This is a genomic window from Actinomyces weissii, assembly GCF_016598775.1.
In the GTDB taxonomy this organism is placed as follows: Bacteria; Actinomycetota; Actinomycetes; order Actinomycetales; family Actinomycetaceae; genus Actinomyces; species Actinomyces weissii.
This window is the reverse complement of the sequence record NZ_CP066802.1, coordinates 2,075,164-2,132,834: the sequence shown is the minus strand read 5'-3', so window position 1 is coordinate 2,132,834 and position 57,671 is coordinate 2,075,164. Positions and strand designations below refer to the sequence as shown.

The window sequence follows — 57,671 nt, the reverse complement described above, 5'->3', positions numbered from 1 at the left end:
GTCAGTGGTGGGCGGCTGCGAGGACTTCGCCCCCTGGTCATAGAGGTTAGCGTCGGCCTTTGGCAACGAGGTCGGGCTCCGGTGCGATAGCGAGTGGCCATATCCGGCCCGCCTATCACGCGCGGCTAGCCTGGCAGTATGAGCCCCAGCGACGTCATCGCCAGCGCCACGCCTTTCAACGACGCACGTCTTGCCGTCATCTACGACGTCGACAACCCGGCGGGAGCAGACCACGACTTCTACCGGGCGCTGGCCGCCGAGACCGGGGCCCGCAGCATCGTCGACCTGGGCTGCGGGACGGGCATCCTCACGGTGACGCTGGCGGCCCCGGGCCGACGCGTACTCGGTATCGACCCGGCCCCAGCCATGCTGGAGCGCGCACACTCACGCCCCGGCGGGGACGCCGTCGAGTGGGTGACAGGCACCGCCAACCAGATCCCGCCGGGCCTAGCCGACCTGGTGGTCATGACCGGCAACGTCGCCATGCACATCGTCGGAGATGCCTGGCCCCAGACCCTGGCGGCGATCGCCGCCGGGCTACGGCCAGGTGGGGTACTTGCCTTTGAGACGCGCAATCCCGTAGCGCGGGCGTGGGAAGGCTGGCAGGCCGCCCCCGCAGTGCGACAGACCCCCGTGGGCGCGGTACGGGAGTCGCTGACCACCACCCCTCCGGACGCCGACGGGATAGTGGTCATGACCTACCGCAACGAGATGCTGGACGACGGTGACGTCCTGGCGGGCGAGCAGCGCCTCCAGTTCCGCAGCCACGAGCAGCTGCGGGCAGACCTCTGCGCAGCCGGGCTGCAGGTAGAGGCAACCTACGGTGACTGGGGGCGCACCCCGTTCAGCGGCGGCCCGGACCAGCGGCTCATGGTCCTGGTGGCCCGGCGGCCGGTGGACTGACCACGACGCATTCGGGGGCTCTTGCGCCGCAGCCGTCCGCGCCTTCCCCGCCGCGGGCTGACCGTGGCGCTCTAGGGGCATCCTCCGCACAGTCGGAGCCCTCCCGCTGCCATAAGAGTCATCGCAGGAACCGACGCCGCCGTCGCCTTCAGAACCACTGCCAACCTGCCCGCCCATCCGACCGACGCCGTCGCCGTCTTCGCAACCTCCAGCCTGGCCGCCTTCGCTAACGCAACCGCCACCGAAACCGCCGTCGTCGCTAACACGACCGCCGCCGCCAGCACTGCCACCGGACTACTGCCAGCACCGCAGAAAGGAGCTCCCATGAGGCTTTGGAGCCTGGACCCGGCGCTGCTGGACCGTGCCGCGCTGGTCGCCTGCTGGCGTGAGGCCCTGCTTGCCCAGAAGGTCCTCCAGGGCCGGACCAAGGGCTACCGCAACCACCCCCAGCTGGAGCGGTTCAAGGCCACCAGCGACCCCGCCTCCCATATCGCGGCCTTCCTCTGTGGCCTGCAGCGGGAGGCCACCGCCCGCGGCTACCGCTTTAACCGGGAGCTGATCGCCGCCGACCCCGCCCCGGCAGGCTCCCTGACCGTCACCACCGGCCAGCTGGAGCTGGAGCTGGCCCACCTGCGGCAGAAGGTCACCGTCCGTGAGCCCCAGTGGCTGCCCCGCCTGACCGGTGCCGCCCCACACCCCCTGTTCCGGGTGGTGGACGGCCCTGTGGCCAGCTGGGAACGCAGACCGCTCACGCCCGAGCCGGGTCCCTGACCTTGCCGCGGCCTCAGGCCTGCGCCTCGGTCTCGTAGACGTCGGGCACGCCGTCCGCGTCAGCGTCAACGGCGTCGGCGGCGTTGATACGGCGGTAGACGCGGTTGCGTGCGCCCAGCACCACGGCCGCCAGGGTCGCCGCCGTCAGGGAGGCCACCAGGACGGCGATCTTGACCACCTCCGCCCGCTCGCTGGCGCCGCCGTAGGCCAGGTCCCCGATCAGCAGGGACACGGTGAAGCCGATCCCGGCCAGCACCGACACCCCGGCCACGTCGAGCCAGGACAGCTCGGGGTCCAGCTGGGCCCTGGTAAAGCGGGCCATCATCCAGGTGGTGGACAGGATCCCCACGGTCTTGCCGACCACCAGGCCCGCGATCACCCCGAGGGCCACCGGGTCGGTCAGGGCGGTGCCGAGACGCCCCCAGCCGCCGATCGTGACCCCCGCCGCGAAGAAGGCGAACAGGGGCACCGCGATCCCTGCGGAGATCGGGCGCCAGCGGTGCTCCAGGTCGTGGGCCACGTCGCGCACCCCCGTGGTGCCCTCCCGCAGGACCGGGACCGTGAAACCGAGCAGGACCCCGGCCACGGTCGCGTGGATCCCGGAGGCGTGCACCAGCGCCCAGGCTGCGAAGGCCAGGGGCAGCAGCAGCCACCAGGTGGTGCGGCGACGCCGTACCACGGCCGCGAAGCACACGATGGGTACCAGGGCCGCCAGGAGCAGCTCGGGGCGCAGGTCGTGCGTGTAGAACACCGCGATCACGATGATCGCCAGCAGGTCGTCGACGACGGCCAGCGTGAGCAGGAAGGTGCGCAGCCCCGCCGGCAGCTGGGTGCCGACTACCGCCAGGACCGCCAGGGCGAAGGCGATGTCAGTGGCGGTGGGGATCGCCCACCCCTGCAGGGCAGCGCCGTCGGCGTGCCAGTTGATGGCGGTGAACAGCAGTGCGGGCACCGCCATGCCACCGACGGCGGCGACAACCGGTAGCGCCGCCTTGCCGGGGGAGCGTAGCGACCCGGCCACCAGCTCGTGCTTGAGCTCCAGCCCGGCCAGGAAGAAGAACACGGCCAGCAGCCCGTCGGCCGCCCAGTGGCCCAGGGAGAGGTTCAGGTGCAGTGACGCGGGACCAACATGGGTCTCCCGCAGCGCCTCATAGCTTCCGGGGGCCAGGTTGGCCCAGGCCAGGGCGAAGAACGTGGCAATGGTAAGCAGGATGCCGCCGGTGGTCTCCTGCCGGAGAATCTCGTTGACGTGGGAGATCTCCACCCAGGAGGGGCGGGGGAGGGCCTGCTGGGTGCGGGGGGACTGGGGCTGCTTGCTGTTGCTCATCGGGTCCTTTGGTGGTGTGGTCTGCGGTTTGCTCCGCACGGGCCTGGGGGGCACGTTACCTGGCTGTCAGGTGCGGGCCAGTGCTCGTGGCGGCTGCGGGGCGTGCCCACCCTACGCGATGGGACCGGTGTGGTGCGGGGCGTGCTGCCTGGTGCTGAACAGGCAGGGGTGCTGCCTTATAGCGAGAACGTACCTTGTTGCTGCTAGCTCCCTAACGGGGTAACCGTGCTGCTAGGCGGCTGGTCCCCGGTGTGGTACGCGCGTGTCCGGCAGGACTGGGGTGACCTCACGTATGGAGGGCTGGCGGGGAGGGTGGAGCGGGGTGGTAGGTGCTTCCCTGGCATTAACCTGCATGCCATACTCGTTTTAAGTACTTCCGCAAAGAGAGGGGAATCCAATGGCGGGCAAGTTCGAGATCTACGAGGACAGTGCAGGCAAGTTCCGCTTCCGTCTCAAGGCGGGCAATGGTGAGGTGGTGGCTACCAGCCAGGCATATGAGACCAAGGCCGCGGCTGTCAAAGGCACCAAAGCGGTACAGCGGGCGGCCGCAGACGCTACTACCAAGGACCTGACCGAGCAGCCCTGACCGGCACCTGCGACCCGGGTCGGGGCGAGTCTGCCCCCGTGACGGGACCGCACAGGGTGAGGCTGGCCCGGCGGCTGTCTTGGGCTCGGCCACAGTGTCTCAGGGTGGTACGTAGAACCTTTGCCTGGCAGGGGGCTCCCGGTGGGGTGCTTGCGGAGCCGTTTCCGAACGGTTGTCCTTTGCCTGACAGGTGCGGGACAGGCTGTGACCGCACCGCGACAAGAGAATGCTGGGTCCTCGTGAGGGGCGCCTAGGGGACTGCACCGTGGGTGCGCGCGGGGCCGGGCACCCGGGTGGGGGCGTGCTCAAGGGCGTAGTTTGTAGGAGGTTCTAGCGCGGGCCGCTGCGCGGGAGCCCGTACCGTGAAGTGCCGGTGACCGAGATTAAATTCCCGCTGGAGGGCAATTGGCTGGTCAATTTGCTGCTTCCGGGTGCGGAGGGCTGGTTCTTGCTTTGAGGGCCAGGTCTGCCGCCTGTGTGGCCTCCCGGGGGCCTTGCCTCTCCTCTCCGGCAACAATATTATTCATAGCACGTATCTATTGCAGGATCGTATCGCCTGGTCTCAAGGGCGGGGCGCGGGGCTATGGTGGCTAGGTCCCGCTAAAGGTGTATCGCAGTAGGCCTGAGTGGGGAGTGTTAGTTCTGAGCACCCAGAGGAGGGCCTGTACATGCCTCGCGTCCCAGGCTGCCGAGCAAGGCGGGTGGCCGCCCGGTTCCTGCTTCTTCTAGGGGTTGTGGGTCTGGCACTGGTCCCGCAGGCGGCTGATGTCGCCGCCTCCCGGGGGGAGGTCTCCTCGGACGGGGGCAACCCAAGTCCGGTGCCGGTCATCGGGCTGGCTGGTCAGCCTGGCAGTGCGGCAAATGTGGCGGACCGTGCTAATCCGTTGTCCTGTGCGCAGGGGGACTACTACACGATGACAAGCGACGGTAGTGTCTACCGTCTCCATGAGGAGGCGGGCGTACCTGACGGCTCTGGGGTGTACGACGGTACGGCCATTCGCTTCAAAAACCAGGAGGGTCGTGCGGATTTCAATGCCTTAGCGGTGGGCGCTAATGGTCGGGTGGCCTGGTCTATCAACCGTCAGGAGGACCTGAGTGCCAGCAATGATCCAGCGATAGGTGTCTACCGGTGGGATGCTGCCTCTGGTAGGGCTAGGAGGGTGGTCAGGGGCCCCTTGCCCGGGGAGCTCCGTCCTACTGGTATAGTCGCTGGCGGTATAAACCCCAAGGATCCGGATGCGGAGTACTACTTCGGGGGGTTCACTAAGGACAGCAATAATGACACCCACTTCTCCTTGCACAAGGTTGCTGGAGGCAGGATCCTCTTTGTCGGATACGTTTACGTTGGGAACGTTGAAACACCTACGGGTAGTAACGGGGACCTGGTGTTCTCCGCCGCGGGGGATATGTTTATCCTGTGGAACAACGCTGACGGTCATACTATTATGGTGCCGGTCAGGGCGGAGTCCCTTCTGCCGCAGAACATCGTGGAGTACACGATCTCCAGGGGGAGCAGTCAGTCGCTGACAACTGGTGCAGGTGGCTACAACGGCTTGGCTTTTGATGAGTATGGTCGGCTCATTATCCAGTACAACCAGAACTACTGGGACGGTCGGCAGTGGCTCTATAAGGCGCACGTCTACACTATCGACCCAGAGAGTGGGCAGTCCCTAAGCAACCCTGTGCCTCTTGACCTGACCTATTCCACAGACCTCGCCTCCTGTGCCTCGCCCTCCACCTTGTACGTCCAGAAGAACGTCGTCGGCCGGAAGAACAGCCGCGACCAGTTCCGGGTCTCAGTGTCCCGTAAAGGCGGCAAGGAGCTGGGCGCGGCTACCACAAGCGGCACCAGCACAGGATCTCAGGCACCCCTGGGGCCGTTCATCCTGCTCAAGTCGCGTACCTATACCATCAAGGAGACGGCAGCAGCAGGAGCCTCCTTACGCGACTATGACGCCGACCTCAAGTGCTGGGTCCAGGGCACCGGTGAGCAGGTGTCTCCCACCAGGATCTCCAGCACCGAGTACGAGCTCTCTCCGGGCTACGGCCCTTCGCGTGACGTGGTCTGCGAGCTGAGCAACACCCCACGGGGCCAGGTCTCCTGGACCAAGACGGACCAGGAAACCGGCAGTAACCTGCCGGGCTCCGTGTGGGAGATCAGGCCCGCTAGTGGCTCCCCGGCCATAGAGGTCACGGACAACACCGGGCAGTCGGGCTACCGGGGCCGGGACCGGGATCCTGCCGCGGGCGTGTTCCGCGTGGAGGACGTCTCCCTGGGGCGCTACATCCTAAAGGAGAAGACCGCCCCGACCGGATACGTGCTGGACCCCACTGAGCATCCTTTTGAGCTCAGCCCCACCCATGTCCGCACGCCCCTGGGTATAGGTGCCCGCACCAACCGCCCGGTCCGGGGCGGTGCCACCTGGCGCAAGGTGAGCAGCTCCCAGGCCCTGCTGGCGGGCTCGGTGTGGACCCTCACCCCCACCAGTCCCACCGGCCCGGCCCGCGAGATCAGGGACTGCGTCAAGACCCCCTGCGCGACCGGGGGCGACCAGGACCCCCAGGGCGGCGTCTTCCGTCTGGACGGGCTGGGCTACGGCAGCTATGACCTCACTGAGAAGAAGGCTCCCCAGGGCTACGTGCGCAGCACGGAGACCAAGAAGATCACGGTGTCCACCGACGGTGAGACCGTGCAGGTCGGGGACGTCGTCAACCAGGCCCTGCCCAAGGTGCGCTGGACCAAGACCGGCCCTGCGCCTGCTGCCGCTCCCCTGCCGGGCTCAGTGTGGACCTGGACCCCTAAGCGGACTCCGCGCCAGGCCGTCGAGGTCACTGACTGCGTGGCTGACCGGCCCACCGCCTGCCAGGGGCCTGACCGTGACCCCGCCGCTGGTGCCCTGGAGCTGCACGACGTCCAGCCCGGTACCTACACCCTCGTGGAGAAGACCCCGCCGCAGGGCTACCTGCTGGACAGCACCCCGCATGAGGTGGTGGTCCTGGACAGCCACGTGGGCGGGACCGTGGAGGCGGGTGCCTACGTCAACCAGCCTTCCCACGGCTCCGTGAGCTGGCAGAAGGTGGACGCGGCCAACCGCCACCCGCTGGCGGGCAGCAGCTGGCGGCTCACCGGCCCCACCGGGGCGTCCTCCGCGGTCCAGGAGGTCCAGGACTGTGTGGCCGACGACGCCACCGCCTGCAAGGGGCCGGACCGGGACCCGGCCCCCGGGGCCTTCCAGGTCACGGAGCTGCCGCTGGGCTCCTACCAGCTGGTGGAGAGCGCCGCGCCCGCTGGCTACCGGCTGGACCGGAAGGTGCACGGCTTCACCCTGGACACCACCAACCGGGACCACGTATTCCCTGCCGCCTTTGAGAACCACAAGACCGCCGTACCAGCCCTGCCGCTGACCGGCGGGCTGGGGGCCGACATGTTCTGGATCTGGGGTGCCGTGCTCGGCGTGGCGGCCCTGGTGGCAGGAGTGTTCAGGCGCCTGCGGGCCGTGCGCGCCAGCTGAGGCTCCACATCAGGACCGGGCCGCTGGCTCCAGGTGAGAAGACCTGGGGCCAGCGGCTTCCTGCAGCCAGGCACCGCACAGGGTCCACGCTCTGAGATGTGCTCTGCCCCAAAACCTCGTATCGCCCGATGATGGAGGCTGTAGAAGCACACTAGGCAAGTCCAGGAGGACGCATGATCAGGGTCGCTATCAACGGCTACGGCAACCTGGGGCGCGGTGCCGAGCAGGCTGTCAGCCAGAACGAGGACATGGAGCTCGTGGTCGTCTTCACCCGCCGCGACCCTGCCACGGTCGCCACCCAGGGTGCGCCCGTGGTCCACGTGGACGAGATGGCTGCCTGGCAGGAGAAGGTGGACGTCTGCCTGAACTGTGGGGGCTCCGCCACCGACCTGGAGGAGCAGGGGCCCGCCGCCGTCGCCTACTTCAACACGGTGGACTCCTTTGACACCCACGCCAAGATCCCCGGCTACTTCGCCGCCGTCGACGCCGCCGCCCGGGCCGCAGGTCACGTCGCCCTGGTCTCCACCGGCTGGGACCCTGGCCTGTTCTCCATGCTCCGCGTGCTGGGCGAGGCAGTCCTGCCGCAGGGACGGACCACCACCTTCTGGGGGCCGGGCGTCTCCCAGGGACACTCCGACGCCCTGCGGCGCATCGACGGCGTGCTGGACGCCAAGCAGTACACCCTGCCGGTGCCCGCCACCGTGGCCGCCGTCAAGAACGGTGAGGACGTCGAGCTGACCACCCGCTCCATGCACACCCGCGACTGCTACGTGGTGGCCGCCGAGGGGGCCGACCGGGCCCGCATCGAGGCAGAGATCAAGGCCATGCCCAACTACTTCGCCGACTACGACACCACCGTCACCTTCGTCAGCGCCCAGGAGCTGGCGGACCGGCACGCTGGTATCCCGCACGGCGGCACGGTCATCCGGCGCGGCCAGACCTCCGGGGAGGTGGCAGCCACCATCGGCTTTGAGCTGTCCCTGGGCTCCAACCCGGAGTTCACCGGCTCGGTCGTCGCCGCTATGGGCCGGGCGGTAGCGCGCAAGGCCGCCCAGGGGCAGACCGGGGCGGTAACCGTGTTCGACGTGACGCTCAGCGAGCTCAGCCCCCACAGCCCCGCGGAGCTGCGCGCCCGCTACCTGTGAACCTGCCTGTTGCGGGGGAGCGGGCGGCCTGCTGCCTATAGTCAGTATCTATCTACCGGCATCTTAATCTATCTGTTACCATCTGCCTGGGCCGTAGACCTGATAGATCCCTGACTACCCGGTCCGAGAGGATTCCTGATGAAGAACTTCTCCCGTCTCCCGCTCTCCCTGGGCGCAGGCGTGGCACTTGTGCTCTCCGTCCCCGGCGTGCTCAGCACGCCTGCTGCGGCGCAGGTCCCGGTGGCCGTCAGCCCGGCGGCGGCTAACACGCTAGAGAGCAGTCACGCTGACACGATCCTCGTGAAGGTGAACGAGCTGCGTGCATCCTACGGGCTGGCGCCACTCACCCGTTACGTGGAGCTCGACGCCGTCGCGCAGGACTGGTCCGAGCAGATGTCCCGCACCGGTGTCTTTGAGCACCGCCCGGGGTTCAGTGTCTACCCGGCGGGCTGGGACATGGCGGCGGAGAACATCGCCTACAACCATGACGCCCATGGCCCGGAGATCGGCCTGCAGCTCTTTGAGCAGTGGCGCAAGTCCCCCGGGCACCTTGAGAACATGCTGCGCCCTAACCTCAACGCGATCGGCATCGGGGTGTCCTACAACCCCAGCAACGGCCGGTGGTACGGCACGCAGAACTTCGCCAACTACCCGGACCCGGCCAGTGCGGGCCTGACACCGCTGCCGGGAGGGTCCCAGCCGGGGGCGGCGCCTGCTGTCCCGGAGGCTCCGGGAGATGACGGCCCCTCCGTGTCCCAGCCGGAGGAGAGGAAGCCAGAGGCTGGCGCTCCGAGCCCGGCGGCGCCCTCCGAGCCGAAGAAGGAGGACCCCCCGGCCGCGGTGCCAGCGCCTCCAGCCGCTGACAAGCCCAAGGAGGATGCGGGCGACCCGGCTGGCAAGCCCCAGAGCCACGCCCCCAAGAAGAATGACGCCACCCAGGACGCTTCCAAGCATGGTAAGTCCACCGGGAAGCATGACTCCAAGGTGGTTGAGGTCCCGTCTGGCAAGCAGTCTGCCGGACCCGCCTCCGGCAAGCCGGAGGTCGTGGTGGCCGCCCCGGAGAAGAGCAAGGCCGCTGACGGAACCACCAGGCTGCCTGCCACAGGCGTGTCCTCCTTGGCGGCTCTGGGTGCCCTGGGGCTGGCTGGTGCCGGGACGGCTGTCTTCGTGATCCGGTCGCGGCGACGCGCCTGAACTAGGCCTTACACCTTTCTAGGCATCCGCGGGAGCGCAAGGCGCTCCCGCGGATGCCCTGTCTCTGCCCGCATACCGTCCTGCCGGGCCCCGGCGTCTGGGACGGTACCACCGGGCACCCTTTCGCAGGCGCTGCCAGGGGCCTGGGGGCCGTTGCCACCCGTGGGGCTGTGACAGGGGACTGCCTCTCAGCCAGGGCATTCCCGTGCCGCCCGGTATCTGCGGCAGGATGGGCACATGCATGACGACGTCGCTCCCGGCACGGAGGAGCCCGCACCCACCACCCCGCACCTGGACGCCCGCTCCGGCTCGCTGCCGGAACCGGTGGCGGACCAGGGACAGCAGTCGGTAACGAAGCCAGGCCCTGCGCAGGGGCCGGGCGCCAGCCTGCTGATCCGTGCCGCCCGCCCGGACGACGTCCACCGGGTGGCTCTGCTGCTGTCCCTGCGTGGGCGGGAGCTGGAGCAGACGCTGGCGGAGGCCCCCCACATGATCGCCTCCCTGCCTGTGCTGCTGCTGGCCCGACTGGTGGAGCCTGGGGACGCGCAGGGGCCGGAGGACACTCAGGCTCCGCCAGTGGCCCTGGCCGGCGCCTTCATCCTGCCCGCTGCTGCCGACCACGGTGAGCAGTGGCTGGTAACCGGCCCCATCGTCGACCCCGACTGCCCTCAGGGAGGGGTGGGGCGCCAGCTCCTCGGGGCTGTGATCGACGCGGTGGAGGCCCTGGACCCGCAGGCCCGGCTGCACGCCGTCGTCCCGGCTGAGGAGCACGCGCTGGTGGCCCTGCACCGCAGTCTTGGCTTTACTGAGGAGAGCCGCGGCACCACTTTTGACGAGCTGGACTTTGGTCAGGACACGGCCCTGATGCTCGTGCGCCCGTCTCGGGGCTGAGCACCTCACCTGCCAGGGGCCGCGCTGCCCCAGGGTCCACAGGGCAGCCACAGCTGCCCTGGGCCAGACCTGAGGAGGCGGGGCCAGGTGCTACAGGCGCTGCCGCACCAACCTGGGCCACGGGTCTGGACGGCAGACTCCGGCGCCTCTGCTCAGAAGGGCTCCCCTGCTTCGGGGGCCGGTACGCTGCCTGTCGGCTGCCGTGGTGGTCTACTGACCGGGGTGGGGTCCGCCAGGCGCACCACGTCACGTGCCACCGGGTAGGCCAGGCCCGGGTAGCGGCCGAACTGCTCCTCAGCTCCCACCACCCGGGGTGACACCCGGTCCATGTGCTCCAGGACCTGTGCAGGAGTGGGCCAGCCTGCCGTCCGGTTGTAGCCCACGGGCCCGGCAGCCTCGAACCAGGCCGTCTTGGGGCGGATCATGACCCGCCCCGGACGGCTACGGTCCCGCAGTGCGTGGGCCCGCCAGGTCAAGGGCGGGTGGGTGGCGGTCCAGTTCACCAGGTGCACCCAGGCGCCCTTCTCCCTCACGGCGCGGTCCGCAGTGGCGTGCAGGTTCACGTGCGCCCCCAGGTACTTGCCTGCCCCCAGCAGGCCCACCACCCCGGGGACACCGCGCGGAGCGACCGCGTAACCGTGGTTGTCCGCGGTGTACTCCATGGAACGCGACAGGGCCAGCCCCAGGAAGGGGACGTAGCCCACCACCTGGTTGACCAGTACACGCCAGAAGGAGACGTGCCCCGCAGCCAGGTGCCCCACCTCGTGGGCCACCACGAAGCGCAGGGCCTCCGGGTCACGGGCGGACCCGCCCACCTCGAACAGGTCCGAGTGGACGCACACGAAGCGCCGGAAGCCGTGACCGGAGGCGAAGGCGTTGATCTGCCCGTTGCCCAGGACCACGTAGGCGTCCGGCACCCGGCGCATCCCGAAGGCTGCGGCCGCCTCCACCACCATCCGGTAGCCCTCCGGGAACTGGGTGGGGCTCATCTGTACCCCGGTGGCCCGCAGGCGCCCGTACATGAAGGCACGCGCCACCCACACCAGCAGCGGCAGGCCCGGCAGGGCCAGCAGCAGCTGGGCCTCTGAGTTGGCCTGCTCCCCGACAAAGAGGGCCTGCACCTCCTTGGCGGTGCCGGTGGGTTCCGTGTCCACCAGCAGCCACGCCACCAGGGCCACCCAGGCCACGTAGGCCAGGACGGTCAGCACCACGCCGATCCACAGCAGCGGCATCTCCACCGGGTGGCGCAGCTGACGGATACCCCGCCTGCCGTGGACGGTTGAGCCGGAGAACAAGGTCGGCCTGCCCGGCAGGGCCGCCTGCGGCGAGACCGGCGCACTGGCCTGGGCGGGATAGCCCAGGGCCGGTCCTGCTGGGCCCCCGGCGGGGGAGGGGGACGGCGGTGGGTAGCTTGCGGAACTCATAGGGCAAAACCTAGCTGGCTGTACTGACACAGACACTCGCTGTCAGTAGGGTACGGGCCTTCAGCACCTCCTACCTGAGGAGGAGCGGCACCGCGGTAGGGTCTGAGCGTGAACGAGCAGAACCCGCCCTGGGGCATGCAGATCGCGGTGCGCTATGACAAGGTCCACCCGCCCCGGCAGGTGGACGTCGCTGAGGCCGCCGCCCGCGCCGTCGTCACCCTGCTGGCCTCCCCCCAGGCTGCCCCCGGGGGACCGTGGGCCCCGGCGGTAGAGCACTGGCGGGCCACTGCCATCCGCAAGCTGGTGCGCCGCGCCCGGGGCGCGCGCTGGCAGGAGGTCCAGGAGCTGGCCGGGGTGACGGTCAGCCAGGACGGACCTGCGGGCTGGGGCAGCGCCCAGGTACGGGCCTTCGTGCCCGCCCCGGTAAGCCCGCTGCCCGCCAGCCTGGCCAGGACCCAGGTGGAAGGCACCCAGTTCCCGCTAGGTGACGAGCTGCCCCCACCGCCAGCAGCAGTTACCGCCGCCGTCGCCCAGGACCCGCAGGCCCGCAGCCAGGTGGTGCTGGGCTCCGGCTCCAGCAACGACGGCGCCCTGGTCACCGTCGAGGTCACCCCCTGGAGGCAGATGAGCAGCGGCAAGCTCGCCGCCCAGTGCGCCCACGCCGCCCAAAGGGTCTGGGAGAGCCCCCAGATGCCCGCTAGCCTGCGGGCGGCCTGGGCGCGGGACGGCTACCGTGTGCGCGTGGTCCACCCCAGCGGGGAGTCGTGGGCCAGCAGCGCTCGGCCCGTGTCCATCACCGACGCCGGCCTCACCGAGCTGGGCGGCCCCACGGAGACCACCCGGGCCTACTGGTAGGGGGCTGGCGGGCAGCCGTTCAGCCCTGCTTGACCGGTTCGGGGGTGCCCCTGAACACCCACAGGCGCATCAGCACGTAGAGGTACAGGCCCTCGCAGCAGGCGGAGATGAAGCGTGCCAGCTGGGCGTTCATGCCCAGCCAGTGCAGCAGGGAGGACAGGCCCAGGATAAAGATCACGTACTGGGAGACCAGGCCCACGGTGTAGCGGCTGCCCTGCATGGCAAAGGAGTCGTGCGACTGGAAGTTCAGCCACCGGTTCAGTACCAGGGAGTACAGGCCCGCGATGGCGTAGCCGACGGTCACGGCCACCGGGAACCACCAGTGCAGGTGGTTGTTGAAGATCCACAGGCAGAAGATGTCCAGCAGGAAGCCGGAGCCGTTGATGATCGCGTAGCCGATAAAGGTCACCGGTACCCGGCGGCGCAACGGGGCGGGCAGCAGCCGGTGTATGGCGGTTATCAGGCTCAGGAACACCTCGGGTGCGCGCCGCCCGCCGGAGGTGGCGGCCTGTGCTGCCGTGCGTAGGGACTCCGGGGTGCTGGCCTGCAGCTGTCCGGGCGATACCGTAGCGGTCTGCTCCTGGTGGCTCATGGGATCCCTTCTCGGCTGAGTGCGCTCTTGCCTCCTGTGAGGAGAGTCTTCCTGCTGCCGGGGCCAAGGGCTAGACCTGACAGGATGATTCAGGTCTCCAAACCCTCCTCCTGCGGAACGAGCCTACTCGACGCCCCCTGCGGCAACGGTGCGGCGAGGCTACGCGGCCGGAGACAGGACGGTGCGCAGCCCGTCCCGCAGCACCGCGCCCCCGGCGTCTGCCGGGTGGTGCAGCGTGCGCAGCCCCAGCTGGCGGGCCGCCGCGATGTTCTGGGCGTTGTCGTCCACGAACAGCGCCTGGGACGCCTCCTGCCGGGACATCCCGACCCTGGCCAGCACCCGCAGGAAGTACTCCGGCGCAGGCTTGGCCACCCCGACCTCGCAGGAGTAGGCGTCCACGTCACACAGGCCGTCATAACCCAGGCGCTCACGCATCCAGGCGCGCCGCTCCCACTGCTGGTTGGTGGCCAGGACAGTCAGGTAGCCCGCCGCCCGCAGCTCACGCACCACCGCCCAGGCCACCGGGTCCGGCACAGCCTGCCACCACAGGTCCAGCAGCTCCGTGGTGCTGCGCGGCACCTGCAGCCGCGCACGCAGCCGGGCCAGCAGGCTGCTGAGAGACTCCCGGCCGCTGAGGGCGTCCTCCTCCCCGGCCAGCAGGGCCGCCGCGAAGCCTGGACCGCCACCCTCCTCCAGGGCCTGCTCCCAGGGGGTCCCGATGAGCTGGAGCACGCCGTCGGCGTCCAGCAGGACCACCCGCACCGGCGAGGTAGCGGCAGGCGGGAGGGGGACGACGGCGGGGCCGATGCCACCCAGGCTGGTGCTGGTGGGGGCCGGAGGGGTTGGGCTGCTCACGGGCACATCCTCCCAGGCAGAGGTGGTCAAGGTGCCAGACTGTGCCCATGAATCCTGAGCCGAGCCACAGCCCCCACACGCTCACCGACGTGGACCGCTACTGCGAGTCACTGACCGAGTTCGTGACCGCCAGCCCCTCCAGCTACCACGCCGCCGCCGAGATCGCCCGCCGTCTGGGGCGCCAGGGCTTCCAGCAGGTCGATGAGCGCCAGCCCTGGGGCAAGGACCTGCCCGCACGCGGCTACGTGCTGCGCGACGGCGCCCTGCTGGCCTGGCTCCTGCCCCCAGCCGCCGCCGGCCAGCCCGGTGGGCCGGCAGCAGCCGGGAGCCTGGGGCCGCAGGCGGGCTTCCGGGTGGTCGGCAGCCACACCGACTCCCCGGCGCTCAAGCTCAAGCCCGCCGCCGCCCTGGTACGTGACGGGGTCCAGCTGCTCAACGTGGAGGTCTACGGCGGGCCCCTGCTCAACTCCTTCCTGGACCGCGAGCTGGGCCTGGCCGGGCGCCTGGTCACCCGCGACGGGCAGGTCCACCTGGTGCGTACCGGCCCGGTGGCCCGGGTGGCCCAGGTGGCCCCGCACCTGGACCGCTCCGTGAACGAGTCCCTCCACCTGGACAGGCAGGCCAACCTCCTGCCCCTGTGGGCGCTGGTGGCTGAGGGCCAGGAGCCGCGCCCTGACGACCCTGAGCGCTACCTGTGCCGGCTGGCCGGGATCGACCCCCAGGAGCTGGCCTTCCACGACGTCGTCACCTACCCCACGGAACCGCCCAGCCGCTTCGGGCGGGACCAGGACCTTTTCGCCTCCTCCCGGCTGGACAACCTGTGCTCGGTGCACTCCTCCCTGGTGGCCCTGGAGGCGCTCGCGGAGGCGGGCGCTGCGGTGCCCGGGCCGGTGGTGCTGATCGCCAACGACCATGAGGAGGTCGGCTCCCTGACCCGCTCCGGCGCCGCTGGCCCCCTCCTGGAGACCGTGCTGCGGCGGCTGGCCCGTGCGCTGGGGGTGGAGGGCGACGCCTACGAGGCCGCGCTGGCCCGCTCCGTGTGCCTGTCCGCCGACGCCGGACACGCCGCCCACCCCGGCTACCCGGCCCTGCACGACCCCGCCGTGCGCCCCCGCCTTAACGGTGGTCCCCTGCTGAAGATCAACGCCCAGCAGCGCTACGCCACCGACGCCGTCGGGGCCGCGGCGTGGAGGCGGGCCTGTGCCGCCGCCGGGGTGCCCAGCCAGGACTTCGTCTCCCACAACGCCGTGCCCTGCGGCAGCACCATCGGCCCTATCACCGCCGGGAGGCTGGGTATCACCACGGTGGACGTCGGCCAGCCGCTGCTGTCCATGCACTCCCAGCGGGAGATGTGCGGCGTGCAGGACGGCCCCTGGATGGCTCAGGCCATGCGCGCCTTCTGGCAGGGAGCCTGACCGGCCAGGGGAGCCCGGTGGAACCGTCTGCCAGACGTCTCCCGCCGGGCGCGCCCGCACGGGTAGCCTCCCAGGTATGAGCAGTACCCACCGGCAGCCAGGTCCAGCCGGAAGCAGCCCGGCCAGCAGCAGCCCGGGCTGGCCCGCACCGGTCCCATACGGGGAGCCGGGGCACGCCCCCGCGCCCGTCACCCGCCCGGTGGCGGGCACCGCCCTGGTCTTTGAGGGCGGGGGCATGCGCGGCACCTACACGGCGGCCCTGGTCCAGGTGATGCTGGAGGCGGGCCTGTTCTTCCCCTGGGTCGGGGGCATCAGCGCAGGCACCACCAACGCCGTCAACATGGTCTCCCGGGACCGCTGGCGGGCGCGGGAGACCTTTGTGGGACTGCCTGCCGACCCGCAGGCCGGAGGCTGGGGCAGCTTCCTGCGCCGTCAGGGCTACTTCAACTCCGAGCACATCTACCTCCACACCTCCCGCCCCGGGGAGAGGTTCCCCTTTGACTGGCCCAGCTTCACAGCCTCCACCGCCACGTTACGGCTGGGGGCCTTCCGCTGCGACACTGGCGAGCAGGTCTACTGGGGCAAGGAGCACCTGACGCAGATGGAGGACCTGCTGCCGCTGTGCCAGGCGTCCTCCTCCATGCCCGGCCTGATGCCCCTGGTGGAGGTGGACGGCCTGCCCTACCTGGACGGTGCCCTGGGTCCCACCGGCGGGCTCGCCACTGACGCTGCGGCGGCTGACGGCTACCAGCGGATGGTGGTGGTGCTTACCCGTGAGCCCGGTTACCGCAAGCCCCCGGCCCGCCTGCCCGCTGCCTACCGGGCGCTCTTCCGCCGCTACCCCGCGGTGGCAGAGGGCATCCTGGCGCGTCCTGGCCGTTACAACCGCACCCTGGAGCAGCTGGAGGCCGCCCAGCGGGCGGGCAGCGTCTACCTGTACCGGCCTGAGCGGATGCCCGTCACCAACGGGGAGCTGCGCTATGACCGGGTCGTGACCGCCTACGAGATGGGCCTGGCCCAGGCCCGCCGCGAGCTGCCGCGGATCCTGGAGTTCCTGGGGCACTGACCGGCTAGGAGGGCAGGTTGCGGGCTTCCGGTCGTGGACGGTGCCGCCTGCGGGGGCGTCAGTGCCAAGCCGCTTCCGGGTTGGGGTCGGCCTGCTCGGCAGGGAAGCCGAAGGTCATGATGGCCGGTACCGCCGTCCCAGTCTCCTGGCGTCTGCGCAGCAGCTCCAGCACCGCCAGCTCGTGCGGTGGTACCGGCTGGGGCAGCGCGTCCAGGGCGAACCAGCGCAGGCCCGCGTTCTTACGGGGCTCCTGTACCCGGGGCTCGCCCTCCCAGCGGCAGGTGGTCAGGAAGAAGTCCACCCGCTGCTCCCGGGCGGCGCCGCCGACGTCGCCGGAGCGGTGCATGGCGGTCAGGGGCTGCATGTCCTCGGGGCGTACCACCACGGCGGCCTCCTCCCAGGCCTCGCGGGCCGCCGCGGCCAGCACCGACTCGCCGCTCTCCACGTGGCCTGCTACTCCGCAGGCCCAGTAGCCGTCCATGTATCCGGTGTCGCGGCGCAGCTGCAGCAGGACCTCCAGCTGCGGCCCCCGCGCGCGGGTGAGCAGCAGGTAGGCGGCGGGCACCAGGCTGAAGCGTAGTTGGGTCATGGGTGAACGTTATGGCACTCAGCACACCGGTGCCTGTGGGGGCTGTGACCTAGGCCGGTTCGACCAGTAGTATTCCCCGGCTTTTCATAAGCCGATTCCGGTAACAACGGGGTAGGTTCGCCTAACAGTTGAATATCAGATTACTTTTCCCCAGCATACAGATTAAATCCGTGCAGGCTTTGTCTATGCTGAGGCGGTCCGTGTGCTCAGGATGAGGCGGAAAGGGGAGGACATGAAGGTTGTTCACGCCTCCATGGCTGCTGACGACGGCGTCTGCATCCACCTGCGCTCCTGGCTGCCTGAAGGGGTGCGGGTCCTGGGTGCGCCCGTGCGCGACACGGACCGCAGCCCGCGGGCGGTGCTGCAGATCGCCCACGGCCTGGCCGAGCACGGCGGCAGGTACGAGCGTTTCGCCGCGGCGGCTGTGGCAGCCGGTTTCGCGGTGCACGCCAATGACCACCGGGGGCACGGCAAGTCGGTGCTGCGGCCGGAGGACAAGGGCTTCTTCGCGGACACCAACGGCTGGCAGGCGGTGGTCGGGGACCTGGACGCCGTGCTGCGCCTCGAGCGGGCCGCCTACCCGGGCGTCCCGGTGTTCCTCCTGGGGCACTCCCTAGGTTCCTTCATGGTGCGGGACCTGGCCGCGCAGCACGGTGACGAGCTCGCCGGCATGATCCTGACCGGGGCGGGCATGGGACCAGGGATCACGGGCCTGGCTGCCCGGGCCTTTATGCGGGGACGGGCCTTCTTTAAGGGCCCCAGGCACCTGTCGGCCACCTTGGACCAGCTCTTGTTCGGAGGCTACAACTCCTACTTCGCCCCCTCCCGCACCAGCTTTGACTGGCTCAGCCGTGACGAGGCCGAGGTGGACGCCTACCTGATGGACCCGATGTGCGGATTCGTGTGCACCGCGGCGCTGTACGAGGACGTCCTCAAGGGGACGGCGGCGGTGTCCTCGCCCAGGCTGATGGCGTGCACTCCGGTGGACCTGCCGGTGCTGATCGCCTCCGGGGACATGGACCCGGTAGGGGAGCAGGGGCGCGGTGTGCGGGAGGTGGCCGCGGCCTACCGCAAGGTCGGGATCAAGGACCTGACCACGGTCCTCTACCCACAGGCCCGGCACGAGATCCTTAACGAGCTCAACCGTGACGAGGTGACGGCGGACATCCTGCGCTGGATAGAGGAGCGCCTGCCCCCTGAGCCAGCCGCCTGAGGCCGGGCGCTGTCACTGGTAGATCGGGCCGCCCGGCTCGCAGCCTTGTGGAGAACATACAAGGTCTGCCTGGGTGTGCGGTTCAAAAAACTGGCAACGCGGGGCTGTGGCGCGCCTTAGTCTCTGCGTATGAGCACAACCCTTGAGAGAGTTCTCCCGACTGCGGCCCAGAGCCTGACCCGCAGTCAGGCGCCCAGGTGGGCGCGTGAGGTGGCGCTGGTCCTGGCTGGCACCGCCGCCGTCGCCCTGGTGGGCCAGCTGCGCCTGCCCCTGCCCTTCAGCCCGGTGCCCGTGACCCTGGGGAGCTTTGCCGTACTGGGGGTCGGGGCCCTGCTCGGCTCCCGCCGTGCCCTGGGCTCCACCGTGGTCTTCGCGCTGCTGGCGGCGTCTGGGGTCCCGGTCCTGGCGGGCTGGCAGGGGGGCGTCACGGCGACCTTCGGCTACGTGCTGGGCTACTGCGTGGCGGGCGTGGTCGCGGGCCAGGCCCACAGAGACCACTCGCCCTGGTGGCGCGGGGCCCTGATGCTGGGGGCCTCTGCCCTGGTTTACGTGCCCGGTGTCGCCTGGCTGGTCGTGTCCACCGGCAAGCCCCTGGGGGCCGTGCTGGCTATAGGGGTGCTGCCCTTCCTGTGGGGGGACCTGTTCAAGTCGCTGGTGGCCTCGCTGCTGCCACGCTGTCGGCTCTGAGTCCGGGCCGGGGCTGCGGACCGGCCTGCGCGGTGGCCAGTGGGGCAGGGGCGGGACGGCCCGCGGCCCACCCTTGACCTTTTCGCGACTTTCCCTGTTTGTAATCACCGGGCTGGCGGGCCTTAGCGGGGGCGGGAGGCTCCCGGCAGGCCGGTGGTCCCGCCAGGACCGGTGCCGGGGCGCATAAGGTGCCGCTATGAGCAATGACGCCCGTGAGATGCTGCGAGACGCCCGCGGGCGCGCTGCTGGTGCCCGTGCCAAGCCGGTGCTGTCCGTGCTGGACATGGTGCCGGTGAGCGCCGGGCGCAGCCGCGCTGAGGCCCTGACGGAGATGACCGGCCTGGCCCGCGCCTGCGAGGAGGCTGGTTACACGCGCTACTGGATCGCCGAGCACCACGGCTCCACCACCTTCATGGCGGCGGCCACCACCGTGCTCATGGGGCAGGTGCTGGCCGCCACCAGCCGGATACAGGTGGTATCCGGCGGCATCATGCTGCCCAACCACTCGCCCCTGGTGGTGGCCGAGCAGATCGGCACCCTGGCCACGCTCTACCCGGGGCGCGTGGGCCTGGGCCTGGGGCGCGCCCCTGGCACCGACCCGTTGACCGCCCTGGCCCTGCGCCGGGGCGCCGCTGACCCGAGCAGCTTCAGGGAAGAGGTCCTGGAGACCCTGGGCTACCTGACGGACGAGGACCGCGGCGGGGTGGTGGACGCGGTCGCCGGGGCGCACGTGCCCGGGTCCCTGGCCTCCCAGCACGAGCCTCAGCCAGGCACCGCCCCGGGGGCGCCGTCGGCCCCGTCGCCCGCCTCCGCGCCCCCGGTGGTGCGGGCACTGCCCGGGCAGGGGACCAAGCCACCGGTGTGGCTGCTGGGATCCTCCGTCAACGGTGCCCGGGTGGCTGGCGGGCTCGGCCTGCCCTTCGTCTCCGCCGCCCACTTCGCACCGCACCAGGCGGAGGCCGCCGTCATGGCCTATCGCTCCGTGTTCAACCCGCAGGCCCCGTCCGCGTGCTGCTCCCGGCCGCAGGTCGGGGCCGCCGTGCAGGTGGTGGTCGCCCCCACTCGCCAGGAGGCCCGCCGGCTGTTCACGACGACGCAGGCCGCCTCGGCCCGTCTGGTCTCCGGCTGCCCGGCGCCGCTGGACCCGCCCACCGCCGACCTGGAGGCGTGGCGGGCACTGGCCCTGGGCAAGGAGGCCCTGGTGGAGGCGAGCCTGGCGGGTGCGCTCGTGGGTGAGCCCGCCGAGGTCGCTGACGGCCTGCTGGCCCTGGCAGGGTCCTGGGACCTGGACGAGCTGGTGCTGCTCACCAACGTCTACGACGCTCGCGCCCGGCAGGAGTCCTACCGGCTCCTGGCCGAGCAGTGGTGACTTTTACCCGGCCTGGCAAGGGTGAGTTGCCAAGACTGTGACGAGCACCGCTGTCGGGGGTGGTAAACCCTTGTGCGGTGGGCGGCCAGCGCCCGAGCCGGGGCCCGGTTCTGAGCCAGGTACGCCCCCTGGGCTGAGAAGCGGGCCAGCGTCAGTTCCCAGAACGGGTATCCTGGCCCGCAACTACTGACGGCCCCGCCGCTCCTGACCGGTGGCTGGTCCGCGGTGGCACACCGTGACCCAGACCTGGCGGACGCACGTCCCGGTACTAGCGTCCAGTAGGAGAAGGACATGATCTTTTACCTGGCCAGAAGGATTTTCAATTACGCGCTCCTGCTGTTCATAGCCACCTCCCTGGCCTATATGCTCGCGTCCTTCGCCCTGGACCCGGCCAACAACTGGAACCGTGAGGACCCTACGCTCAACTGGGCCGCCATCAACGCCAACCTCGTGGCCTACAACATCAGTGCCGACCTGCCGGTGTGGAGCCGCTACACGACCTGGCTGCACTCGGTGCTGACCGGCTGGGACTGGGGGGTGACTCCCAAGGGTGAGAGCGTCAACGGCCTGATCAGCACCAAGATTGGTGTCTCGCTGCGCCTGGTGTTCCTGGGGGCGTTTATCGGTATGACCGGGGGCGTCGCCCTGGGGGCGTGGACCGCCACCCGCCAGTACCGGCTCTCTGACCGGGTGACCTCCTTCCTGGCCATGCTGGTGATCTCCACCCCGGCCATGGTCATGGCGATCCTCCTGCAGGTCCTGGCGGTCCAGGTCAACCGCTCCACCGGCTACCAGATCTTCGAGTTCACCGGGGAGGGGGAGGGGCTGGCCGGGCGCCTCCAGCACCTGATCCTGCCTACCTTGTCCATGTCACTGGGCGGCATAGCCTCCTACTCGCGCTACCAGCGCAACCTGATGCTGGACACCCTGGGCGCCGACTACGTGCGTACCGCCCGGGCTAAGGGCCTGGTAAAGCGCAAGGCGGTGGTCAGGCACGCCCTGCGTACCGCCCTGATCCCGATGGCCACCTACTTCGCCTTCGCCCTGGCGGGACTGTTCACCGGCGCGGCCATCACCGAGCGCGTCTACGGCTGGCACGGAATGGGCGAGTACTCGGTGAACTCCATCGCCCAGTACGACATCAACGGGGTCACCGCCGTGGTCGCCTTCTCCGGACTGTGCACGCTGACGGGGGCGCTGCTGTCCGACGTGTTCGTGGCGGTTGTAGACCCCCGGGTTAGGGTGAGCTGAGCATGTCCAGGAACATCAACCCCAACGGCATGGACTCCATAGGCAAGACCGCCTCCTTGAGCGGACAGTCCACCGTCGAGCAGCCTGCTGAGGTGCCGATCACTGAGGCGGACGCCGGTGAGCTGACCAAGGTGGAGCCTGGTGAGTCCAAGCGTCTGAGCCGGGGGCGGATCATCGCCCGCCGCTTCCTGCGCAACCGCACGGCGGTGGTGGGGGCAGTCGGCTTCCTCCTGCTGATCCTCTTCGCGTCCCTGGGTACCCTGGTGAGCCCCTGGGCCTACACCGACGTGGACAAGACGGCCTTCCTCCAGGCGCCCTCCTCCAGGCACTGGCTGGGCACCACCCAGGGCGGGCGCGACGTACTGGCGATGGTTATCGAGGGCACCCGTAAGTCCATGCTGATCGGGGTCTGCGTGGCCTTGCTGCAGACCGGTATCGCCGCGGTGATCGGCTCCTCTGCGGCCTACTTCGGCGGTTGGTGGGAGCGGGTCTCCCTGTGGTTCACCGACCTGCTGCTGGTGGTGCCCTCCTTCCTGATCATCGCGATCCTCTCCCAGCGGGCCGGGGCCGCGAAGGGCTCGGTGTTCATGTTCATCCTGCTGCTGGCAGGCTTCGGCTGGATGCTCACCGCCCGCGTGGTGCGCTCCCTGACCCTGAGCGTGAAGAACCTGGACTACGTCAACGCGGCCCGCTTCATGAACGTGTCCAGCCCCAAGATCATCGCGCGGCACATCATCCCCAACATCGCCTCGCTGCTGATCGTCGACGCCACCGTCAACGTGGCCTACGCCGTGCTCAGCGAGACGACGCTGTCCTACTTCGGCTTCGGGGTACAGGCCCCCAACACCTCGCTGGGGACGCTCATCGCCGAGGGACAGCGCTCGGCCACCACCTCGCCGTGGATCTTCCTGGCCCCGGCCTCCGTGCTGGTGCTGATGCTGGTGTGCGTGAACTTCATGGGCGACGGCCTGCGTGACGCCATCGACCCCTCTTCCAAGTCCGGAGGCAAGGCGTGAACCTGAAGAGTGCCACCAAGGCCAGCAACAGCAACGTGGACAAGCAGGGCACCAAGCCTGGACCGGCCCGGCGCAAGGGCCAGGGCGAGGCTGGTGACCTGCCCGACCCCCAGGCCAACGCCCCCCTGCTGGAGGTCGAGGACCTGCGGGTGTCCTTCCCCTCCGAGGACGGAGAGGTCAACGCCGTGCGCGGCGTGAACCTGTCCCTGGCCCGGGGGGAGGTGCTTGCCCTGGTGGGAGAGTCCGGCTCCGGCAAGTCCGTGACCTCCACCGCCGTCATGGGGCTGCTGGACGAGTCCGCCCAGGTCACCGGCTCCGTGCGCCTCTACGGCACCGAGCTGCTGGGCCGTGACGACGAGTACATGTCCCGCATCCGCGGGGTGCGGGTCTCCATGGTCTTCCAGGACCCGCTGTCCGCCCTGACCCCCGTCTACACCGTGGGGGACCAGATCATTGAGGCGCTGCGCGTCCACCAGCCCGATATCAGTGACGAGGACGCCACCAAGCGGGCTGTCGAGCTGCTGCGCCTGGTGGGTATCCCCAACCCGGAGGTGCGCTACAAGGCCTACCCCCACGAGTTCTCCGGCGGTATGCGCCAGCGTGTGGTGATCGCCATCGCCATCGCCAACGACCCTGACCTCATCATCGCCGACGAGCCCACCACCGCCCTGGACGTCACCATCCAGGCCCAGATCCTGGACGTGCTGCGCACCGCCCAGAAGGAGACCGGCGCGGGCGTCATCATGATCACCCACGACCTGGGGGTGGTGGCTGGCATGGCCGACCGGGTCGCCGTCATGTACGCGGGCCGGATCGTGGAGACCGGCGACGTCGACGACGTCTTCTACCGCTCCCGCATGCCCTACACCATCGGCCTGCTGGGGGCGCTGCCCCGCCTGGACGCCAGGAAGGAGTCTGCCCTGGCCACCCTGGAGGGCAACCCGCCCTCCCTGCTGGCCCTGCCCCCAGGCTGCCCCTTTGCTCCCCGCTGCCCGCTGGCCGAGGACGCCTGCCTGGAGGCGGAGCCCACCCTGGAGCAGGTGCGCCAGGCAGGCGCGCCGGACGCCTCCGGACTGCCCGCCGCCGGGGTGCAGCGCTCCGCCTGCCGGCGCATGCAGGAGATCGAGGCCCGTAACCTGGGCTACCAGGACATCTACCCGGTGCCGGAGCTCAAGACCGCGGACGCCATGGCCCTGGAGCGCTCCGAGCGCACCGAGGTGCTGCGGGTCACCGACATGGTCAAGCAGTTCCCCCTGATGAAGGGCGCGGTGTTCAAGCGGCGCGTGGGAACCGTGCACGCGGTGGACGGCGTCTCCTTCGACCTGCGGGAGGGCGAGACCCTGGCCATCGTGGGGGAGTCCGGCTGCGGCAAGACCACCACCCTCATGGAGGTGCTCGGCCTCAAGGCCCCCCAGGACGGCAAGATCGTGGTGCTGGGCAAGGACACCGCCACCCTGGGGCGCAGTGAGCGCCGTCAGGTGCGCCGGGACCTGCAGATCGTCTTCCAGGACCCGATGGCCTCCCTGGACCCCCGCCTGCCGGTGTTCGACATCGTGGCGGAGCCGCTGCGGGCCAACGGCTGGGAAAAGCACAAGATCGCTCCACGGGTGGAGGAGCTGATGAGGCTGGTCGGGCTGGAGCCCAGTCACGCCAACCGCTACCCGCGCAACTTCTCCGGCGGGCAGCGCCAGCGCATCGGCATCGCCCGGGCCCTGGCCCTGGAGCCGCGACTGCTGGTGCTCGATGAGCCTGTCTCCGCCCTGGACGTGTCGATCCAGGCAGGGGTCATCAACCTGCTGGACGAGCTGCGGGCCACCCTGGGCCTGAGCTACCTGTTCGTGGCCCACGACCTGTCCGTCGTGCGGCACATCGCTGACCGGGTGGCGGTCATGTACCTGGGCAAGATCGTGGAGATCGGGGACGTGGACGCCGTCTTCGAGGCCCCGGCCCACCCCTACACCCAGGCGCTGCTGTCAGCCATCCCGATCCCGGACCCGGCCAAGGAGCGCACCCGCTCCCGCATCCTGCTGGAAGGGGACCTGCCCTCACCGGCCAACCCGCCCTCCGGCTGCCGCTTCCGTACCCGCTGCCCGGTGTTCAAGAACGACCTGGACGACCAGCAGCGGGCCCGGTGCCTGGGGGAGATGCCAGGATTCAGCAGCCAGGGCGAGGACCACCAGGCGGCCTGCTACTTCCCCAAGCGCACCGCCGTGTTCTGAGCGGAAGCGCGGTAGTCCCGTCTACTGAGACTACGCTCGGTATTGCGGACAGGTGTGTCAGCATGTTTCGGTAGTGTCGTGACGTCCGTCCCCGGCGTCATGATCAGCTCACACTGAATGAATGGAGCTCCCGTATGATGATGAACCGCCGCATGTTCCTAGGAGGCAGCGCCTCTGTAGCCGCCCTGGCGGTGCTGGCCGCCTGCGCCAAGAACGAGAGCGCCACTGGTGGGGCCTCTGGGGCCACCGGTGGGGCGAACGCCGACGCCGTCAACCGCAAGGACCGCTCGGAGCTCAAGGAGGGCGGCGAGCTCAAGTTCGCGATGACCGCCACCATCGCCAACTGGAACGCCTCCCACGTCGACGGGAACGGTGTTGACCTGCGCAACATCATGGACTTCGTCTCGCCGTTCTTCCTGGACTGGGCCGACGACGGCAGCTTCACCCCGAACCCGGACTTCTACACCAAGTTCGAGGCCGAGGAGGTCGGTGGCAAGACGGTGGTCACCATCAGCCTCAACGAGAAGGCCGTGTGGGGCAATGGCCGCGCCATGGACTCTGAGGACATCCGCGAGTCCATCGTCCACGCCAAGGACGAGGCCTACCAGTGGGCCTCCACCGACGGCATCGACCGGATCGAGAACGTAGAGATCGTTGACCAGCGCACCGCCAAGGTCACCTTCGACTCCGTCTTCCCGGACTGGAGCAGCAAGCTCTCCGGGGTCTCCCCCAAGGAGCTCATGTCCACCGCGGAGGCCTTCAACAACTCCATGGCGGGCAACGGCGCCTTCAACAACGACTACTTCGCGGGCCCCTTCAAGGTGGACAGCTACGACGAGGCCCAGCAGCTGGTCAAGCTGGTCCCCAACGAGAAGTGGTGGGGCGCCAAGCCGCTGCTGGACATGGTCACCTTCCGCGTGCTGGACGCCTCCGCTGAGGCCACCTCCTTCGCCAACAACGCCATTGACGTGGTGGACTACATCATCTCCGCGGACGTGTACAACCAGTGCATCGGCCGCTCGGACGCTGAGGTGCGTCAGAACTTCGGCCGCCAGTGGCGCCACTTCACCATAAACGGCTCCTCCGGTGTGCTGGCTGACAAGACCGTGCGCCAGGCCGTGGTGCGCGCCTGCGACCGGGCCTCCATCGCCCAGTCCGACCTGGCGGGCCTGCCCGTGGAGGTGGACAAGCTGCTGCTGGGCAACCACTTCTTCATGCCCAGCCAGAAGGGCTACCAGGACAACGGCAAGGACTGGTCCTACGACGTCGAGGCCGCCAAGAAGCTGCTGGACGACGCCGGCTGGGTGCCGGGGGCTGACGGCGTGCGCGAGAAGGACGGCACCCGCCTGTCCTTCGCCTTCACGCTGCCCGCTGGCACCCCCACCACCGAGAACGAGGCCACCCTCCTGCAGTCCCAGCTCAAGGAGGTGGGCATCGAGATGACCCTCAACCCGGTGGACACCAACCTATACTTCAAGGACTACATCCGCCCCGGCAACTACGCCATCACGGCCTTCACCTGGCAGGGCACCCAGTACCCGATGGCCAACATCGGCCAGATCTACGGCACGGGCTCCGACTCCAACTTCTCCAGGCTCTCCGTGCCGGAGGTCGACGAGTACATCAAGAAGATCGGTGAGACTGCTGACGACGACGAGCGCCGCAAGCTCGCCAACGAGTGCGACAAGCTCGTCTGGGAGAACGTGTTCAACTTCCCGATGTACGAGCGCCAGCAGCTGACCGCCGTGCCCAAGAAGCTGGCGAACTTCGGTGCGGTGGGCCTGGCCTCCTTCCGCCCGGAGAACATGGGCTTCGTCAAGGAGTGACCGTCGGGGGCGGGTCAGCTCCCTAAGGTACCGGCTGGGGCCCGGGTTGCTGCGGCATCCCGGGCCCCAGTGCTCGTTCCAGCGGTCCCGCCAGGGCAGAATGGGAGCGTGCCTACAGTGATCATCCGCTCGCGCCTGGCCCGAGCCGGTGCCGCCCTCACGGCCGTGGCTGCCGCCTGGGTGGTGGCTTATGTGTGGTGGAAGGACGGCTTTCACGTTGGCCTGACGGCTGCCGGGTGGGCGCTGCTGCTGCTGGTGGTGGTCTGGGCCATGTGGTGGGCCCCGGACGTGGTGCTGCGGGAGCAGGGACTGCTGGTGCGCAACACCTGGCTGCGGCACGAGGTGGACTGGCGCCAGCTGGAGCAGTGCCGGGCCCGCTGGTTCCTGGAGATAGTGCTCAAGGACGGCGGGGTAGTGCGGGTGGCGGCCGCTCCCCGCAGCGGGGGCCTGCGCAGCTCCTGGCACGCCAGCCGGAACCTGGGGCGGAAGCCCGGCCCTGGTGCGGAGCACCGCACGGTGCCCCCGGAGCTGCTGGAGCCCAGCGAGCAGGTGCGGCGGGCCACCCTGGACTGCGTGGCCGCCGGTGACCTCATAGAGGCCTACGCCGAGCGTACGCAGGAGCGCCGGGTCCTGGGACGGCTGGCTGCTGGCCCAGGCAGCGGGACCGGGGGGAGGGGCCGCGGCGTCGGGACAGGGGCGCGGGCCGGGGAGGCTGAGCGCGAGGGCCTGAGCGGGCCCCCGAACAAGACCCTGAGCGAGGCGCCAGGCGGGCTCCCGAATGCGCGCCCTGCGGTGCGCCGCAGCTGGCGGCTGCTCCCGGTGGTGGCCACCGCCGCCGGGCTGGGGCTGCTGCTGCTCGGCCAGCTGCTCGCCTGAGGTCCAGGGCCCCGGCGCGTGAGACGACGCACAGGCCAGGTGTCGTGCCCCTCACGGCTGCTGGCCGAGCCCTGCCGGTAACCTTGCCGGGTCGTGCGCCTAGGGGCCGAGAAGGTCGTGGTGCCCCGTCTCCTGAAGGAAGAACCCGTATATGACCGTGCGCCAGGACCTGCGTAACGTCGCCATCGTCGCCCACGTGGACCACGGCAAGACCACCCTGGTCGACGCGATGCTCTGGGAGGCGGGGGCCTTCGGCGCCCGGGCCACCCAGGAGAACACCACCGAGCGCGTCATGGACTCCGGTGAGCTGGAGCGGGAGAAGGGCATCACCATCCTCGCCAAGAACACCGCCGTGCACTACGCCGGGCCGGCGGCGGAGGCGGCGGGCCTGACCGAGGGCGTGACCATCAACGTCATCGACACCCCCGGGCACGCCGACTTCGGTGGTGAGGTGGAGCGCGGCCTGTCCATGGTCGACGGCGTCGTCCTGCTGGTGGACGCCTCCGAGGGGCCGCTGCCCCAGACCCGCTTCGTGCTGCGCAAGGCCCTGGCCGCCAACCTGCCCGTCATCATCGTGGTAAACAAGGTGGACCGCCCCGACTCACGCATCAGCGAGGTCGTCTCCGAGACCACCGACCTGCTGCTCTCCCTGGCCTCCGACCTGGCCGACGAGCAGCCCGACATCGACCTGGACGCCGTGCTGGACGTGCCCGTCGTCTACGCCTCCGCCAAGGCCCGCCGCGCCGACACCGAGCAGCCTGCGGACGGCGCCCTGCCCACCAGCACCGACCTGGAGCCCCTGTTCCGTACCATCATCGAGCGGATCCCCGGCCCTAGCTACGAGGAGGGCGCGCCCCTGCAGGCCCACGTCACCAACCTGGACGCCTCCCCCTTCCTGGGGCGCCTGGCCCTGCTGCGCATCCACAACGGCACCCTGCGCAAGGGGCAGGCCGTGGGCTGGGCCCGTCACGACGGCAGCCTGGTCTCCGCCCGGGTCTCTGAGCTGCTGGTCACCGACGGCCTGGAGCGTAAGCCCGCGCAGGAGGCCCACGCCGGTGACATCGTGGCCATCGCGGGCATCGAGGAGATCACCATCGGCGAGTCCCTGGTGGACCCTGAGGACCCCCGTCCCCTGCCCCTGATCACCGTGGACGACCCCGCCATCTCCATGACCATCGGCATCAATACCTCGCCCATGGCGGGGCGGACCAAGGGCGCCAAGGTGACCGCCCGCCAGATCAAGGACCGGCTGGACCGCGAGCTGGTAGGCAACGTGTCCTTGCGGGTGCTTCCCACCAGCCGCCCGGACGCCTGGGAGGTGCAGGGGCGTGGGGAGCTGGCCCTGGCGATCCTGGTGGAGCAGATGCGCCGGGAGGGCTTCGAGCTGACCGTCGGCAAGCCCCAGGTGGTCACCAGGACCATCAACGGGCAGCGCCACGAGCCGGTGGAGCGCATGACGGTGGACGTGCCTGAGGAGTACCTGGGCGCCGTCACCCAGCTGATGGCCGCCCGCAAGGGGCGTATGGAGACCATGACCAACCACGGCACCGGCTGGGTGCGCATGGAGTTCCTGGTGCCCGCGCGAGGGCTGATCGGCTTCCGCACCCAGTTCCTCACCGAGACGCGCGGCACCGGCATCGCCTCCTCCATCGCCGAGGGCTACGAGCCCTGGGCGGGGTCGATCATCGCCCGCACCACCGGCTCCCTGGTCTCTGACCGGGCGGGCGCCGTCACCGCCTACGCCCTGGTGCGCCTGCAGGACCGCGGCACCTTCTTCGTCTCGCCCACCGAGGAGACCTACGAGGGCCAGGTGGTGGGGGAGAACCCGCGTAACGAGGACATGGACGTGAACGTGGTGCGGGAGAAGCAGCAGACCAATATGCGCTCCTCCACCGCGGACTCCTTCGAGTCCCTGGTGCCCCCGCGCCGTCTCACCCTGGAGGAGGCCCTGGAGTTCGCCGCGCAGGACGAGTGCGTGGAGGTCACCCCGGAGGCCGTCAGGATCCGTAAAGTTGTCCTTGACTCCCAGGAGCGTTTCAAGGAGGCGGCGCGTCGCCGTCGAGCGGAGTCCTAGTCCCGTCACACTCGCCCTGAGGAGTGGAGGTCACGATGCTTGACGACACCGAGTCGTTGCACGGTTCCGGCAGCGGTTCCGTCTACGACGGCGTGCGCCCGCATCGTCGACCGGTGCGCCCCCGGCCGGCCAGGCTGGTGGCTGAGGCGGACAGGCGTGCGCAGCAGCGGGAGGAGCCCCGTAACCAGGCACCAGCCCCAAGACGGGCCGCCGCGCCCTTACTGCCGGAGCCTGAGCCGGTCCAGCAGGAAGCATCCCAGCCGGAGCGGAGCCAGCCGGTCGAGGCCGCTAAGCCTCTGTCCCGGATGGCGCGCAGGCGGGCGGCCCGGGCGGCTGAGGAGGAACGGGCGCAAGCCGCAGAGAAGCAGGCGGCAGCTGAGCGGGCCCGGGCTGAGCAGGAGCGCTTAGCGGCTGAGCGACGGCGAGCTGCACAGGAACGAGCCGCCACAGAGCGGGCCCGGGCTGAGCAGGAGCAGGCCGCCACCCAGCTGCGGCAGGCGGCGCAGACCTCCCCGGCAAGCGGCACCAGGTCGCCAGACCTGCCCGCCGCACGCCCAGCGCCGCGTGAGGCCCAGAAAGGCCCCGCAGCCACCCAGACTGTCCCCGTCAGCAGGCCGAAAGCACCCACGCGCGTGCCGGTCTTTGAGGAGCAGGACCCCCGCCCCGCCATCGAGATCAGTGACCCGGCACCGGCGCCCGCCTCAGTCAGCATGCCTGTGGTCAGGGACCAGCAGCCCCGGTCCCCGCAGAAACGCGAGGACAGCAGCGTAAAGCCCCTGTCCCGCACCCTTCCGCTGGCCTCGGTCCCTGGCCTGGAGGAGCTGGAGGAGAAGCCCGCCCCCCGGCGCGAGGCCCGCGGCCGCGCAGACCAGCCTGCCGCTGACCGCCCCGGCAGGCGCCAGACGCCGGTGTCCCGCACCCTTCCGCTGGCCTCGGTCCCTGGCCTGGAGGAGCTGGAGGAGGAGCCCGCCCCCCGGCGCGGGGCCCGCGGCCGCGCAGACCAGCCTGCCGCTGACCGTCCCGGCAGACGCCGAACCCGGGCCTCCAGCGCCCGCCGCACCCACCCGGGCGGAAAGCGCCCCACCCGGCCCCAGGCAGCAGGCACGGCCCAGGCCAGCCAGGGGGCGCTGGCCTGGAGCCCCCTGGCGGCGCGTGGCCGGATGCTGGGCATGGCCGCCGTCGCCGGGGTGGTGCTGCTCTGGTTACTGGCCGCGGTGCTGACCTCCTCCACCGTCTCCGCCCGGACCGTCTGCTCCGGGGTGCCTATTGGTGGTCTGAGCCATGACGAGGCCGTCCAGGTGATCGAGACGGCACTCGCAGAGCAGGTGAACGGCCCGCTGTCCGTCAGTGCCGACGGCGCCACCGTCCAGCTCAGCGGGAGCGCCGTCAAGGCCAAGGTGGACGGGGCACAGAGCATCCGCAGCCTGACCCGCTTCACCATGAACCCGCGGGTGATCCTCCAACGGGTCATGGGTGGGCAGGAGGTCAAGGCGGTTGTCACCGCCGACCCCGAGGCCGTGCGGGCCGAGCTGTACAACCACCTGGACAAGCTCTCCCACGGGGCGGTGTCCGCCCAGGTGAGCCTGGTGGACGGGCAGGTCCAACGCACCGCCGCCTCCGCAGGCACCGGCGTCGACCTGGACTCCGCCACCGAGATGCTCTCCACCTCCTGGCCGGTAGCGGCGGGGGAGACCATAGTCCTGCCTGAGGGGGTCACCGAGCCAGCAGTCACTGACGCCGAGGCCAGCGCCTTCGCCGTGAACGTGCTGGAGCCCCTGGTATCCGGCCCCGTGACCCTGACCGTGGCGGGCACCGAGGCCGAGGGGCGCGCCAGCACACAGACCCACGAGCTCAGTGCCGAGGACCTGAAGAACCTGGCTACCGTGAAGGAGGAGGGCGGCACCCTGGCCGTCGTGCTGGACCCCACCCGGCTGCGGGAGCAGGTGCTCGGGGGCTTCGGCACGGGCATCGAGACCCAGCCCACCGGCTACAAGTGGACCATCGACGGCTCCGAGGCCGGAGCGCCCAACGCCAAGCCCCAGCTGGAGGCGGCCGCTCCCGGCCAGGTGGTGGACGGCGAGAAGCTGTCCAAGGCCATCGTGGAGGGCGTCTCCAAGAGCGGTGCCAGCGCGGCCACCCGTACCGTCACCCTGGAGCTGTCCGAGAGCAGCGCCGACACCAGCGGTGAGGCGGCCGCCCAGGCCCTGGGAATCAAGGAGGTGGTCGGCTCCTCGGACACGCCCTTCGAGTCCGACCCGCAGCGCGACCAGAACCTGCGAACCGGAACCGCCGCCGTCAACGGCACCCTGGTCCTGCCTGGGCAGAGCTACTCGATGGCCCAGACCATCGGCCCGGTGGAGCCGGAGCGCGGCTACGCCGAGGCGGGCGTGATCGTGGGGTCCAAGCACGTCAACGGTATGGGGGGTGGCCTGTCCCAGGTGACCACGACCGTTTTCAACGCCGCCTACGCCGCCGGCATGGAGGACGACGAGCACACGCCGCACAGCCAGTACATGTCCCGCTACCCCGCCGGGCTGGAGGCCACCCTGTGGAGCGGGCAGATCGACATGCGCTTCACCAACACCACCCCCTACGCCGTGCTGCTCCAGGCCTGGGTGGGTGACGGGCACGTGCACGTGCGTGCCTGGTCCACCCACCACTACGACGTCGAGATCTCCACCAGCGACAAGTTCAACATCGTCCCGCAGGGGCACTCCCACTCCATGGAGGCGGACTGCTTCCCCAACCCGGAGGGGCAGCCGGGATTCGACATCACCGTGACCCGTAGACGGTCCCTGAACGGGACGGAGCTGCCCACCGAGGTGCGCACCGTGCACTACGAGCCGAACGACTCCGTCACCTGCGGCTAGGAGTGCCGGTGGGCAGCCTCCTGCGGGCACAGCCCCAGGGAGCGGCTCTGGGAGGGTGTACCCGGTACTGGCGGCGGCCCGGCAGGCGCCGCGGCTGAGAACGGCTGGCAAAGGCGTGGGTGGCCGCTGCTGTGCACTGTGCTGCTAATACACGAGCCGGAGGTCACGAAAACGCCAAACGTGCTTGGGGGCACTTCAACGTGCTCAGGAGCACGGCAGCCCAGGATTGGGGTGGTGCCGGTGCCGGGCGGATACTGTTCCCGGCAGCATCCGGGGTCCCGCCCGGATCCCGACAGGAGAGGAAGCGCCTCCATGACCTACGTCATCGCCCAGCCCTGCGTGGACGTCAAGGACAGGGCATGCGTGGACGAGTGTCCCGTGGACTGCATCTATGAGGGTGAGCGCAGCCTCTACATCAACGCGGACGAGTGCGTGGACTGCGGGGCCTGCGAGCCCGTGTGCCCCACCGAGGCGATCTTCTACGAGGACGACGTCCCGGAGGAGTGGAGCGACTACACCCGCGCCAACATCGACTTCTTTGAGCTCAAGGGACTGGGCTCGCCCGGCGGGGCGCAGCAGGTCGGGGCCGTGGACTACGACGACCCGATGATCGCCGCCCTGCCCCCGCAGAACCAGGACTACCTGGAGTCCCACGGCCTGGCCTGAGCCCGCCGATGGGCCGACTCGGGGCCTGGCTGGGCGTCTGGAGGGGTGTGTCTGGCGGGCAGGTGCCCGGATTGATGACAAAGGCCGCTACTGGCCAGGCGCGCCCTGGCAGGATCAGCGGAATCATGCGGATCACCTTTGATACTCCGGGCGGGCTCGCGCTGTTCGTCATCGATCTGGACGCCTCCGCCCCGTTCGCTGGCCCCTGGCGTCCGGGAGCCGGGGTGGAACGGGTGCGATACGCCATGTCCTAGGAGGCCGCTTCCCTGCCGCACAGTAGCCTCACAATGGTCTAGTGAATGCCTCTGACGCCAGCCCCGCCCCGCAGACCCTGCCCCGGGCGCTCACCCTGCCCGACTTCCCCTGGGACTCCCTGCGCCCCTACCGGCAGCAGGCCGCCCTTCACCCCGACGGCGTCGTGGACCTGGCCGTGGGCACCCCCGTGGACCCCACGCCTGCCCTCGCCCAGCAGGCCCTGCAGGCCGCGGCCAACGCCCCCGGCTACCCGCCCGCGGCCGGGACCCCGGAGCTGCGCGCCGCCATCATCGACTGGTGGGCCCGCCGTCGGGGCGTGACCGACCTGCGGGACAGCGAGGTCCTGCCCACCATCGGCTCCAAGGAGGCGGTGGCCCTGCTGGCCCTCCAGCTGGGGGCGCGCCCCGGCGACCTGGTGCTGCACCCGCGCGCCGCCTACCCCACCTACGACGTCGGGGCCCGCCTGGCCGGGGCGGTGCCCGTGCCCGTGGACACCGACGCCGACCCCGCCACCTGGCGGCTGCCGCCGGGACCAGACGGCGCCCCCGCCCGGCCGGTGCTCGTCTGGCTCAACAGCCCCGGCAACCCCGACGGCCACGTGCTCAGTACGGAGCAGCTGGCCCGGGTCGTGGCCTGGGCGCGGCAGCGTGGCGCCGTCGTCGTCTCAGACGAGTGCTACGCCGAGCTGGCCTGGGCCGAGCCCTGGGCCAGCCAGGGGGTGCCCAGCCTCCTGGACCCGCGCGTGACCGGCACCCGGGCGGACGGCGGCCCGGACCTGCGCGGGCTGCTGGCCCTGTACTCCCTGTCCAAGCAGTCCAACCTGGCTGGCTACCGGGCGGCCTTCCTAGCGGGTGACGCCACGCTGGTGGCGGCTGTCGCCGAGGTCCGCAAGCACGCCGGGCTGCTGGTACCCGCCCCGGTGCAGGCCGCCCTGCTGGCCGCCCTGGCTGACGAGGAGCACGTGGCCGCGCAGGTGGAGGTCTACCGGGCGCGCCGGGAGACCCTGCTGGAGGCGACGGCGGCCGCCGGGCTGGTCAACGACCCCGCCTCCGTGGCGGGCCTGTACCTGTGGCTGCGCGGCCCGGCGTCGATGAGCGCCTTCGACCTGGTGGGGGCCTTTGCCGAGCTGGGGATCGTGGTGGCCCCGGGGGACTTCTACGGCCAGGCGGGTGCCGGGCGGGTGCGGGTGTCCCTGACCGGCTCTGACGAGCGGGTGCGGGCGGCTGCGGCCCGGCTGCGGGGCACCAGCCTGCTGCGCCGCTGAGTTGTTTAAACAACTTTTTGGGCCCCCGGTGGGGACCCAGTACGTGCAACCCTCAGAGAACGTTGAGATTGCAGGGTTTTCTGAGTTCTTGTAAGTTGTTTGGAGTTCTTCTCAAGTTGTTTGCCGTCAGCGGCCCAGGTGCCCTCGGGAGCTGGCTGTGAAGAGTTGGCTCCTGGGGTGGGCTGATGGGGTGAGGACTGTTCCAGGGTGCCTGCCTAGACGGCGATCCACCGCACCCTGGAGCCGCGCTCCGGTCCGTTAGGGTCCTTCCTGATGGCGCCAGTGTTTGCCAGGTGGCGTAGTACCTCAGTGACCACGGTCGACTGGGCTCCGGTGGCAGCAACAACTTGTCGGTTGGTGACGGCGCCGCCTTTGACTGCGTCGATGATCCATCCTTGGACGTCTCCCTCGGCTGGCGTCTCCACTCCCTGTGTCCGCAGCATCGCTAGTACTCGGGGAGCTAGGGACCAGAGGTTGCTGCTGTGACTGGTCACCAGCAGGCCGATCCCCTTCAGCCATGCCAAGGTCTCGCGGCACTCCTGCCTGCTCAGCTGTAAAAGCTCTGAGGCAGTGCCTTCGGTAAGGACACTGGTGCGAGTCAGTTCCTTCAGCACCAGCAGGACATTGACGTTGGCGGTCAGTTGCTCGTCAATCACGGTGTGCAGAAGGGAGAGCGCCCTGACGAAAGAAGTGTCCACGACCGAGGCGGTAAAACTGACCCGAACCCGGAACTCGTTGGCGTCCACTTCGGGGGCAGGCCGTCCAGATGAGAGCATCGAGGTCCACATGCGGTCGAAGCCGCGTGAAGTCTGCTCAACAAGGCCTAAGTGGTGCAGTGCCTGCATGAGCGTAGGGTTGCGAGGAGTTGATGGGGTGGTGAGGAGGCGCTGTGGGTCTACGCCCACTGGCAAACCTCCTGGTGACTGAACGCTTAAGATATGTGGAGACTGATCGACGATTATCGGTTGTGAGAGTTCCCAGTCGCGGTGGGCGAAGGCGTTGAGGACGACCTCGTCCACAGCGCTGGCGGGAAAGTCCTGAATCTGGCGCTCCTGTCCGGTGGGGAGTTCTACGCGCTCCATCTCCGTGTTGGAATGTGTGTGCACCCGTTCCCGCATCTCTTGGATAGCTAGCACTAGAGGGCTGTTAACGTCGTTGCGCTCGGGCTCTTGCCCCGGGGCGGTGCGCCACAGGTGCTGAGCCATGATGCGCCCAGGTTGCGGGGGGCCGAAAAGAATCTCAGCGGCTTTTAGCAGGATGCCGTCCGAAGTCACCAGTCCCAGGCGGCGCAGCAGGGCCTCAGGTGTCTGGACAGAGTCGTCTGGGTGTCTTGTGTTGAACAGTTGTATGCCCGTGCTAAGGGCTAAGGGGCTCAAGTTAGGCAGAGTGAGCGGTGAAGGGAGCTTAGAGTGGTCGGGGTTGAGGCGCTGGAACTGGAGGGTGCGACGTTCGTCCTCTGACAGAGGTATACAGGACTTCCTGTTGCGTCGGGTGGCAGCGCCGTTGCGACGGCTGTAGACGCTCAGCCCTTGCGGAACGCGCACGACGATCAAACGGGTACCTTGGAACTCCTCTTCCGTGGCTTCCACAGTGAGGTTAGGTGTCGTCTTGTTGAAGATCTCGCGCATGATCTTGTCTGGCATGGCCTGGGTGCCCGTGAAGGCTTGGGGGCCTGCTTGGTCGTCGCGGACGCCGAGTACGATGAAGGACTCTCCGTCGGCGTTTGCGAAGCAGATTGCGGCGTCCAGCAGCATCTCGGTGCGCCGGGCCTCCGGGTTGCCGCCGGGCTTCTGGGAGCGTGCAGGGTCCTCCTTGAAGTCAAGGTGCTGATGTTCTTGGCTGTCGGCTGTCGCTCCGGCGGCGATCGCCTTAAGTGCTGACCGGACAGTGTTGTGCATGGCATAAGCATCAAGTTGTTCAAACAACTTTTCAAGAGGTTGGAGGTGTGGCCAGGCAGGGGCCGGGCGGGAGCGGGGCGGGTGCGGGTGTCCCTGACCGGCTCTGACGAGCGGGTGCGGGCGGCTGCGGCCCGGCTGCGGGGCACCAGCCTGCTGCGCCGCTGAGTTGTTTAAACAACTTTCTGGGCCCCCGGTGGGGCCCCAGTACGTGCAACCCTCAGAGAACGTTGAGATTGCAGGGGTTTCTGAGTTCTTGTAAGTTGTTTGGAGTTCTTCTCAAGTTGTTTGCCGTCAGCGGCCCAGGCGCCCTCGGGAGCTGGCTGTGAAGAGTCCCGCCGCAACCCAGGACGGGAAAAGGTGACGCAACGTACAGTATGACTCTGGGGACCTAAGGCCTAACCGCCGAACCCGCCGATCTGAAGGAGGCGCCATGACTGACCAGAGCACCGACATGAGCAAGCTCGACTGCCCCGGGACCCTCACTGTGGGGCCAGCCAGCCTGGAGCTGCCGCGCACCCTGGCCACCGACGGCTCGGACGGCCTCGGCATCGGCAGGCTCCTGGGGACCACAGGCATGGTCACCCTGGACCCCGGCTTCACCAACACCGCTGCCTGCACCTCCGAGATCACCTACATCGACGGTGCTGCCGGAGTCCTGCGCTACCGCGGCTACCCGATCGCCGAGCTGGCCAAGTCCTCCACCTTCCTGGAGGTCGCCTACCTGCTGATCCACGGTGAGCTGCCGGACCAGGAGACCTTCGAGCAGTTCGACCGGCGAGTGGCCCGCCACCGCCTCCTGCACGAGGACTTCCGCAGCTTCTTCACCTCCTTCCCCTCCTCCGGCCACCCCATGGCCATACTCCAGGCGGGGATCGCGGGCCTGGCCACCTACTACGAGGACACCCTCAACCCTTACGACCCCTACGAGTGCGAGCTGGCCACCGTGCTCCTCCTCAGCAAGATGCCGACGATGATCTCCTACATCGCCCGGCGCGCTATCGGCCTGCCGCTGCTCTACCCGGACCCCAAGCGCGGCTATGTGGAGGACTTCCTGAACATGACCTTCGGGATGCCCTATCAGGCCCCGGACATCGACCCGGTGGTGGTGCGCGCCCTGGACATGCTGCTGATCCTGCACGCCGACCACGAGCAGAACTGCTCCACCTCCACCGTGCGCCTGGTGGGCTCGGCCGACGCCAACATGTACGCCTCGGTGTCCGCCGGGGTGGGGGCGCTGTCCGGCCCGCTGCACGGCGGGGCGAACGAGGCGGTGCTGCGCATGCTCGACCGGATCGAGTCGGAGGGCCTGAGCACCTCTGAGTTCGTGCGCAAGGTCAAGGACCGGGAGGACGGCGTGCGCCTCATGGGCTTCGGGCACCGCGTCTACAAGAACTACGACCCGCGCGCCGCCCTGGTCAAGGAGGCTGCCCACGACGTCCTCATGCGCCTGGGCTCCTCCGACGGCGACCGCAAGCTGGACATCGCCATGGAGCTGGAGGAGGTCGCCCTGAGCGACGACTACTTCGTCTCCCGCAAGCTCTACCCCAACGTGGACTTCTACACGGGCCTGATCTACCAGGCCATGGGCTTCCCCACCAAGATGTTCACCCCGCTGTTCGCCCTGGGGCGCTTGCCCGGCTGGATCGCCCAGTACCGGGAGATGATCGCCGACCCCGCCAAGCGCATCGGCCGACCCCGCCAGGTGTACACCGGCGAGGTGGAGCGCCACTACATCGCCATGCACCGGCGCAAGCAGGCCGCCGAGTACCCGGGGGTCCGCCCCGGCTCCAGCGTGGACCGCGTCAACCGGGTCTGAGGGGCTGGCCTCTCAGTTTTGTCACTGGTGGAGGCGTAGGAGCCTCGGTGGCCGGTCGACGGCGGAGAGGATCATTGGAACGACGCGGTTTGCCTGCTGGCCGGTTGCGGTGGGAACCGTTCTAAGCCTCCGCCAGTGACAAGGACGCCCGCGTCAGGGGTCGCTAGGCGTAGTCCCGCAGGTCTCTGCTCGCCTCGAAGTGCCGCTGCGTCATCGAAGTGGTCCAGAGGCGGAAAGCGCCATTGCCTGCTCCAAGAAATAGACCCCGCCAGTCCCGGAGGACGACGGGGAGCTAGGCCCCAGGCTTAAGGGGGACTTCAGCGAGCTGGCAGGCTGCGTCGGACACACGGTGCGGCGGTGTCGTCAAGCTCCCACCGGGGGCTCAGTCGTCGCGGCTGGGTCCCAGCCAGCCTGCCCGCAGCACCTCCCGGTTGACGGCGGCCACCGCCGTCAAGGGGATACCGGCGGGGCAGGCAGGCACGCACTCGCCGTATACCGAGCAGGGGCCGAAAGCCTCATCCAGGGCCCGCGCCATGGCCCTGGCCCGCCGCGCGCGCTCCTGGCGCCCTTGCGGCATCAGCGCCAGTTGCGCCAGCTTGGCGCCCGCGAACAGCATCGCCGCCCCGTTGGGGCAGGCCGCCACACAGGCCCCGCAACCGATACAGGCCGCAAAGTCCAGGGCCGCCTCCGCCTGCCGGTAAGGCTGGGCGACGGCGTCGGCGTCCGGGGCGGTCCCGGCAGCCACCGCCACCGTGCCCCCGGCCCGCACCAGCTCGTCCAGGGCGCTGCGGTCCACCACCAGGTCCCGGACCACCGGGAAGGCCGCCGCCCGCCACGGCTCCAGGCGGAGGCGCCGCAGCCCCGGGAAGGCCCGCAGGTGCTGGCGGCAGGCTGGGGTACTGTCCACCGGGCCGTGCGGCCTGCCGTTGACCAGGAAGCCGCACATGCCGCACGCCCCCTCCCGGCAGTCGGACTCGAAGGCCACCGGCTCCCCGCCCTCGGTGATGATCTGGTCGTTCAGGCGGTCCAGGAGCTCCAGCAGGCTCATCTCCGGCTGGGCGTCCGCCACCGTGTACGTCACGAAGCGGCCCGGGGCGCGTGGCCCGTCCTGCCGCCAGATCTCCAGCTCCACGATCATCGGTAGTCCCTCACCTGCATAGGCACCATGGAGAAGCGCAGCGGCTCACGGCACCGGGTGTGGGACCCGTCCGGGCCCGTGAGCCAGGCCGACACCGCGCACCAGCGGGCGTCGTCCCGCTGCGCCTCCCCCTGCTCCGTGGCGTGCTCCTCCCGGAAGTGCGCGCCCGCTGACTCCCGCCGGTCCAGGGCGTCCAGCACCATGACCTCCGCCAGCTCCAGGAAGTCAGCCACCCGCAGCGCCTTCTCCAGCTCCTGGTTCAGGCGCTCCGCGCCCCCGACCACCAGCACGTCCTGCCAGAACCGCTCCCGCAGCGCCCGTACCTGCGTCAGGGTGTGCCGAAGCCCCGCCTCCGAGCGGCTGACCCCGCAGCCCTTGTACAGCAGCTCCCCGAGCTGCCGGTGGAACCAGACCGGCCGGTGCGTGCCCGCCACCTCCAGCAGCCCCTGGACCCGGGCCTGGGCCTGCGCCAGGGCCGCCGTCGCCTCCGGGGCCTTAGGGGACAAGGGCTCCTGACCCACCAGGCCGGCCAGGTAGCTGGGTACCGCCAGGGGCAGCACGAACCAGCCGTCCACGCTGGCGCTCAGCAGGGAGTTGGCGCCCAGGCGGTTCGCACCGTGGTAGCTGTTGGCGGCCTCCCCGCCCACAAAGAGCCCCGGGACCGTGCTCATCTGGTCAAAGTCCACCCACAGGCCGCCCATGGTGAAGTGCGCACCGGGGGCGATGCGCATGGGCACCTCGTAGGGGTCCTCACCGGTGGCGTCCAGGTACATGGAGAACAGGTTCCCGTAGCGGGCGGCCACCACCTCCCGGCCCAGGCGGGCGAGCGCGTCCCGGAAGTCCAGGTAGACGGAGTTGCGCAGCGGCCCCACGCCGCGCCCGGACTCGATCTGCTCGCGGGCGCTGCGGGAGGCGACGTCCCGGGGCGTCAGGTTTCCGAAGGCCGGGTACTTGCGCTCCAGGTAGTAGTCCCGCTCCGCCTCTGGGATCTCGTTGGCGGGGCGGGGGTCTGCCGGCTGCACGGGCACCCAGATGCGCCCGTCGTTGCGCAGCGACTCGCTCATGAGCGTGGTCTTGGGCTGCCAGCGGGAGCTTACGGGCAGGGCCGTGGGGTGGAACTGCACCATGCAGGCGCTGGCGAAGGCCGCCCCCCGCCGGTGCGCCCGCCAGGTGGCGGTGGCGTTGGAGCTCATGGCCAGGGTGGAGTAGTGGTAGACGCTGCCGTAGCCGCCGGTGGCCAGGACCACCGCGTGAGCGGTCCAGGCCCGCAGCTCCCCCGAGAGCAGGTCCCGGGTCACGATGCCCTGGGCGCGGCCCTCGGCCACGATCAGGTCCAGCATCTCGGTGCGGGTGTGCAGGTGGACGGTCCCGGCCGCCACCTGCTCCTGGAGGGCCTGGGCGCTTGCGACCTCCAGCTGCTGGCCGGTCTGCCCACGCGTGTAGTAGGTGCGGGAGACCTGCACGCCCCCGAAGGAGCGGGTGGCCAGCTGGCCCCCGTACTCGCGGGCGAAAGGCGCCCCGATGGCGAGCATGTGGTCGATGACCCGCCCGGACTCCTGCCCCAGGCGCACCGCCTCAGCCTCCCGGCCCCGGAAGTCGCCGCCCTTCACGGTGTCCTTGACGAAGCGGTGCAGCGAGTCGCCGTCCACCTTGCGGGCCCGGGCGGCGTTGATCCCGCCCTGGGCGGCCACCGAGTGGGCACGGCGGGCGGCGTCGTGGATCGTGAAGCACTCCACCCGGTAGCCCAGCTGGCCCAGTGCCGCCGCGGCCCCCGCCCCCGCCAGGCCCGTTCCCACCACGATCACCGTCAGCCTGCGCCGGTTGGCGGGACTGACCAGGCGGTACTCCTCACGACGCCGCTGCCAGGCCAGCTCGGGCGGACAGTCCGGCAGGTGGGGGTCCAGGTCCGGGCCGACGGCGTACAGGCCGTCCACCGCCTCCGGGGCGCTGGGGGCCGACGGCTGGCCCGGGGCGGGCCGACCGGGGGAGGGGTGGCGGGCTGCGGGTGGCGTACTCATGAGATCACCCCGGTGAGGACCAGCAGCGGCAGGGCCCCGTTGACCAGCACCACCAGCAGCGCGGCCGCGTGGGACAGGACCAGGAACGCCCGGCGCAGGCGCAGCCCGGTGCCCCCGAGGTCGGTCACCACGTTCCACAGCCCCTGGGCCAGGTGCGTGCCCAGGGCCAGCATGACGGCGGTGTAGAACAGGGCCATGCCCGGGCGCGAGAGGCTGGCCACCAGGTTCTGGTAGGCGGAGACCTGCACCGCCCCGCCACTGTGGTCCGGGGGCGTGTAGCCCGGGGCGGCCACCAGGGCGCCGACAGTCAGGTCCAGCAGGTGCACCAGCACGAACAGGCCGGTCAGGGCGCCGGTGGCCAGCATGGAGCTGGCTGGCAGGCTGTGCCTGCGCAGGCCCTGACGGCGGTGCGGGCCACGGGCGTCCCTGCCCCGCCGCCACAGCGCCAGCCCCGCCAGGACGTGCAGGAGCAGGCAGGTGCCCAGCACCAGGCGCATGAGCCACAGCAGCCCCTCCACCGGCAGCAGCGGGTACAGGGCCTCCCGCAGCCAGGCGGCGTAGTCGTTGTAAGCCTGCGGCCCGGCAAAGGCCTTGAGGTTGCCGAGCATGTGCACTGCCACGAACAGCGCCATGACGGTGCCGGTGACCGCCATCGTCGTCTTGAGGGCCGTGAAGGACAGCCGGTGGCGACGGCGGGGAGGTGGTGCGGGTGCGTCACCGCGCAGCCTGTGGGGGCTGGCGCCAGCCAGGTCTGCGGGGGAGCTCATAAGGCGGACCTCCTCAAGCTGCTAGACCTGTGACCCGAACCTGAGGGTAACCAGGATCACAGTCCAGGGTGGGGGCTTAAGCGTCCGTCTCAGTCAGCGGCCTGCGGCGTCTCAAAGCGGGCGGTAAGGGTGGGACGCCCAGGAACGTCAGTGCCCGGGCGTCTCCGCCACCAGCTCGATGGGCTTGCCCCCACGGGCCAGGGCCTCCACCGCCCCGGACTGCGAGTTACGGCGGAACAGCACGTTCGAGGCCCCCGCCAGGTCCCGGGCCGAGACCACCCGCGGCTCCCGGAACAGGCCGTGGCTGCCCGGCACCACCCCGCCCTCAGGGATCAGCGAGACCTTGGTGCCCGCCGTCAGGTACAGGCCCGCCTCCACCACGCAGTCGTCGCCCAGGGGGATGCCCAGGCCCGAGTTGGCGCCCAGCAGGCAGCGCTCACCCAGGGCCACGCGCCGCCGTCCACCGCCAGAGAGCATCCCCATGGTGGAGGCGCCCCCACCGATGTCGGAGCCGTCACCGACCACCACGCCCTGCGAGATGCGCCCCTCCACCATGGACCGGCCCAGGGTGCCTGCGTTGTAGTTCACGAAGCCCGTGTGCATCACGGTGGTGCCCTCCGCCAGGTAGGCGCCCAGGCGCACGCTCGCCGCGTCCCCGATACGCACCCCCGAGGGGATCACGTAGTCCACCATGCGGGGGAACTTGTCCACCGAGAGTACCTGCACCTGGTGGCCCAGGGCCGCCCGCAGCCGGGTGCGCGTGGTCTCAAAGCCCTCCGTGGCGCAGGGGCCCGCGCTGGTCCACACCACGTTCGGCAGCCGGGAGAACAAACCGTCCAGGTTCACCGTGTTCGGCTGGGCCAGGCGGTGGGAGAGCACGTGCAGGCGCAGGTAGGCGCCCGCCACCGTCTGGGGGGAGTCGTCCAGGTCCGCCCAGGTGCGCACCACCGTGGTGTGCACCCCCCGGGCCTCGTCACGGCGCTCCATGGCGGACAGGGTCGCCCGCAGGTCCGCCTGGCCGTCCTCCGGCTCCTCACCCAGCACCGGCCGGGGGTACCACACGTCCAAGGTGTTGCCGTCATCGGTCACGGTGGCCAGTCCCAGGCCCCAGGCGCTGCGCGTAGTCATGGCCCCACCATAGGAGACGCAGGCGTCCCGCGGAGGCTGTTCCACGATCTCTGAGAGCAGCTAGGCGGCGCGGACCTGAGCTCGTGACAGAATCACACCATGACGCGCACGACCATCCACCTCATGCGTCACGGTGAGGTGCACAACCCCGAAGGCATCCTCTACGGGCGCCTGCCCGGCTACCACCTCTCCGACCTGGGACAGCAGATGGCCGAGCAGGTGGCGCAGACCCTCTACGACTCCGGGCACGACGTCACCGCCGTCATCACCTCCCCCCTGGAGCGGGCCCAGGAGTCCGGGGCCCCCACCGCCGCCGCCTTCGGCCTGACCCCCACCACCGACCCTCGGCTGATCGAGGCCGGGAACCTCTTTGAGGGCGTGGCTGTCAACCGCAACCGCTGGGTCCTGGCCCAGCCCCGGTACTGGCCGCTCTACCGCAACCCCCTCAGCCCCAGCTGGGGTGAGCGCTACACGCAGATAGTGGACCGGATGCGCGACGCCGTCGCCGCCGCCATCCCCGCCGCCGAGGGGCACGAGGCGCTGCTCGTCTCCCACCAGCTGCCCATCTTGGTGCTGCGCCTGTTCCTGGAGGGCCGCCCCCTGGCCCACGACCCCCGCCGTCGCCAGTGCTCCCTGGCCTCCCTGACCTCCCTGACCTTTGAGGACCGCACCCTGGTGGGACTGGCGTACTGGGAGCCCGCCGGGGACCTGCTGCGCCGGGCCGCGGACATGGTGCCAGGCACCTCCGCCGCCGTCGCCAACACTGGCTGTGGTACCGGCTCTGGACGTGACGTCAACACCGGCTGCGACACCAGGCCCGGCCGTGACGCCGGCCGTGCCGCCAGCACAGGCTGTTGTACCGATCCTGGCCGCGACACCGGCCCCCTCGGCGACCAGCCGCAGGCCAGCAGCCACACCGAGCCGGGCGCCACCGCCCCCGGGCAGGGCACGTGACCAGCCGGCCCTTCCCGGACCACGGCGAGCTGGTCCCCGCCACCAGCCGGGACCTGGCCGCACCCGGCCCCGCGCCCCTGCAGCGCCCCACCCCGCAGCGGCCCTGGACCGCCCAGGACTTCATCTGGTGGAACACCGCCGGGGTACTAACCGCCGTCACCCTGGGGGCCCGTCCCAACCCCGTCTCCCCGGTGGTGGACCCGGTGCGCCGGGCCTTCGCCCCCGAGGAGGTCATGCTGGGCTCCTGTGACGCCGAGCTGCTCATGTTCCGGCGCGGGGACGCCACCTACAACCCCTCACGCGGCTTCTTCCTGGCGGGGGGGCCGGTGGGCCTGGCCCTGACCGCCGCCTTCTTCGGCGGGCAGGCATACATGAACTCCCGGCGCAGGAAGGCCGCTGAGGCTGACGCGCAGGCCCGCTGGCGCCACCTGGCCGACGCCCGCCTGACCGTCTCCACCCACGGCATCTACCTGGGCACCGCCGAGGGCGTCATGTCCGTGGCCTACGCCGACGTGCGGGAGTGCTCCCTGAGCGCCACCGGGGAGATCGTCATGGCGGCCGCCAACAGCCAGGGCACCGCCCGCTGGAAGCTGCGCGCCCAGTGGGCCGAGCTGGTGCTGGTCCTGTGGGCCCTGCGCTACCTGCCGGAGCACCCGCAGATGACGGCCCGCTCCTGGCTCCCCGGGGACTGGCTGGTGCACGCCGCCGCCCACGGCTACGAGGTGGACACCCGCACCTGGCCCCGCTGACCGCAGGTGGCTGGGCGAGGCCGGGGCTGGCTATCGAGTACTGCCCCCCCTCCCCCCGACTTGTGCATTTCGGCGCGAGTGGTGCGGTATTCCGGCACCACTCGCGCCGAAATGCACAAGTGGGCAAGTGGAGGCGAGGACCTGGGCGAGGCCGGGGCTGGTTGGGCTGGGCTGTCATGGGTGGCCTCCCAGGGTGCCGGGTGCCGGGGCCGGGGGCTGGGGGCTGGCCGGAAAGCCTGGGGCGTCTGGGCGCCCGCCTGGGATCAGGAGTTGCCGGGCGTCTGCGGCCCCTCCGGTCCTCGCTCGGGCTGGCCGTCCTCATCCTCCGGGTGGTGCTTGCGGCGGCGGATGTCCTGCTCCAGGTCGCGCAGGAACTCGGGATCGTCGTCGGGCCCCAGGGAACGACGCCGGGGCTGGCGGCCCGGACGCTGGAAGCGGATGCCCTCCGTGGAGGACCACACGCTGCGCTCCACGGTCCCGCCCCGCTCCTCCGCGGCCTTTACCCGGGAGGTGATGATCCAGGCTACCGGACCCACCAGCGTGAACAGGATGATGACCAGCAGCCACATGGGCTTGGGCAGCGGCTGGGGCAGGGACTCGCTGGGGGTGCGGGCACAGTCCAGGACGGCGTAGAGCGTCAAGGCAATCACAAGGACGATCAAGGCCACGCGCATGCCCCCACCCTAGCGGAGTCCAGATGTGCCAACCTGTCCAGGTGACCAAGCCCGCACTGCCCCCCCTAACCCTCCTTACTGGCGGCACCCGGCCCCAGGACGTCAGCCGCCTGCGCGCCGCCCTGTTCGAGCGTCTGCGGTGGCGGGGAGCCGGGGGCGTGGGGCCTGTGGCTGCCCTTGGTCTCCCACCCGCTGGCCAGCCCGCTGGACCTCCCGCTGACCAGTCCGCTGGACCACGCGCTGACCCGCCTGCTGGACCACGCGCTGACCCGCCCGCTGGACCACCCGCTTATCAGCCCGCGGTACCACCCGCTGGACCACGAGCTGACCCACCCGCTGGACCGCGAGGTGACCTGCCAGCCGGACCAGGAGCTGACCTGCCAGCCGGACCAGGAGCTGACCCGCCCCTGCTGGTGCCCCTGGCCGCCACCGAGGACCCTCAGGTGGTGCGCCAGGAGCTGGCCCAGCGGCTGGCTGACGCGCCCGCCTTCCCCCAGGCGGACCTGCTGCTGCGTACCTCCGGCTCCACGACCGGCACCGGCTCCCTGGTGGCCGTAAGCGCCCGTGCGCTTGCGGCCTCCGCCCGGGCCACGCACCAGCGGTTGGGTGGGCCCGGCACCTGGGTACTGGCACTGCCCTGCCACCACGTGGCCGGGCTGCAGGTGCTGGTGCGCTCACTCCTGGCCCAGCAGGCGCCGGTGGTGGTAGACACCAGCGACGGCTTCCACCCGGAGGTCTTGGCCGCCGCCCTGGAGCAGGCGCTCGCCCAGGCCGGGGAGCGGCCCGTCTACACCGCGTTGGTGCCCACCCAGCTCTATGACGCCCTCCAGCACCCGGGAGCCCGCCAGGAGCTCTCCCGCCTGGGTGCGGTGCTGGTGGGGGGAGCTGCCGCCGGTACCGCCCTGCTGGAGCAGGCCCGGGCCGCGCAGGTACCGGTGGTGCGCACCTACGGCATGTCCGAGACCGGGGGCGGCTGCGTGTACGAGGGCCAGCCCCTGGACGGCGTGCAGGTGCGTATCGAGTCCCCGGAGTCCGACGGCGTCGGGCGGGTGGTGCTGGCGGGCCCGGTGCTCGCTGAGGGATACGCCGCCACCCAGGCCGGGAGCGGCACCGTCTTCCGGCAGGACGCCGCAGGCCGCCGCGAGCTGCTGACCAGCGACCTGGGCCGCCTGGTACCTGGTCCAGGCGGGGAGCCTCGCCTGGAGGTGCTGGGACGGGTGGACGACCTGATCGTCACCGGCGGTGTCAAGGTACGGCCCGAGGTGGTGGAGCAGGTGCTGCTCTCCCTGCCCGGGGTGGCCCAGGCCTGCGTGGTAGGAGTGCCGCACGAGCGCTGGGGCAGCGTGGTAACCGGCGTCGTCGTGCCCGAGCCGGGGGTGCTGGCCGACCAGGACTGGTGCGAGGAGCTGCGCCAGCTGGTCCGCAGCCGGCTGCCCGGTGCGCAGTCTCCCAAGCAGGTGCTGACGGTGGAGCACCTGCCTCTGCGTGGGCCTGGCAAGGTGGACCGGCGTGCCCTGGCCGCCTGGGTCGCTCAGCGGTCCCTGGCCCCGCTTCCGGGTTCACGGCTGCGGTAGGCTCCCAGCGCCCCGGTGCCTGGGCAGAGAGGAAACCATGAACAGCCATTCCCGTCCCGCAGGGGCCCTCCCTCCCACCCAGCCGCAGGCCAGCAGCTGGGCTGAGGTGGTGCGGCTGCGCACCCTGCCCGCAGCCGTGGCCCCGGTTCTTCTGGGAGCCGGGGCTGCAGCCGCCCTGGGAGGCTTCTCCCTGTTGCGCAGCCTCCTGGCAGCCGGGGTGGCCCTGGCCCTGCAGATCGGCTCGAACCTGGCTAACGACTACTCCGACGGCATCCGCGGCACCGACGACGACCGCACCGGGCCGCTGCGCCTGACCGCCTCCGGTCAGGTAGAGCCCAGGCTGGTCAAGTACGCTGCCTTCGGCTGCTTCGGCCTGGCCGGGCTGCTGGGGCTGACGCTGCTGGCCCTGTCCGGACAGTGGTGGTGGCTGCTGCTGGGGGCGGCGGCGGTGGCCGCGGCCTGGTTCTACACCGGAGGCAGCCACCCTTACGGCTACGCCGGGCTGGGGGAGGTCTTCGTCTTCCTGTTCTTCGGCCTCATGGCCACCGTGGGCACCACCTACGTGCAGGTGGCGGCGGCACCGGGTTGGCTGTGGCTGGCGGCCTGCGGCATCGGCCTGAGCGCCTGCTCCCTGCTCATGGTCAACAACCTGCGGGACATCCGTACCGACCCCGCCCACGGCAAGATCACCCTGGCGGTGCGCCTGGGGGAGGCGCGCGCCCGCCGGGCCTTCATGGCGCTGGTGGCCCTCCCGGTGCCCCTGGCCCTGGCGGCGCTGGCCTGGGCGCGGGCCACTCACGACGGTGGCGGTCACGCCCTGGGGGCGGCACCGTGGCTGTTCCTGGTGCTGGTGGTGCTGGGCGTCTTCGCCTGGCGGGCCACCCGCGCTGTAGCTGCTGGTGCCCAGGGCCGGGCGCTGGTCCCCGTGCTGCGTGACGCCGGCCTGTTCGAGCTGGTCTACGGTGTCGTCGTGGGGCTGGCGCTCGCGCTGCTGACCGCTGCCTGAACGGCCCCCGGCGGGAGGCCGTAAGCCCCGGCCCCCTCTGGCGTATACGAAACGGTCCCTGGTGCAGGACCAGGGACCGTTCGCGGCAGGAAGAGCCTGGTTCCTCCCGGGACCAGGCTCAGCGGCTCACTTGCCGTCCTTGCCCTTGTCGTCGCTCATCTTGTCCTTGCCGTCGGACATGCTGTCCTTGTCGTCGCTCATCTTGTCCTTGCCGTCGGACATGCTGCCCTTGTCGTCGCTCATCTTGTCGTCGGACATCTTGTCCTTGCCGTCACTCATCTTGTCGTCCGCCGTCGTCGTCTGCTCACCGTAAGGCACGGGCTCCTCGGGGGAGGACTTGCTGGACCCACAGGCGGCCAGGCCGAATACGGAGGCGGCGCAAAGGGCGGTGGCGGCGATGGTGGTGGTCAGGCGGTGCATATGAGTGTTCCTCTCGTCGAGCCTTGAGCAACGGCCGTTCCGCGCTCTCAGGCAGGTATTCGGAGCCAGGCGGGGAGCAGATTGGTGAAGCTGTTGTGGCTATGGTCACAGCCGCTTCTGTCCGGCTGACCAATCCGCTGCGCCCTCTGCGCCGAACTGCTCACGAAGCGATTCCCGACCAAGGAGGAACTCATGACCAGCCTGGTGCTGATAGGTCTGCTAGGGGGGCTGATTACGGCAATATCGCCGTGCATCCTCCCCGTGCTGCCGGTGATACTGGTATCCGGCGGGGTAACCGAGCCTGAGCGGGAGGAGCCAGCCAAGGCAGCCTCCGCGTCGGGCAGCGTCGGCAACGGTCTCGGTTTCAAGGACGCCACCGGCCTGATCAGCCTCTCCGGCTCCGGCCGCGACACGGTCACAACCAGCTCTGCCCCGGCAGGAAGGGTCCGCAGCTCGCGCCCCTACCTGGTGGTGTCCGGACTGGTCGTCTCCTTCACCTTCTTCACCCTGCTGGGCTCCACGATCCTCAGCCTGCTGCACCTGCCCCAGGACTTCATCCGCTGGGCCGGTATCGTGCTGCTGGCCCTGATCGGTGTAGCCATGATCTTCCCCGCGCTGATGCACGTGCTGGAGCGGCCCTTCGAGCGTTTCGGCCGTGTCGGGGGCGGCGGCCCCTCCAACGGCTTCCTGCTGGGCCTGGTGCTCGGCGCCGCCTACGTCCCCTGCGCCGGACCGGTCCTGGCCGCCGTCGCCGTAGCCGGGTCCACTGGCAAGATCGGCCTGGACACGGTGGTGCTCGCCGTCTCCTTCGGCCTGGGCACCGCTATCCCGCTGCTCGGCTTCGCCCTGGCCGGGCGTGAGGTGGCCTCTCGCGTGGCCGCCTTCCGCACCCGCCAGCGCGCTGTCCGCGTCACCGCCGGGGTACTCATGGTCGCCCTGGCCGGAGCCCTGGTGCTGGACCTGCCAGCCGCCCTGCAGCGGGCCCTGCCCGACTACACCAAGGAGGCTCAGGCGTCCACCGACCGCCTCCTGCACTCCTCCGCCGTCTGCCAGGACGGTGCTGAAGAGCTTGGCGAGTGCGGGGACCTGCCCGACATCGTGGAGCCCATCGCCTGGCTAAACACCCCCGACGGCACCCCCCTGCCCAACGCCAACCAGACCGGCAAGGTCACCCTGATCGACTTCTACGCCTACTCCTGCATCAACTGCCAGCGCTCCGTGCCCGGCATCCAGAAGCTCCACGAGACCTACAAGGACTCCGGCCTGCAGGTGATCGGCATCCACTCCCCGGAGTACGCCTTCGAGAAGGAGGTTGACAACGTCAAGGCTGGTTCCGACAAGCTCGGTATCACCTACCCTGTCGCCGTCGACTCCAACCTGACCACCTGGGAGAGCTTCGACAACCACTACTGGCCCGCCCACTACCTGGCCGACAGCAAGGGCCAGCTGCGCCAGCTGCACTTCGGTGAGGGCGGCGAGGCCACCCTGGAGAGGCTCATCCGCACGCTCCTGCGCGAGGCCGACCCCAGCACGAGTTTGCCCGAGCCGGTCTTCACCAGCGACGACCCCACCGTCCTAGGGGACCGCAGCCCCGAGACCTACCTGGGCTCTGACCGGGTGACCCGCGTGGCCGGAGCCCCGATCATCCCGGGCAGCCGCGACTACGAGTTCCCCGAGTCCATGCCGCGGGACACCGTCGCCCTGCAGGGCCGGTGGCACGTCGAGGGGCAGCACATCACCCCGGAGGGCGGCCCCGCCAGGCTGCGCCTGAGCTGGCACGGCAAGCAGGCCAACCTCGTGGCCTCCGGCCAGGGCGAGCTGCGCTGGACATTCAACGGCCAGTCCGGCTCCATGCAGGTGCCCGAGGTGCCCAACGGGCTCGCCCTGGTCGACGAGCAGGAGATGGTCTCCGGGATCCTGGAGATCGAGGTCCCCGAGGGTGTCCAGCTCTACTCCTTCACCTTCGGATGAGCCATGCCCACCTGCCAGCCAGTGCCTGAGCCTGCTGCCGAGCAGGCCAGCAGGACCAGCCTGGCACCACAGTCCCCGCGTGGGGCGCGCCGTCCCGGTTGCCTGACGGTGCGCCCCACGCGGCCCGCCCGCCGCCGCCCCGGCGGCACCCCAGCCAGCCTCACGGAAGGTGGTCGCCAGGTGCCCGGTGAGGTAGCCACCAGCCCCCTTGCATACGATGGGCGGGTGCAGCATCTAGAGCCGTCCTGCGAGCAAGCTGACGACGCCGCCCTGATGGCGCGGGTCGTGGACCGGGACCAGCAGGCCTTCGCCGAGCTCTACGACCGCTGGGCGGCCCGGCTCCTGGCCCTGGCGGTCCAGGTGCTGGTGGACCAGGCCCAGAGCGAGGAGGTGCTGCAGGAGGTCTTCCTGGAGCTCTGGCGGCGGGCGGACTCCTACGACCCGGCGCGCGGCTCGGTGCGGGCCTGGCTGGTGACCCTCACCCGCCGTCGTGCCATCGACCGGGTACGTTCCAGCCAGGCCGCGCGGGAGCGTGACCTGCGCTGGCAGCCCTCGCTACCGGACACGGACCTGACCGTGCAGCAGGTGGAGGACAACCTGGAGGGAGAGGTGGTGCGCCAGGCCCTGCGGGCCGTGGGGGAACCGCACCGCTCCACCCTGGTACTGGCATATTTCACAGAACTCACACACAGGCAGATCGCTGAACGCACCGGCGTGCCCCTGGGCACGGTCAAGACCCGCATCCGGGACGGTATCGCGAAGCTACGCGCGCACATGGGAGTGGAGCTATGAGCACCGAGGACAAGGGCTACGACGTGGGACAGCCTGCGTTGGCAGACGGCCCGCTGCACCTGGCTGGAAGCGGTGACGACGCCGAGCTGGCCGCCCAGCTGGAGGCCGACGAGACGCTGGCGGCCCTGGGAGCCTCCTTGCGCCCGGTACAGCCGTCGCCGGGGCTGCGTGTGCGGCTGCTGGAGGAGGTTTCCCAGGCTGTGTCACAGGAGACAGTGGCCCAGGCGACGGCGCAGGAAGGGGTCGCCCCAGGTACGCAGCCTGACCTGAAGGTCGTGCCCAGGTTGAAGGTGGCCGCCCGGACTGAGGGCAGGCCGCAGGTGGACGCCCAGCCTGAGACCAGGCAGGCTGCGCCGTCGCCGTCGGAGCCTGCCGGAGCGCAGGTGGTGGAGCTGGCCTCCAGACGCCGCTGGCTGGGGACGGCGCTGCGGGTGGCGGCGAGCGTGGCCTTGCTGGCCACCGGCGTAGGCATCGGGCGCTGGAGCACCCTGGACGCGATGGCCCCAACCGAGCACTTCGCGTACCTGAACCAGGCGCAGGACGTCCACCGCGTTACCGACACCATGCCGGACGGGCACGTCGCCACGCTCACCTGGTCCCCGGACATGAGCATGACGGCACTCAGCCTGCCCGACCAGATGATGGCTGACTCCGCCGGGTCCAGCCTGCAGGTGTGGCTGCGCAAGGACGGGCAGACCACCTCCCTGGGCCTGTACGACCCGCAGCAGGGTAACGGCTTCACCTTCCTGGACCTCATGCCGCAGGAGGGGGAGCAGGTACTCATCACCCTGGAGCCCGAGGGCGGCTCCACCCAGCCCACCGGGGAGGTCCTGGTGACCTTTGACGTGAACGCCGACGGCACCACCACCCGGCAGCCCCAGGAGCAGCCCACCGCAGACAGCCAGGCATGAGGCGTCCGGCCTGAGGCCTCTGCCCGGGCACGGTCAGGCCCGGGGCGCGGTGGGTGCTGTCAGGTGGCGCGGCGGGCCGTGGTGGTGGACGGGCCGGGTGGTGTGGCGACCCGGGGTGACGGCAGCGGCCCGGTGGCTCAGTCAGCTGGGGATTATTGGTGTGAATGTGTGTGGTGGGGGTTGGTGGGGTCGTGCGGTCCGGTGTTGGCTGGGGCGGGTGGGCGTGGGCTGTCCCGGGGGCATTTTGTGGCGCCTGTCTTGGTCTGGTGGGTCTTGTGGTGCCTGGGTGGGCGCGTTTTGTCACTGGTGGAGGCTTAGAGCACTTCCCTGGTTCTGGGGTGGGGGAGCTTTTGGCTTGATTCCGTGGTGGTTGAAGGTTCAGCGGTCGGTGCCAGGGCTTCTAGCCCTCCGCCAGTGACAGCTCCCGCGCTGCCCAGCCCACCAGGGGCAGCCGGGGCCACAGGGTCACCAACCCCCTACCCACACACGCACCCAGCCCACCAGGGGCGGCCAGGGCCACAGGCCCCTGCGGCGCGTGGGCCGCAGGGGCCTGCCAAGCGGGCCAGGCGTTCTAGCCGCCGGTAGGCGCGGTGCGCCCGAGGGTTGGTGTACCACTGTGTGCGCCGTGTCAGGGAGGTGGTCGTGGGGTCCTGGGTGGCGGTGGTGCGCTGGCCCAGCCAGTGCTTGTACTGCTGGCCGTAGCCGTTGAGGGTTGTCAACCGGGTGGTGGCCTGGTCGGTGGTTGGAGTGCTGGGTGGGAGATGGTCAGCAGCTCGTGTGACAGGTCTGGCAGGGTCTGGCCGGGTGTGGTCTTGGGGTGGCGGGTCAGGTCGCGCGGTGTGGCGGTGGGCGTGTACCAGGCAGCGTTGGACGGGGGTGTGGGGCCAGGTGGTGATGGCCTTGAGCGCGCCTGCGGCGCCGTCGGTGGTGACCAGGTCGGGCGGAGCCAGGTCGGCCAGCAGCGCATGGTAGGCGGCGGTGCCCTCGGAGGCGGCCCGAGTGGTGCGGGGCCCGGGGCGGCGACGGCGGAGCTGCTGCTCCTGGTGGCGGCCCTGTATATGGGTGAAGTGCTGCCTGGTGGCAGATAGATAGATTTGCAGTGAGGGGTTCTGCGTTTTTTCTTGGTGGTTTAGCGGGTTGGTGTGGGGGTGGGTTGGTTGGGGAGGTACTTGGTGGCGTGGGCGAGTATGAGGGTGCGTAGCTGGTTTAGCAGGTGCTCGCGCTGGTCGGGGGTGGCCCTGCTGTCTGTGCGGGCGCAGGCGCGTACCGCGTGGGTCTGGTTGACCCAGTACGCGCAAGAGGCGCCGGTGTCGAAGAACAGGAAGGCTTCGGGGTGTCCGGGGACCTCGGTCTCGATCCGGGCGTTGGGGTCCTTGGCGGCGAGCTGGATCAGTTTCTCCTTGGAGGGGTAGACGGCGCTGAGGTCTGAGCGTGTGCCGGACTCCCACAGCAGGCTGGTGGCCTGGGCGGGCAGATCGGGGTCCGGGCTCTTGACCGTGCAGCTGTAGATATCCTGCTCTTCGAAGGGTGGTCTGTTTTGTCTGGGTTGGTAGCCGACTATGGGTACCAGCTCGGCGGTGGGCAGGTGCTTGCACAGGAGCTCTGGTTCGGGGCGGGTGAGCTGGTAGACCCGCCAGCCCAGGAAGGAGGAGGTGACGGTCAAGGCAGCCACCAGCAGGACCACGGTCTTCTGCCGGCCGGTCCTGGTCCGCCACCAGGAACGCAGAGCCCCCAACTGCTTGGTGAGCGCCTTCACGGAAACACGCTTCAAGAGCAACCCTCCTTGCTGTTAGCGTGAATCGGTGCGCCAGTTTTACTTGCCGCCTTCCTCACGTCCTACCCTCAAGCCGTCATTAAAGTCAGTCTCGTTGGCAGCCCACTGGGGCATGTCGGTGTCTTTAAGGAAGCCATTGAGTCTCGCTTCGGTCTCGTTAAACTGTTTTATAGAAGCATCGTCTGTGCCAAGCACCCTCGCGGTCGGCCCAAACAAGCCTGTATCAAAAGTTGTTCTGCTGGCAGGAGCCTCCAGGGAAAAGGCCTATATGACCTGCACAGGCTACCAACAGCCGTTCACCCTGGAGGCGTTTTCGCTGATCCTTGTGCCGCGGCCAGGTCAGAAGTAGTAGGGGAAAGGTGACCAGTCCGGCTCGCGGCGCTGCAGGAAGGCGTCCCTGCCCTCCACCGCCTCGTCAGTCATGTAGGCCAGGCGGGTGGCCTCCCCGGCAAAGACCTGCTGTCCCGCCAGGCCGTCGTCAGCCAGGTTGAAGGCCAGCTTGAGCATGCGGATCGCCTGGGGGGACTTGGAGATTACCGTGGCCGCCCAATCCAGGGCTCGCTCCTCCAGCTCGGCGTGCGGCACCGCCTCGTTGACCACCCCCCAGCGCTCAGCGGTAGCGGCGTCATAGGTGCGGGCCAGGAAGAAGATCTCCCGCGCCCGCTTGTCACCCACCTGGCGGGCCAGCAGGGCCGAGCCGTAGCCCGCGTCAAAGCTGCCCACATTCGCGTCAGTCTGCTTGAAGCGAGCGTGCTCCAGGCTGGCCAGCGACAGGTCGCACACCACGTTCAAGGAGTGCCCGCCGCCCGCCGCCCAGCCACTGACCGCGGCGATAACCACCTTGGGCATGGTGCGGATGAGCCGCTGCACCTCCAGGATGTGCAGCCTGCCCGCGCGGGCGGCGTCGATCCGGGAACGCCGGGCCGCGACCTCGGCGTCGTGGTCCTCCGCCTGCGGCAGGTCCGCCGGGGCCTGGCCGGGAGCGCCCTCATAGTGGTAGCCGTCGCGGCCCCGGATGCGCTGGTCCCCGCCCGAGCAGAAGCCCCAGCCGCCGTCCTTGGGGGAGGGGCCGTTGCCGGTCAGGACGACGGCGCCCACGTCCCCGCTCATGCGCGCGTGGTCCAGCACCCGGTAGAGCTCGTCAACCGTGTGCGGACGGAAGGCGTTGCGCAGCTCGGGGCGGTCCAGGGCCACCCGCACCACCGGCAGGTCACGCAGCCACTGGCCGGAGGCGTCCCGCTCACAGCCCCGGTGGTAGGTCACGTCAGTCAGTCCGCCAGGCTGCGGGGAGCGGTTGGGGAAGCCCTCCACCTCCCGCCAACGGGTCGGGTCAAAGATTGCAGAGACGCGGCTGGGCAGGGGGTAGGCGGTCATAGGCCCAGGGTAAGGGGCGGGTCGGGGGAGCGGGCACCCGGACGGCGGGCCAGGCAGGGGCCTCGCCCACACCACCAGGCCCGTGACGGCGGTGGTACCAGGGGCTCGCAGCCCGGACTGGCACGGGCCGCCGTCCTGGCTATCCTGAGCCCATGACTGAGAGGAAACCCGGAAGGCACGCCCTGCTGCCCCCAGACTCAGTCACCCCCGGAGAGCTGGACCTGGAGCCCCTGCGCGCCCAGGACCGGCTCGGCCTGCTCACCGGAATCGACCGCGCCGTCGTATACGACATCCCCCTGCGCACCCGCTTCCGCGGGCTGCTGCGCCGCGACGGGCTCCTCCTCCACGGTCCCGCAGGCTGGGGCGAGGCCGCCCCCTTCTGGGACTACGGCGCCGCCGCCTCCGCCCCCTGGCTCGCCTCCGCCCTGGAACAGGCCCAAGGACGCTCCATGGACGGCCAGCCCCTGCCCGAGCCCCGCCGTCACGCGATCCAGGTGAACCTCACCGTCCCCGAGATCGACGCCGTGGCCGCGCACGCCCTGGTGCAGCAGAGCGGCTGCACCACCGTGAAGGTCAAGGTCGCCGGCAGCCAGTCCGCCCTGCGGGACGACCTGGCCCGGCTGGAGGCCGTGCGCGCCGCCCTCGGAACAGGCGGCGCCATACGCATAGACGTCAACGGAGCCTGGGACCTGGAGACCGCCCGCACCTGCCTGCCCCTCATGGACCAGGCGGCCGGGGGCCTGGAGTACGTGGAGCAGCCCTGCCGTGCCACCGCGGACCTGGCCCGCCTGCGCCGCGAGACCGACGTACCCATCGCCGCCGACGAGTCCATCCGTCTCGCCCCCGACCCCCTGGAGGTGGTCCGCCAGGAGGCCGCCGACGTCGCCGTCCTCAAGACCGCCCCGCTAGGCGGGGTCAACGCCGCCCTGCGCCTGGCCGAACAGCTCGGGCTGCCCGTGGTCGTCTCCTCCGCCCTGGACACCAGCGTCGGGCTGCACGCGGGCCTGCAGCTGGCCACCGCCCTGCCCCGGCTCGACCACGCCTGCGGCCTGGGCACCATCAGCCTGCTGCGCCAGGACGTGGCCGTCCCCAGCCTCACCGCCAAGGACGGCGTCCTGCCCCTGCGCCGCCTACGGGTCTCCCGCAACCTGCTGCCCGCGGTCCTGGCGGACGCAGAAGTCACCACCCGCTGGCAGACCCGCCTGGGGCACATCCTCGACGCCCTGCGCACCCGCCTGGACAAGCTGGACAAGGCAGGCCGATGAGCAGCCCGAGCAGCCCGGCCAGCTGTGCCAGCAACGCCAGCCCGGAAGCAGCCCCCAGCAGCCCCCGGCCAGCAGCCGACGCCGTGCCCGCCCCTGCTGCGCCTGGCCCGCAGGCTCCGCAGCCGCCGTCTTCTGGCGCCGTGCCCGCCCCCGCTGCCGCGCCTGGCCCGCAGGCTCCGCAGCCGCCGTCTTCTGGCGCCGTGCCCGCCCCCGCTGCTGCGCCTGGCCCGCAGGCTCCGCAGCCGCCGTCGGTCCAGGCCGCCCAGGCGCTCGTCCAGGGGCTCGTGGACCAGGGGGTGCGCCACGTCGTTCTTGCCCCTGGCTCCCGCTCCGCCCCCCTCGTACCAGCGCTCCTGGCCGCCGAGGCCGCCGGGCGCCTCCGCCTGCGTGTCGTGCTGGACGAGCGCAGCGCCGCCTTCACCGCCCTGGGCATGGCCCGCGCCGAGCTCCAGCACAACCGCCGCCGCGCCGCCGCCGTCGTCACCACCTCCGGCACCGCCGTCGCCAACCTCCACCCAGCCGTGGCCGAGGCCGACGCCGCCGGGATCCCCCTGCTCGTCATCAGCGCCGACCGGCCCCACGAGCTCGTGGGCACCGGCGCCAACCAGACCACCGAGCAGACCCGCATCTTCGGCGACGCCCTACGCGCCCACGTGGACCTGCCCGCCGACCTCCTCCAGGACCTCGGCCCCCAAGCAGGCAGCCGCGCCCTGGCCGGACAGGTACACCGT

General features: G+C 70.2%; 46 protein-coding genes and 1 pseudogene (1 of these 47 running past the window's edge). 33 read left to right on the top strand and 14 right to left on the bottom strand.

The genetic code is table 11. From position 1 onward, the window contains the following. Window positions 1-138 precede the first annotated feature (138 nt). On the top strand, window positions 139-903 hold the full coding sequence (locus JG540_RS08630; RefSeq protein WP_200275375.1) for a class I SAM-dependent methyltransferase: 765 nt from the start codon (window positions 139-141) through the stop codon (window positions 901-903). A 324-nt stretch (window positions 904-1,227) separates the two neighbouring features. After that, window positions 1,228-1,674 (top strand): pyrimidine dimer DNA glycosylase/endonuclease V, encoded by a 447-nt coding sequence (locus tag JG540_RS08625; protein ID WP_200275374.1) that lies wholly within the window; start codon window positions 1,228-1,230, stop codon window positions 1,672-1,674. Between the two features lie 13 nt (window positions 1,675-1,687). Here the strand turns inward: JG540_RS08625 and nhaA are convergent, their stop codons facing one another. Next, entirely contained in the window at window positions 1,688-3,001 is a 1,314-nt protein-coding gene (gene nhaA / locus JG540_RS08620) for a Na+/H+ antiporter NhaA (protein WP_200275373.1), read from the bottom strand. A 397-nt stretch (window positions 3,002-3,398) separates the two neighbouring features. On the opposite strand from nhaA, the gene JG540_RS08615 reads away from it, so the two are divergent. From JG540_RS08615 to JG540_RS08595, 5 genes are all read left to right on the top strand, one after another. Continuing rightward, window positions 3,399-3,587, top strand: a complete 189-nt coding sequence (locus JG540_RS08615) for a YegP family protein (RefSeq protein WP_200275370.1) — start codon at window positions 3,399-3,401, stop codon at window positions 3,585-3,587. A 1,448-nt stretch (window positions 3,588-5,035) separates the two neighbouring features. Then, on the top strand, window positions 5,036-7,099 hold the full coding sequence (locus JG540_RS08610) for a SpaA isopeptide-forming pilin-related protein (protein WP_200275368.1): 2,064 nt from the start codon (window positions 5,036-5,038) through the stop codon (window positions 7,097-7,099). A 173-nt stretch (window positions 7,100-7,272) separates the two neighbouring features. After that, window positions 7,273-8,244, top strand: coding sequence for a diaminopimelate dehydrogenase (locus JG540_RS08605; protein WP_200275366.1), 972 nt, complete (start codon window positions 7,273-7,275; stop codon window positions 8,242-8,244). A gap of 138 nt (window positions 8,245-8,382) precedes the next feature. Then, window positions 8,383-9,438 (top strand): CAP domain-containing protein, encoded by a 1,056-nt coding sequence (locus tag JG540_RS08600; protein WP_200275364.1) that lies wholly within the window; start codon window positions 8,383-8,385, stop codon window positions 9,436-9,438. A gap of 237 nt (window positions 9,439-9,675) precedes the next feature. Then, window positions 9,676-10,329, top strand: coding sequence for a GNAT family N-acetyltransferase (locus JG540_RS08595; protein ID WP_200275362.1), 654 nt, complete (start codon window positions 9,676-9,678; stop codon window positions 10,327-10,329). A 152-nt stretch (window positions 10,330-10,481) separates the two neighbouring features. On the opposite strand, the gene JG540_RS08590 is transcribed toward JG540_RS08595, so the two are convergent. Continuing rightward, window positions 10,482-11,624, bottom strand: a complete 1,143-nt coding sequence (locus JG540_RS08590) for a M48 family metallopeptidase (protein ID WP_234043005.1) — start codon at window positions 11,622-11,624, stop codon at window positions 10,482-10,484. A 237-nt stretch (window positions 11,625-11,861) separates the two neighbouring features. On the opposite strand from JG540_RS08590, the gene JG540_RS08585 reads away from it, so the two are divergent. Further along, window positions 11,862-12,608, top strand: a complete 747-nt coding sequence (locus JG540_RS08585) for a peptidyl-tRNA hydrolase (protein ID WP_325132871.1) — start codon at window positions 11,862-11,864, stop codon at window positions 12,606-12,608. 19 nt (window positions 12,609-12,627) lie between these two features. Here JG540_RS08585 and JG540_RS08580 read toward each other — a convergent pair whose 3' ends face one another. Together JG540_RS08580 and JG540_RS08575 are read right to left on the bottom strand one after the other, a co-directional pair. Next, on the bottom strand, window positions 12,628-13,200 hold the full coding sequence (locus tag JG540_RS08580; RefSeq protein WP_200275358.1) for a GtrA family protein: 573 nt from the start codon (window positions 13,198-13,200) through the stop codon (window positions 12,628-12,630). Window positions 13,201-13,359: 159 nt separating this feature from the next. Beyond that, complete coding sequence (locus tag JG540_RS08575; protein WP_234043004.1) at window positions 13,360-13,962, bottom strand: HAD family hydrolase; 603 nt, start codon at window positions 13,960-13,962, stop codon at window positions 13,360-13,362. 140 nt (window positions 13,963-14,102) lie between these two features. Here JG540_RS08575 and JG540_RS08570 point away from each other — a divergent pair, with 140 nt between their 5' ends. Together JG540_RS08570 and JG540_RS08565 are read left to right on the top strand one after the other, a co-directional pair. Continuing rightward, window positions 14,103-15,470: a M18 family aminopeptidase gene (locus JG540_RS08570; protein ID WP_200275354.1), complete on the top strand. Its 1,368-nt coding sequence runs from the start codon at window positions 14,103-14,105 to the stop codon at window positions 15,468-15,470. Between the two features lie 76 nt (window positions 15,471-15,546). Continuing rightward, window positions 15,547-16,536: a patatin-like phospholipase family protein gene (locus tag JG540_RS08565; RefSeq protein WP_200275352.1), complete on the top strand. Its 990-nt coding sequence runs from the start codon at window positions 15,547-15,549 to the stop codon at window positions 16,534-16,536. A 58-nt stretch (window positions 16,537-16,594) separates the two neighbouring features. Here the strand turns inward: JG540_RS08565 and JG540_RS08560 are convergent, their stop codons facing one another. After that, the gene (locus tag JG540_RS08560; protein ID WP_200275350.1) at window positions 16,595-17,125 is read right to left on the bottom strand and encodes an NUDIX domain-containing protein; all 531 of its coding nucleotides are present in this window, start codon (window positions 17,123-17,125) and stop codon (window positions 16,595-16,597) included. A 232-nt stretch (window positions 17,126-17,357) separates the two neighbouring features. Between JG540_RS08560 and JG540_RS08555 the strand changes: the two genes are divergently transcribed. The 13 genes from JG540_RS08555 to dapC all read left to right on the top strand — a co-directional run bounded on the left by JG540_RS08555 (window position 17,358) and on the right by dapC (window position 34,711). Continuing rightward, on the top strand, window positions 17,358-18,338 hold the full coding sequence (locus tag JG540_RS08555; protein ID WP_234042770.1) for an alpha/beta fold hydrolase: 981 nt from the start codon (window positions 17,358-17,360) through the stop codon (window positions 18,336-18,338). A gap of 129 nt (window positions 18,339-18,467) precedes the next feature. Beyond that, window positions 18,468-19,025, top strand: a complete 558-nt coding sequence (locus JG540_RS08550) for a biotin transporter BioY (protein ID WP_200275348.1) — start codon at window positions 18,468-18,470, stop codon at window positions 19,023-19,025. Between the two features lie 196 nt (window positions 19,026-19,221). Further along, window positions 19,222-20,394, top strand: a complete 1,173-nt coding sequence (locus tag JG540_RS08545; RefSeq protein WP_234042769.1) for an LLM class flavin-dependent oxidoreductase — start codon at window positions 19,222-19,224, stop codon at window positions 20,392-20,394. A gap of 291 nt (window positions 20,395-20,685) precedes the next feature. Then, entirely contained in the window at window positions 20,686-21,645 is a 960-nt protein-coding gene (locus JG540_RS08540; protein ID WP_200275347.1) for an ABC transporter permease, read from the top strand. A 29-nt stretch (window positions 21,646-21,674) separates the two neighbouring features. After that, window positions 21,675-22,661 (top strand): ABC transporter permease, encoded by a 987-nt coding sequence (locus tag JG540_RS08535; RefSeq protein WP_200278302.1) that lies wholly within the window; start codon window positions 21,675-21,677, stop codon window positions 22,659-22,661. 35 nt (window positions 22,662-22,696) lie between these two features. Then, the gene (locus JG540_RS08530) at window positions 22,697-24,880 is read left to right on the top strand and encodes an ABC transporter ATP-binding protein (protein WP_200278300.1); all 2,184 of its coding nucleotides are present in this window, start codon (window positions 22,697-22,699) and stop codon (window positions 24,878-24,880) included. 134 nt (window positions 24,881-25,014) lie between these two features. After that, window positions 25,015-26,706 carry an ABC transporter family substrate-binding protein gene (locus tag JG540_RS08525; protein WP_200275346.1) on the top strand — a complete coding sequence of 564 codons (1,692 nt, stop codon included), beginning with the start codon at window positions 25,015-25,017 and terminating at the stop codon, window positions 26,704-26,706. A 108-nt stretch (window positions 26,707-26,814) separates the two neighbouring features. Beyond that, entirely contained in the window at window positions 26,815-27,582 is a 768-nt protein-coding gene (locus JG540_RS08520; RefSeq protein ID WP_200275345.1) for a hypothetical protein, read from the top strand. A gap of 151 nt (window positions 27,583-27,733) precedes the next feature. After that, entirely contained in the window at window positions 27,734-29,656 is a 1,923-nt protein-coding gene (gene typA, locus JG540_RS08515) for a translational GTPase TypA (RefSeq protein WP_200275344.1), read from the top strand. Window positions 29,657-29,691: 35 nt separating this feature from the next. Next, window positions 29,692-32,526, top strand: coding sequence for a VanW family protein (locus JG540_RS08510; RefSeq protein WP_200275343.1), 2,835 nt, complete (start codon window positions 29,692-29,694; stop codon window positions 32,524-32,526). 312 nt (window positions 32,527-32,838) lie between these two features. Continuing rightward, complete coding sequence (gene fdxA, locus JG540_RS08505) at window positions 32,839-33,192, top strand: ferredoxin (RefSeq protein WP_200275342.1); 354 nt, start codon at window positions 32,839-32,841, stop codon at window positions 33,190-33,192. A 74-nt stretch (window positions 33,193-33,266) separates the two neighbouring features. Beyond that, window positions 33,267-33,446 carry a hypothetical protein gene (locus JG540_RS08500; RefSeq protein WP_200275341.1) on the top strand — a complete coding sequence of 60 codons (180 nt, stop codon included), beginning with the start codon at window positions 33,267-33,269 and terminating at the stop codon, window positions 33,444-33,446. A gap of 41 nt (window positions 33,447-33,487) precedes the next feature. Continuing rightward, complete coding sequence (gene dapC, locus JG540_RS08495) at window positions 33,488-34,711, top strand: succinyldiaminopimelate transaminase (RefSeq protein ID WP_234042767.1); 1,224 nt, start codon at window positions 33,488-33,490, stop codon at window positions 34,709-34,711. Window positions 34,712-34,926: 215 nt separating this feature from the next. Here dapC and JG540_RS08490 read toward each other — a convergent pair whose 3' ends face one another. Further along, a complete protein-coding gene (locus tag JG540_RS08490) occupies window positions 34,927-36,609 on the bottom strand; it encodes an ATP-binding protein (RefSeq protein WP_200275340.1) in 1,683 nt (560 codons plus the stop codon). 430 nt (window positions 36,610-37,039) lie between these two features. On the opposite strand from JG540_RS08490, the gene JG540_RS08485 reads away from it, so the two are divergent. After that, window positions 37,040-38,425, top strand: a complete 1,386-nt coding sequence (locus tag JG540_RS08485; RefSeq protein ID WP_200275338.1) for a citrate synthase — start codon at window positions 37,040-37,042, stop codon at window positions 38,423-38,425. A gap of 382 nt (window positions 38,426-38,807) precedes the next feature. Here JG540_RS08485 and JG540_RS08480 read toward each other — a convergent pair whose 3' ends face one another. From JG540_RS08480 to dapD, 4 genes are all read right to left on the bottom strand, one after another. Next, window positions 38,808-39,563, bottom strand: a complete 756-nt coding sequence (locus JG540_RS08480) for a succinate dehydrogenase/fumarate reductase iron-sulfur subunit (protein ID WP_200275336.1) — start codon at window positions 39,561-39,563, stop codon at window positions 38,808-38,810. Further along, a complete protein-coding gene (locus tag JG540_RS08475) occupies window positions 39,560-41,581 on the bottom strand; it encodes a fumarate reductase/succinate dehydrogenase flavoprotein subunit (RefSeq protein ID WP_200275334.1) in 2,022 nt (673 codons plus the stop codon). The genes JG540_RS08480 and JG540_RS08475 overlap by 4 nt, the downstream gene beginning before the upstream one ends. Then, window positions 41,578-42,348, bottom strand: a complete 771-nt coding sequence (locus tag JG540_RS08470) for a succinate dehydrogenase cytochrome b subunit (protein WP_200275332.1) — start codon at window positions 42,346-42,348, stop codon at window positions 41,578-41,580. The genes JG540_RS08475 and JG540_RS08470 overlap by 4 nt, the downstream gene beginning before the upstream one ends. Before the next feature lie 147 nt (window positions 42,349-42,495). Beyond that, window positions 42,496-43,476, bottom strand: coding sequence for a 2,3,4,5-tetrahydropyridine-2,6-dicarboxylate N-succinyltransferase (dapD, locus tag JG540_RS08465; RefSeq protein WP_200275330.1), 981 nt, complete (start codon window positions 43,474-43,476; stop codon window positions 42,496-42,498). 99 nt (window positions 43,477-43,575) lie between these two features. Between dapD and JG540_RS08460 the strand changes: the two are divergent. Both JG540_RS08460 and JG540_RS08455 read left to right on the top strand, forming a co-directional pair. Then, window positions 43,576-44,244, top strand: a pseudogene (locus JG540_RS08460) (histidine phosphatase family protein); the annotation flags it as partial. 182 nt (window positions 44,245-44,426) lie between these two features. Then, window positions 44,427-45,179, top strand: a complete 753-nt coding sequence (locus JG540_RS08455; RefSeq protein WP_234042766.1) for a hypothetical protein — start codon at window positions 44,427-44,429, stop codon at window positions 45,177-45,179. A gap of 263 nt (window positions 45,180-45,442) precedes the next feature. On the opposite strand, the gene JG540_RS08450 is transcribed toward JG540_RS08455, so the two are convergent. Then, window positions 45,443-45,853: a PLD nuclease N-terminal domain-containing protein gene (locus JG540_RS08450; protein ID WP_200275328.1), complete on the bottom strand. Its 411-nt coding sequence runs from the start codon at window positions 45,851-45,853 to the stop codon at window positions 45,443-45,445. Between the two features lie 446 nt (window positions 45,854-46,299). Between JG540_RS08450 and JG540_RS08445 the strand changes: the two genes are divergently transcribed. Together JG540_RS08445 and JG540_RS08440 are read left to right on the top strand one after the other, a co-directional pair. After that, window positions 46,300-47,427, top strand: a complete 1,128-nt coding sequence (locus JG540_RS08445; RefSeq protein WP_234042765.1) for an AMP-binding enzyme — start codon at window positions 46,300-46,302, stop codon at window positions 47,425-47,427. A gap of 37 nt (window positions 47,428-47,464) precedes the next feature. After that, window positions 47,465-48,433 (top strand): 1,4-dihydroxy-2-naphthoate polyprenyltransferase, encoded by a 969-nt coding sequence (locus JG540_RS08440; RefSeq protein ID WP_200275326.1) that lies wholly within the window; start codon window positions 47,465-47,467, stop codon window positions 48,431-48,433. 126 nt (window positions 48,434-48,559) lie between these two features. On the opposite strand, the gene JG540_RS08435 is transcribed toward JG540_RS08440, so the two are convergent. Further along, a complete protein-coding gene (locus JG540_RS08435) occupies window positions 48,560-48,853 on the bottom strand; it encodes a hypothetical protein (RefSeq protein ID WP_200275324.1) in 294 nt (97 codons plus the stop codon). A gap of 192 nt (window positions 48,854-49,045) precedes the next feature. Between JG540_RS08435 and JG540_RS08430 the strand changes: the two genes are divergently transcribed. From JG540_RS08430 to JG540_RS08420, 3 genes are all read left to right on the top strand, one after another. Further along, the gene (locus tag JG540_RS08430; protein WP_200275322.1) at window positions 49,046-50,824 is read left to right on the top strand and encodes a cytochrome c biogenesis protein CcdA; all 1,779 of its coding nucleotides are present in this window, start codon (window positions 49,046-49,048) and stop codon (window positions 50,822-50,824) included. 273 nt (window positions 50,825-51,097) lie between these two features. After that, window positions 51,098-51,616, top strand: a complete 519-nt coding sequence (locus JG540_RS08425; protein ID WP_200278293.1) for a sigma-70 family RNA polymerase sigma factor — start codon at window positions 51,098-51,100, stop codon at window positions 51,614-51,616. After that, window positions 51,613-52,527, top strand: a complete 915-nt coding sequence (locus tag JG540_RS08420; RefSeq protein WP_200275320.1) for an anti-sigma factor — start codon at window positions 51,613-51,615, stop codon at window positions 52,525-52,527. The genes JG540_RS08425 and JG540_RS08420 overlap by 4 nt, the downstream gene beginning before the upstream one ends. 1,129 nt (window positions 52,528-53,656) lie before the next feature. Here the strand turns inward: JG540_RS08420 and JG540_RS08415 are convergent. Then, entirely contained in the window at window positions 53,657-54,298 is a 642-nt protein-coding gene (locus JG540_RS08415; RefSeq protein WP_200275318.1) for a hypothetical protein, read from the bottom strand. 342 nt (window positions 54,299-54,640) lie between these two features. Continuing rightward, a complete protein-coding gene (locus tag JG540_RS08410; RefSeq protein WP_200275317.1) occupies window positions 54,641-55,675 on the bottom strand; it encodes a 1,4-dihydroxy-2-naphthoyl-CoA synthase in 1,035 nt (344 codons plus the stop codon). A 152-nt stretch (window positions 55,676-55,827) separates the two neighbouring features. Here JG540_RS08410 and JG540_RS08405 point away from each other — a divergent pair, with 152 nt between their 5' ends. Beyond that, window positions 55,828-56,940, top strand: a complete 1,113-nt coding sequence (locus JG540_RS08405; RefSeq protein WP_200275315.1) for an o-succinylbenzoate synthase — start codon at window positions 55,828-55,830, stop codon at window positions 56,938-56,940. Further along, window positions 56,937-57,671 carry the 5' portion of a 2-succinyl-5-enolpyruvyl-6-hydroxy-3-cyclohexene-1-carboxylate synthase gene (gene menD / locus JG540_RS08400; protein WP_234042764.1) on the top strand. It continues 1,440 nt past the right edge of the window, so only the first 735 of its 2,175 coding nucleotides appear in the window; it begins with the start codon at window positions 56,937-56,939; its stop codon lies beyond the right edge, outside the window. Before JG540_RS08405 ends, menD begins: the two co-directional genes overlap by 4 nt.

Coding starts and splice junctions, on each gene's coding strand:
- JG540_RS08570 (WP_200275354.1), top strand. CDS start 14,103: ATGAATCCTGAGCCGAGCCACAGCCCCCACACGCTCACCGACGTGGAC.
- dapD (WP_200275330.1), bottom strand. CDS start 43,476: ATGACTACGCGCAGCGCCTGGGGCCTGGGACTGGCCACCGTGACCGAT.
- nhaA (WP_200275373.1), bottom strand. CDS start 3,001: ATGAGCAACAGCAAGCAGCCCCAGTCCCCCCGCACCCAGCAGGCCCTC.
- JG540_RS08550 (WP_200275348.1), top strand. CDS start 18,468: ATGAGCACAACCCTTGAGAGAGTTCTCCCGACTGCGGCCCAGAGCCTG.
- JG540_RS08470 (WP_200275332.1), bottom strand. CDS start 42,348: ATGAGCTCCCCCGCAGACCTGGCTGGCGCCAGCCCCCACAGGCTGCGC.
- JG540_RS08510 (WP_200275343.1), top strand. CDS start 29,692: ATGCTTGACGACACCGAGTCGTTGCACGGTTCCGGCAGCGGTTCCGTC.
- JG540_RS08450 (WP_200275328.1), bottom strand. CDS start 45,853: ATGCGCGTGGCCTTGATCGTCCTTGTGATTGCCTTGACGCTCTACGCC.
- JG540_RS08410 (WP_200275317.1), bottom strand. CDS start 55,675: ATGACCGCCTACCCCCTGCCCAGCCGCGTCTCTGCAATCTTTGACCCG.
- typA (WP_200275344.1), top strand. CDS start 27,734: ATGACCGTGCGCCAGGACCTGCGTAACGTCGCCATCGTCGCCCACGTG.
- JG540_RS08545 (WP_234042769.1), top strand. CDS start 19,222: ATGAGCAATGACGCCCGTGAGATGCTGCGAGACGCCCGCGGGCGCGCT.
- JG540_RS08630 (WP_200275375.1), top strand. CDS start 139: ATGAGCCCCAGCGACGTCATCGCCAGCGCCACGCCTTTCAACGACGCA.
- JG540_RS08535 (WP_200278302.1), top strand. CDS start 21,675: ATGGACTCCATAGGCAAGACCGCCTCCTTGAGCGGACAGTCCACCGTC.
- JG540_RS08600 (WP_200275364.1), top strand. CDS start 8,383: ATGAAGAACTTCTCCCGTCTCCCGCTCTCCCTGGGCGCAGGCGTGGCA.
- JG540_RS08555 (WP_234042770.1), top strand. CDS start 17,358: ATGAAGGTTGTTCACGCCTCCATGGCTGCTGACGACGGCGTCTGCATC.
- JG540_RS08615 (WP_200275370.1), top strand. CDS start 3,399: ATGGCGGGCAAGTTCGAGATCTACGAGGACAGTGCAGGCAAGTTCCGC.
- JG540_RS08580 (WP_200275358.1), bottom strand. CDS start 13,200: ATGAGCCACCAGGAGCAGACCGCTACGGTATCGCCCGGACAGCTGCAG.
- JG540_RS08625 (WP_200275374.1), top strand. CDS start 1,228: ATGAGGCTTTGGAGCCTGGACCCGGCGCTGCTGGACCGTGCCGCGCTG.
- JG540_RS08490 (WP_200275340.1), bottom strand. CDS start 36,609: ATGCACAACACTGTCCGGTCAGCACTTAAGGCGATCGCCGCCGGAGCG.
- JG540_RS08480 (WP_200275336.1), bottom strand. CDS start 39,563: ATGATCGTGGAGCTGGAGATCTGGCGGCAGGACGGGCCACGCGCCCCG.
- JG540_RS08430 (WP_200275322.1), top strand. CDS start 49,046: ATGACCAGCCTGGTGCTGATAGGTCTGCTAGGGGGGCTGATTACGGCA.
- JG540_RS08405 (WP_200275315.1), top strand. CDS start 55,828: ATGACTGAGAGGAAACCCGGAAGGCACGCCCTGCTGCCCCCAGACTCA.
- JG540_RS08525 (WP_200275346.1), top strand. CDS start 25,015: ATGATGATGAACCGCCGCATGTTCCTAGGAGGCAGCGCCTCTGTAGCC.
- fdxA (WP_200275342.1), top strand. CDS start 32,839: ATGACCTACGTCATCGCCCAGCCCTGCGTGGACGTCAAGGACAGGGCA.
- JG540_RS08565 (WP_200275352.1), top strand. CDS start 15,547: ATGAGCAGTACCCACCGGCAGCCAGGTCCAGCCGGAAGCAGCCCGGCC.
- JG540_RS08435 (WP_200275324.1), bottom strand. CDS start 48,853: ATGCACCGCCTGACCACCACCATCGCCGCCACCGCCCTTTGCGCCGCC.
- JG540_RS08475 (WP_200275334.1), bottom strand. CDS start 41,581: ATGAGTACGCCACCCGCAGCCCGCCACCCCTCCCCCGGTCGGCCCGCC.
- JG540_RS08440 (WP_200275326.1), top strand. CDS start 47,465: ATGAACAGCCATTCCCGTCCCGCAGGGGCCCTCCCTCCCACCCAGCCG.
- JG540_RS08560 (WP_200275350.1), bottom strand. CDS start 17,125: ATGACCCAACTACGCTTCAGCCTGGTGCCCGCCGCCTACCTGCTGCTC.
- JG540_RS08485 (WP_200275338.1), top strand. CDS start 37,040: ATGACTGACCAGAGCACCGACATGAGCAAGCTCGACTGCCCCGGGACC.
- JG540_RS08540 (WP_200275347.1), top strand. CDS start 20,686: ATGATCTTTTACCTGGCCAGAAGGATTTTCAATTACGCGCTCCTGCTG.
- JG540_RS08605 (WP_200275366.1), top strand. CDS start 7,273: ATGATCAGGGTCGCTATCAACGGCTACGGCAACCTGGGGCGCGGTGCC.
- JG540_RS08500 (WP_200275341.1), top strand. CDS start 33,267: ATGACAAAGGCCGCTACTGGCCAGGCGCGCCCTGGCAGGATCAGCGGA.
- JG540_RS08420 (WP_200275320.1), top strand. CDS start 51,613: ATGAGCACCGAGGACAAGGGCTACGACGTGGGACAGCCTGCGTTGGCA.
- JG540_RS08595 (WP_200275362.1), top strand. CDS start 9,676: ATGCATGACGACGTCGCTCCCGGCACGGAGGAGCCCGCACCCACCACC.
- JG540_RS08425 (WP_200278293.1), top strand. CDS start 51,098: ATGGCGCGGGTCGTGGACCGGGACCAGCAGGCCTTCGCCGAGCTCTAC.